This window comes from Pseudoxanthomonas sp. (assembly GCF_002863005.1).
In the GTDB taxonomy this organism is placed as follows: Bacteria; Pseudomonadota; Gammaproteobacteria; order Xanthomonadales; family Xanthomonadaceae; genus Pseudoxanthomonas_A.
In genome coordinates this window covers 1-46,895 of record NZ_PKDG01000037.1, presented here as the reverse complement: position 1 = coordinate 46,895, position 46,895 = coordinate 1, and the positions used below count along the sequence as shown (strand labels likewise).

Below are 46,895 nucleotides of genomic sequence, written 5' to 3'. Positions count from 1 at the left end.
CTCGGCCATCAACGGCGAGATCAAGCGCCTGGCCATGGCGGCCTCGTCCGGCGACTTCAGCCAGCGCGGCGACGTGGACAAGTACCAGTACGACTTCCGCGACATGATCGACGGCCTGAACCAGCTGATGGAAACGACCGACGGCAACCTGGCCGAAGTTTCCGAACTGCTGCAGGCCATCGCCCGCGGGGACCTCACCGCCCGCATGGAAGGCGATTTCCACGGCGTGTTCGCCACCATGCGCGACGATGCGAATGCCACCGTCGCCCAGCTGACCGACATCGTCGGCCGCATCCAGGACGCCTCCGGCTCCATCAACACCGCCGCCGGTGAAATCGCGTCGGGCAACGCGGACCTGTCGCGTCGCACCGAACAGCAGGCGGCGAACCTGGAGGAAACCGCAGCGTCCATGGAGGAACTGACCTCCACCGTGCGCCAGAACGCGGAATCGGCCCGCCAGGCCAACCAGCTCTCCATCGGCGCCGCGTCCGTCGCGTCGCAGGGCGGCGAGGTGGTCGGCAAGGTCGTCACCACGATGCGCGACATCGAGCAGTCCTCGAAGAAGATCGCCGACATCATCTCGGTCATCGACGGCATCGCCTTCCAGACCAACATCCTGGCGCTCAATGCCGCCGTTGAAGCGGCGCGTGCCGGCGAACAGGGCCGCGGTTTCGCCGTCGTGGCGAGCGAAGTACGCACGCTCGCCCAGCGCTCGGCCAATGCGGCCAAGGAGATCAAGGGTTTGATCGAGACGTCCGTGGACAAGGTCGCCGACGGTTCCAAGCTGGTGAACCAGGCGGGCGCGACGATGGGCGAGATCGTCGCCAGTGTGCAGCGCGTGACCGACATCATGGCCGAGATCTCCGCGGCCTCGCAGGAACAGTCGGCCGGCATCGAGCAGGTCAACCAGACGATCACCCAGATGGACGAGACCACCCAGCAGAACGCCGCGCTGGTGGAGGAAGCCTCCGCCGCTGCGCGCTCCATGGAAGAGCAGGCGCAGTCGCTCAGCGAGTCCGTCTCGGTGTTCAAGCTGCATGCCCACTCCGCGCCCGTGGCCGCCGCCAAGCCGGCCAAGGCCGCGGCCGCCCCGACCGCCGCAACGCCGAAGCCGGTCGCCCGCACCGCCTCGACGGTGCTGGAGCCCGCCCTTGCCGACGGTGACGACTGGCAGGAATTCTGAGGCACGCGGTTTGCATCGTCCCGGTCGCGCGCCGGGGGCCCGTCCACAGGACGGACCCCGGCGGCATGACCGCCAGTACCCCGCTCTTGCGAGACCTCCATGTCCGTCAGTACCCGCCCCCTTGCTCCGGCTACCTCGACCCGACGGACCTCCGCCCCGCCCCCTCGCGACGACGCCGCCGCGACCGGCGCGCGTGATTTCGAGTTCGATGACCGCGACTTCCGCCGCGTCGCCGACCTGATCCGCCAACGGGCAGGCATCGCCCTGGCCGACGGCAAGCGCGACATGGTCTACGGCCGCCTTTCGCGACGCTTGCGTGCGCTGGGCCTGCGCAGCTTCAAGGACTACCTGGACCAGCTGGAACGGGACGGCGGCGACGAGTGGCAGGCCTTCACCAATGCGTTGACCACCAACCTGACCTCGTTCTTCCGCGAACCGCACCATTTCGAGCGCCTGCAGGAAGAACTCGCCAAGCGGCGCAACGACGGAGCGCTGAAGATCTGGTCCTGCGCCGCCTCCACCGGTGAGGAGCCCTACTCCATCGCCATTTCGGCCTGCCAGGCCTACGGCACGCTGACGCCGCCGGTACGCATCCTGGCCACCGACGTCGACACGCAGGTGCTGGCCACCGGCGAACGCGGCGTCTATCCGATCGAACGCATCGCCGGCCTGGACGAAGCGCTGAAGCGGCGCTACTTTCAGCGCGGCAGCGGCCCCAACGAGGGCAAGTGCCGCGTGCACCCGGCGTTGCGCCAGATGATCGACTTCCGTCCGCTCAACCTGCTGGCGCCACGCTACGACGTGGCGGGCCCGTTCGTGGCGATGTTCTGCCGCAACGTGATGATCTACTTCGACAAACCGACCCAGCGCAGCATCCTCACCCGCCTCGTGCCGCACCTGGCCGACGACGGCATGCTGTACACCGGGCACTCGGAGAATTACCTGCACGCCGCGGACATCATCCAGCCCTGCGGGCGCACGCTGTACCGGCGCGCCGGGGCCGCCGCATGAGCGCCGCCGCGGCCGCCTTCGCCGATGGCAGCGTGATGCGCTACCACGACATCCGCTTCAAGACCGATGCCGCCAAGCTGCTGCCCACGCAGTACTTGGTGGTGAACGATCACACCGCGCTGGTCACCGTGCTGGGCTCGTGCGTGGCCGCCTGCATACGCGATCCGCTGCTGAAACTCGGCGGCATGAACCATTTCCTGCTGCCGGACGGCAACGTCGGCGACGGCGCACCCGCGCGCTATGGCAGCTACGCGATGGAACTGCTGATCAACGACCTGCTCAAGCGCGGCGCCGCGCGCAGCCGCCTGCAGGCCAAGGTGTTCGGGGGCGCCAACGTGCTGAAGGGCTTCACCAGCAACCCGGTCGGTACCCGCAATGCCGAATTCGTGCGCCGTTACCTCGATGCCGAGCGCATCCCGGTGGTGGCGGAAGACCTGCGGGGCATCCATCCGCGCAAGGTCTGGTACTTCGCCGACAGCGGCCGCGCGGTGGTGCAGCGCCTGCCGCACGCCCACGATGCCGAAGTGCTGGCCGCCGAATCCGCCGCGCGCGCGCGCCTGTCCAGGGCGCCCGTCACCGGGGGCGTGGAGCTGTTCTGATGAGTACGAATCCTTGCCGCGTGCTGATCGTCGACGACTCGGCGGTCGTTCGCCAGATCCTGACCGAAATCCTGTCGCGCGACCCCGGCATCGAGGTCGTCGGCTCCGCCGCGGACCCGCTGCTGGCGCGCGACAAGATCAAGCGGCTCAATCCCGACGTGATGACGCTCGACGTGGAAATGCCGCGCATGGACGGCCTGGCGTTCTTGGAGAACGTCATGCGCCTGCGGCCCATGCCGGTGGTGATGATCTCCTCGCTGACCGAGCGCGGCGCCGATACCACGCTGCAGGCGCTGTCGCTGGGCGCGGTGGACTTCGTTTCCAAGCCGAAGCTCGATGTCGCCAGCGGACTGCAGGCGTATTCCGACGAGATCATCGCCAAGGTCAAGACGGCGGCGAAGGCGCGCGTACGGCCCTTGGCCCGCACCGGCGCGCCACGCGTGAACCTCGATGCGGCACTGCCGGCGCCGCCGGCATTGCGCTTCCGCACCACCGACCGCCTGATCGCCATCGGCGCCTCCGCCGGCGGCACCGAAGCGCTGCGCGCGGTGCTGGAACAGATGCCCGCCGACGCGCCCGCGATCGTGCTGACCCAGCACATCCCCGCGGGCTTCAGCCGCGCCTTCGCCGAACGCCTTGACCGCCATTCGGCGATGGCCGTGCGCGAAGCCAGCGACGGCGAAGCGATCCTGCCCGGCCACGCCTATCTGCCCCCGGGCGGCCAGCACATGCGGATCATCCGCGACGGTGCGCGCTGGCGCGCCCGCATCGACGACGGCCCCGCCGTCAACCGCCACAAGCCGGCGGTCGACGTACTGTTCCGCTCGGTGGCGCAGAGCGCGGGGGGCAATGCGGTCGGCGCCATCCTGACCGGCATGGGCGACGACGGCGCCCGCGGCCTGCTGGAGATGAGCCAGGCCGGTGCGCCGACCCTGGTGCAAGACGAAGCCACCAGCGTGGTCTGGGGCATGCCCGGAGCCGCGATGCGCCTGGGCGCGGCCAAGGAGGCGCTGCCGCTGGAACGCATCGCCCAACGCCTGCTCGACCTGGCGGCGGCGATTGCCTGAGCGTGCGGCATCGCCGCTGCGAGCCTGATGTGGGAGCGACGTAAGTCGCGATGACGCGACGGCGATGCCTGAACGAAGAGCATCGCGACTTACGTCGCTCCCACAACCGCCGGTCGCACAAGCGGCAATGGCGGTCACAGATCGCCCGCCACAGCAAAACCGCGCGATTTCCCGCCTAAAGAGCCGTTCCCCACGGCCGATACTCATCAGTGAGCTTCATCAGAGAGCACCCATGTACTCGCGCATCCTGGTTCGTCTTGCGGCACCCCTTCTCCTGACCCTGCTGTTCCCGCTGTCGGTCGGCTTCGACTGGCCCAACGCCGTGCAGTGGGCGTTGCTGACGTCGCTGACGCTGGCCTGGCTGATCTTCGCCTGGCTGACGGCCGTCAATTCGCACCAGATCTCCCCTGAGCATGCCAGCGTGGTGCGTGAACAGGATGCGCTGCTGACCGAACTGCGCCGCTTCGTGAACAACGAGATCGAAGGCTCGCGCAGCGAGATCGACCGCGCACGGGAGCTGATCCGCGAGGCGGTCAGCAACCTCGGCGGCAGCTTCGACGCGATGAACCGCAAGTCGCGCGAACAGAGTGCGGCCATCTCCCGGATCATCGACCGCAACGGCGACGGCGACCGTGCCGGCGTGGACGTGGCGCGCTTCGCCCAGAACGCCAGCCAGCGCATGGAACAGCTGGTCGAGGCGCTGGAACAGGTGGCCGGCCAGAGCGGCACCACGGTGCACCACATCGACGACATGGCGCAACACCTGGATGGCATCTTCTCGCTGCTGGAAGACGTCAAGTCGATCGCCGACCAGACCAACCTGCTGGCACTGAACGCCGCCATCGAAGCCGCGCGCGCCGGCGAAGCCGGTCGTGGCTTCGCGGTGGTCGCCGACGAGGTGCGCAACCTGTCGGAGCGCTCCACCGCCTTCAACGAGCAGATCCGCAAGCTGGCGCACAGCTCGAAGGAATCCATTGCCAAGGTCCGCGACACCGTGTCGAACATGGCCTCGCGCGACCTGGACCGCTCGCGTGAAGCCCGCTCCGAAGCCGCCGGCATGCTCAACCAGGTCGCGGCGATCAACGCCTCGCTGGGCGACGGCATGCGCGAAGTCTCGATGTGCGGCCACGCGATCGACGCCAGCGTCGCCGATGCCGTCCGCTCGCTGCAATTCGAGGACATCGCCACGCAGTCGCTGGGCAGTGCGCAGACCCACCTGGACCGCCTGACCGCGATCAACAAGGAAGCGCTGGCCCTGCAGGAACTGCTGCACCGTACCGGCGGCGCGACGGACAACGAACTGCTCAGCGCGCTGCGCCTGATCGGCAACCGCCTGCGCGACCAGCGAACCGAATGGGAACGTCCCCCGCACAAGCCGGTGGCCCAGCAGAACATGGGCGCGGGCACGGTCGAGCTGTTCTGACCCCCGCCACCGGATGACACGCACGGGGCGGCCAGCGATGGCCGCCCCGCTGCATTCAGGGCCGCTCCGCCATGCCACGGCGGCACGACTGGCATACTGCCGCCGTTCCCGCCCGCGCCGCGCCCATGCCGCCTTCTCCCGACGACCTGCTGTTGCAGCTCTTCCACCTGCAGGAAGCCGACCGCCACCGGGTCGGGCGCGCCCTGCACGACCAGGTCGGCCAGGCGTTGTCGGCGATCCGCATGGGAGCGCACCTGGTGCAGTCGGAGGATGACGCGGAGATCCGCCAGGAGGACCTGCGCGAGATCATCCGCGCAAGCGATGAGGCGGTCGCCATCGTTCGCGACCTGCATGCCACGCTGCATCCGCCGCAACTCGATTCGATCGGGCTCGACGCCGCATTGCGGGCCGAGTACGAACGCCTGTTCCCCGGCAGCACGGTGACGCTCGCGTCCTTGCCCCACGCACCCGCCGCCGACCGTGCCCTGGTCGCGTTCCGCATCGTCCAGACCATCGCCCGGGAAGTGGCCCACGCGGGCGGCCGCATCGTCCTCGCGCTCGACGGCGATCCCGATCCCCGCGGCGGCTTCACCGTGGACATGCAGGTCCAGGCCGATGTGGATGCGCGGCCGCTGCTGCAGGCGCTGGCGAACGCGGCGGGGGGCGAACTGGTCGTCGTCCCGGACGCGCCATGGCGACTTCGCCTACCCTATGGGCCCCTGCCCGCCACATCCGCCGATCCCGCGTGAACTCCGAGCACGCCCACCTGCCCCGCCTGCCGCGCCTGGGTGCCGGCGAACCCGACCTGCTGCGCATGGTCGAGGCCGCCACCCACGACGGCACGCCGTTGATGCTGCTGTACGTCGACATCGACCACTTCCGCTCGATCAACGAGAACATGGGCGTGGAAGTCGGCGACGAAGCCCTGGCGATCCTCAGCGACCGCCTGCAGCAGGCCTTGGGGACCGAGGCGCGCGCCTGGCGCCATGGCAGCGACGAGTTCATCGTGGCCGTGCCTCGCTCGCCCGGCACCCTGCCGCCCGAACGCTTCGGCGAGCTGCTGCGCGAGCAGATCGAGCTGCCGATGACGGTGCTGCCGTACACGCTGTTCCTGACCGGCACGCTGGGCGTCGCCTTGTGTCCCGAACATGCCGACACGCCGTCTGGCCTGCTGCAATGCGCCGAGAGCGCGATGGAACAGGCCAAGCACGAAGGCATGAACCTGGTGCGCCTGTACCGGCGCGGCGCGGCGATCACCGCACGCAGCGACAGCATCATCGCGCGGCAGATCGTCAATGCCATCCACCACAACGAACTGCGCCTGTTCTACCAGCCGCAGATCAATGCCCACGACGGACGCGTGGTCGGCATGGAGACGCTGCTGCGCTGGTACTCGCCGGCCCTGGGCCTGCTGGTGCCCGAGCGCTTCATGCACGTGGCCGAAAAGCTGGGCGTCATCGTCCAGATCGGGGACTGGGTGCTGCGCAATGCCTTCAAGCAGGCGCGCGTCTGGCGCGACTGGGGCTTCGACGACTTCGAGATCGCGGTCAACGTGTCCACGCTGCAACTGCTGCGCCCCAGCTTCGTGCCCGAAGTCCTGGAGGCCATGCAGGAGGCCGGCATCCCGCCGCAGATGGTGGTCCTGGAGGTGCGCCAGAATGCGCTCGCCAAGGACATGAACCTGGTCCACCGCACGCTGGCGCAGTTGCACCGCGAAGGCGTGCGACTGACGCTGGACGACTTCGGCATGGGCGACTCGAACCTGGATTCGCTGGTCCGCTTTTCGGTGGACAAGATCAAGATCGACCGCAACTTCGTGAAGGGCGTGCCCTCGGGCAACCGCGAGGTCGCCATCACCTGCGCCATCATCGCGATGGGCCACCAGCTGGGCATGAAAGTCATCGCGCACGGCGTGGAAACCGATACGCAGCTGGGCTTCCTGCGCAGGAACCAGTGCGACATGTTCCAGGGCCACCTGTTCGGCGAGCCGATGTCGGCCGAGGATGCCGGCGCGGTGCTGCGCCGCCGCTACCTGCGCGCCGATGCCTTCGCCGCCACCAAGCCCGACCGCACCCTGCTGCTGCTCGACGACGAAGAGAACATCCTGCGCTCGCTGGTGCGCCTGTTCCGCCGCGATGGCTACCGCATCCTGGCCGCCAGCAACGTCACCGACGCGTTCGAGCTGCTGGCCACCAACGACGTGCAGGTCATCCTGTCCGACCAGCGCATGTCGGACATGAGCGGCACCGAGTTCCTCGGCCGCGTGCGCGTGCTCTACCCGGACACGATCCGGCTGGTGCTGTCCGGCTACACCGACCTGGCGACCGTCACCGAGGCGATCAACCGCGGCGAGATCTACCGTTTCCTGACCAAGCCGTGGAACGACGACGACCTGCGCGAACACATCCGCCAGGCATTCACCACGCACGAGAACCAGCCGCACCATCGTGCGCACGCCTGACGCCGACGACGCGCCGGGTCGCTGGTGCGTGTACCTGCTCGAGTGTCGCAGCGGCGCGTATTACGCCGGCATCACCAACCGCCTCGACGCACGCTACGCCGCGCATGTCGCCGGGACCGGCGCGAAGTACACGCGTGCGAATCCTCCCGTGCAGCTGCTGGCCAGTCGCGCGTATCCCGACCGCAGTGCGGCGTCGCGTGCGGAAGCGCACCTCAAACGGTTGCCGCGGGCGAAGAAGCTGGCGTTCTTCGAGTCCTGACACACCCCCTCTCCCTGCGAAGCGGGGAGAGGGTGCCGGAGGCGGGTGAGGGGCGAACGGAAATGGGTCGTGTGGATGTCCTCTACGGACAACGTTCGCGATGCAGTTTCTCGCGGGATCCTGCGCCGCGCCCGCCCCTCATCCGCCCTTCGGGCACCTTCTCCCCGCCGAGCGGGGAGAAGGGAACAGACGTCACGCCGCGTCGAGACTCGGCTGCCGGATCGGCAGCACGATGCGGAAGCAGGCGCCGGCGCCCGGCACGTTGCGCGCTTCGATGCGCCCGTTGTGCTTCTTCACGATCCCGTAGGAAATCGACAGGCCCAGCCCGGTGCCGCTGCCGACCGGCTTGGTGGTGAAGAACGGGTCGAAGATGCGCTGCAGGATCTCGTCGGGGATGCCGTGTCCGCTGTCCTGGATCTCGATCCACACCTCGTCGCCCTCCACCCCGGTGGCCACGGTGATCGTGCCGCGTTCGTCGATGGCATGGCTGGCGTTGAGCAGGATGTTCATGAACACCTGGTTCAACTCGGAGGGGCGGCACTGCACCAGCGGCAGCTTGCCGTACTGCTTTTCCAGGGTGACCTTGTACTTCAGCTCGTTCCAGATGATGTTGATGGTGGAATCGAGGCCGGCATGCAGGTCGGCGGACTTCCAGCTGTCGTCGCGCCCGGAGTACGAAAAATCCTTGAGGTTGCGCACGATCGCGGTGACGCGCTCGATGCCTTCGCGCGACTCGGACATCAGCTGCGGCAGGTCGCCGGTGATGAAGTCGATGTCGGCGCGTGCACGCAGGTCCTCGATCTCGGGCAGCATCGTCTTCGGGTCCGGCAGGCGCAGCGCGCGCTCGTAGACTTCGATCAGCGAGAACAGGCTGTGCAGGTATTCCTGCAGCGAGCCGAGGTTCGAGTGCACGTAACCGATCGGGTTGTTGATCTCGTGCGCAACGCCGGCCGCGAGTTGGCCGATGGAGGCCATCTTCTCCGACTGGACCAGCTGCTCCTGCGCACCGGCCAGCCGCACCAGCGTCTGCCGGAGCTGTGCGTGGCGACGCTGCAGTTCCTGCTGGCGCGCATGCGCCTCGCTCACGTCGTGGAACACGACCATGCAGTGGCCGCCGCCGGGACTGTCGTGGAAGTACGCGCGCACCTGCAGCACCAGGCCGTCGTCGAGCGTGAGGTCGGCATTCCAGCGCCCGGTCTCGCGCGCGATGCGGATCGCGTCGGCGGGCAACAGGCGGGACAGCGCGGCCAGCACGTCGCCTTCATCGTTCACCAGCGCGCGGGCGGCTGCATTGGCGTGCAACGGACGCGCATCGCCACGGCACAGCAGGTAGCCATCGTCCATCAGTTCGGCCAGCGCCTTGAGATCGGCGAAGGACGGGATGTCGTCCACGGTGCAGGCGCCGGAAGGCGGATTCGTCAGCGGGTCTGTGGCCACGGATGGATCGGGTGGCGGCGATGATGGGGCGCCAGTATCCGGCGCGGCCGCAGGAGCGGCAAGGTGCGGTGTCGCAGTTTGCGGATCCGGCACCGGGCTCAGGCCACCGCGATCGGACGCGGGGCGGCGTTCGTCGATGTCTGGCCCTGGGCGTCGTAGGCGCCGTGGCTTTCAGTGCGGCCGAGGTGGCGCAGCGCCCAGTTCACTTCGCGACGCCGACGCGCCAGCAGGATGCCGTTGGCGTGGTTCATGTCGGCGAGTTCGGCCAGGCGCTGGCGCAGTTCGTCCGGGAAGCCGTAGCCGGCGGCGGCGCCTTCCAGCGCCCGCAGCGCGTCCAGCTTGTCCTGGGTGCAGCGCACGAGCGCTTCCACGTCGTGCTCGACGATGGCGCGGCGCTCCTCTTCCAGGGCCGCGGACAGTCGCTGGAGGGGGGCGTGCGTCATGGTGCTCAGCCGCCCAGCTGGTCTTCCAGGCCGAGCATGCCGTCGGCGATGGCCTCGGCGTTGATCTTGTACGTGCCGGCCTGCAGCGCTTCGCGCACGGCCTGCACGCGTGCCTCGTTGATCGCCGGGGCGGTGGACAGTTCGCGCTGCATGGCCTGCAGGCTGGTGGCCTCGCCAGTCAGGCGCAGGCTGTCGCCTGCCGCGCTGGCTTCCACGGGGCTGGAACGGTCGGCGCCCGCCGGGGCGACACGGCCACCCAAGGGGCCTGTGCTGCGGATGGCGGCAGGGGGAGTGCCTTCGATTTTCTGGTTCATGTCAGTCACCTGTAACAGGGTTCAAAGGAGTTATCGGCCGCCACCCGGTCGACTTTAGTGACGGATCGCACAATTCCGAGGAAGGCCCGTTTTCTGCCCGATGTCCTTCCACCCAGCGTCGGTATCGGCACCCCGAGGGACATCTTGAGGGCCGATCGCGAATTATTTTCATCGACTCACCCAGACGTCGCCGCCCGGCCCGACCACACCCTGCACCACGCGGCGCGAGGACAGGTTTTCGACGGTTACCCGCTCGTTCTCGCCTGCATCGGCCAATGCCTTGCCGGCGACGCGGACTTCCACGCCCCCGCGCCGGGACACCAGCGCCACATTGTCGCCGCGCCGGACCAGGCGCTGCGCGACCAAGTCGGTCGACGCCAGCACCGCCCCGGCAGAAAGCATGCGTCGCGCGACCCGGCCCACCGCCTGCGTCGGATCGGCGACAGCCGACCCGACGACGCGGGAAGCATCGCGGCGCTCGGCGACGAAGGCATCGGCGGTGATGGTCTCGCCTGGCGCCACGCCACGCGCCAGCACCAGCACGGTCTGGCTGCGGCGCACGCGCACGGGCACGAACAGGCGCCAGCCGGCATCCTGCGGGCAACTGACTTCCACGCTGTTGCTGCCCTGGATACGTGCGACCAGCGCTGCGCCACAGCGCGGCAGGCGCAAGGCGGGATCGAGCGTGGCCTCGGCCTCACTGCCGGCAGGCAAGGCGCCGAGGGCGGCGGCCTTGATGCTGTCCACCGGCTGGAAGTCCGCGGCCAGCACGGCGCAGGCGGTCAGACCGCCGATCAGGGCGGTGGTCAGGCGCAGCAGCATGGGCGGGTTCCGTCGGTTCATCGGCGGGGAAGGTGCAAGTGATGTGCCAAGTGGTGAGATGCGCTACCTCTCCGTGCCGAGGGGAGAAAGAATCCACGAACAAAAACGGGGGCCGGAACGTATCCCCTCTCCCTGCGCAGCGGGGAGAGGGTGCCGCAGGCGGGTGAGGGGCGAACGGAGATGACGACGCATCGGTGCCCGACCAGGCTCCGCGCCCGGCCCCTCATCCGCCCTGCGGGCACCTTCTCCCCGCAGGCGGGGCGAAGGAAAGCGCACCGCGGCTCAAGCGGTCCTCGAGCCTGCCGATAAGTTGTCCATGACCCAGGACCTGCTCAACCGCATCGACCAGCGCACCCGCCTGGCCGGCCACAACCGCCTCGCATTGCTGCTGTTCCGCCTGGGCGGGCGTCAGCTTTTTGGCGTCAACGTCTTCAAGGTGCAGGAAGTCCTGCGCCGCCCGCCCCTGTTCCAGCTGCCTGGACTGCCCACCGAATTCGTGGGCGTGGCCGACGTGCGCGGCCGTTCCGTCCCCGTGCTGGACCTGGGCCTGAGCATCCGCCACCCCGAGCGGGACCCCAATCCCGAGAACGCGCCCAACTACCTGGTGGTCACCGAGTTCAACCGGTCCATCCAGGGATTCCTGGTCAGCGGCGTGGAGCGCATCGTCAACATCGCGGTGGAAGACATCCATCCGCCGCCGGAACTGGGCGCGGAAAACAGCTTCCTGACCGCGGTGACGCGTTTCCAGGGCGAATTGATCCAGGTGATCGACGTGGAAAGCGTGCTGGCGGACATCTGCCAGTCGCGCATGGATGCCACGCTGGCGCCGGAAATGGCCCTGCCCGCCGGTGCCCCGCCGATGCAGGTGCTGGTGGTCGACGACTCGCGTGTCGCGCGCTCGCAGATCCGCAGCGTACTGGAGCAGTTGGGCGTCACTGCCACCCTGCTGTCCGACGGGCGCCAGGCGCTGGACCACCTCTTGCAGGTGCACGCCGCCGGCGAGAACCCGGCCGAACGCTACGCCATGGTCATTTCCGACATCGAGATGCCTGCGATGGACGGCTACACGCTGACGACGGAAATCCGGCGCCATGCGGGCCTGGCCGGCCTCTACGTGCTGCTGCACACGTCCCTGTCGGGCGTGTTCAACAACGCCATGGTCGAACGCGTGGGCGCAAACGCCTTCGTGGCGAAGTACAGCCCGCACGAGCTGGCCGAGCATGTGCTGTTCCGGCTGAACCAGGTGGCGGCAGCGCAAATGGCGGCGTAAGCGGCGTAAAGCGCCCTCATCCGCCCCCGTACCGAGTACGGGCAGGCGCTTCGGGCACCTTCTCCCCGCCGCGCGGGGCGAAGGAAGAGCACGTTCTGGCACACGCCTTGCAGCTGCCCCGGCAACGGTCTGCCGGAGCGGTGCCATGTCCAATCCCATCTCCAACTACCTCGGTGTCCATGCGGCGGCACTGCCGCTGCGTGAGCAGCGCATGCAGCTGATCGCCAGCAACCTGTCCAACGCCGACACGCCGAACTACAAGGCGAAGGACCTCGACTTCCAGGCTGCCCTGGAGAACGCCGCCGCCAGGGCCGCGCCCTTGCGGACCACCAACGAACTGCACCTCACCCTGCAGGACGCCACCCCGCGCATGTTCGAACGCGATGGCGTGCAGCCCAGCCTGGACGGCAACACCGTCGATGCCGACACCGAGCGCGCCGCCTATGGCCGCGCGGCGCTGGAGTATCGAGCCTCGCTGAGCTTCATCGAATCCAAGGTGCGCACCATGCTCACCGCGATCACCGGCCAGTAAGGAGGCATGCCATGAGCAACCTGCCCATCTTCGACGTCGCCGGTTCCGCGCTGCAGGCTCAGTCCGTGCGCCTGAACACGATCGCCAGCAACCTGTCCAACGCCGATTCCATCGCCTCTTCCGCGGATGCGGTCTACAAGCCCATCGAGCCCGTGTTCCAGGCGCGCCCGCTGCGCGGCGACGGCTCGCTTACGTCGGTGCAGGTGAAGGAGATCAGCCAGAGCGATGCGCCACCGATCAAGCGCTATGAGCCCGGCCACCCGATGGCCGACGGCGACGGCTACGTCTACGCGCCCGATGTGGATCCGGTCTCGCAGATGGTCAACCTCATCTCGGCGTCGCGCGGCTACCAGGCCGGCGTGGAAGTGCTGAACACGGCCAAGGAACTCGCCCTGGCCACCCTGACCATGGGCCGCTGACGCCCCGCCACCGAGCGACCACGCACATGACCACCATCAATGGCGATCCGTTCGCCGCCATCAATACCGCCTCCTCGGGTGTGGCGACCACCAAGAAGGCCGACACGCTGGGCCAGGCCGATTTCATGCGCCTGATGACCGAGCAGCTGAGCCATCAGGACCCGCTGAAGCCGCTGTCCAACAGCGAATTCGTCGCGCAGCTGGCGCAGTTCTCGACCGTGCAGGGCATCAGCGAACTGAACACCACCGTCGGCGGTTTCTCCTCTGCGTTGACCGGCGACCAGGTGCTGAAGGGCGCGGCGCTGGTCGGCCATTCCGTCGTGGTGCCGTCCAGTTCGGTGGCACTGCCTGCCACCGGCAATGCCACGGGCCTGGTCATGTCCCCGGGTGCGGGCAAGGTGACGTTCGAGATCACCGATGCCAGTGGCGTGGTCGTGGACACCATCGACGTCGAATCCACCGGCAAGGGCGAAACCGCCTTCGTCTGGGATGGCGTCAAGGCCAACGGCGAACGCGCGGCGGCCGGCGCGTACTCCATCAAGGCCACGCATACCGGCAGCGATGGCACCGGCACCGCGCTCAATACCTACGTCGACGCCACCGTGGAAAGCGTGACCATCGGCTCCGACGGCCTGTACCTCAACCTGCCCGGCCTGGGCACCGCCCCGCTCGACTACGTGCTGCGCATCGGCAAGTCGGCGTCCTGACCTCACTCCCACCGCATCCAGCAAGGAGTCTTCCATGGCTTTCAACAGCTCGCTGTCCGGCATGAGGGCGGCCAATGCCGACCTCAACGTCACCTCGCACAACATCGCCAACGTCAACACCAGCGGCTTCAAGGAGTCGCGCGCGGAGTTCGCCGAGGTGTTCTCCACCACCGGTTACGGCCTGCTGCAGAACGGCATCGGCGCGGGCGTTCGGGTGACCAACGTGGCCCAGCAGTTCTCGCAGGGCGACATCAACCAGACCGGCCGCTACCTGGACCTGGCGATCGACCGCGAAGGCTTCTTCACCGTCAGCAACAACGGCACCAACGTGTATACCCGCGCCGGCAACTTCCAGCGCGACGCGAATGGCTTCGTCACTACGCCCGACGGTTACCGCCTGCAGGTGTTCCCGCCGCGCGCCGACGGCGTCGGCTTCGATACCGGCAACCTGGTCGACCTGCAGCTGCTGACCACCGATAGTGCGCCCTCGCCGACCACCAACGTGGACCTGGGCGTGACCCTGCCCGGCAATGCGGCGCAGCCGACGATCGCGCCGTTCTCGCCCACCGACAGCGCCAGCTACAACGAGACCACCTCGGTGACGGTGTACGACTCGCTCGGCGTGGCCCACCAGCAGGCCGTGTACTACGTGAAGACGGCCAACCCCAACGAGTGGCAGATGCACACCTATGTGGACGGCGCCTCGATGGGCGCACCGACCACGGTGCAGTTCGACAACAACGGCACGCTGACCGCGCCGGCCAACGGCCTGGTGACGCTGGCACCGTTCACGCCCAGCACCGGCGCCGGCGTGCTCAACATGACGATGAACATCAGCGGCACCACGCAGTACGGCGAACAGTTCGCCAAGCGCATCCAGAACCAGGACGGCTACGCCACCGGCAAACTCAACGAATTCAGCGTCTCGCCGGAAGGCGTGGTGTATGCGCGCTATTCCAACGGTGTGGACCGCGCCATCGGCCAGGTAGGCCTGGCCAATTTCACCAATCCGCAGGGCCTGGTCTCGCAGGGCAACAACACGTGGACGCACAGCTTCGCATCCGGTGAACCGCGCATCGGCGCACCGGGCACGTCGGACTTCGGCCAGGTCGCCTCGGGCGCGCTGGAGGCCTCGACCGTGGACCTGACCGAGCAACTGGTCAACATGATCGTGGCGCAGCGCAACTTCCAGGCGAACTCGCAGATGCTGTCCACGCAGGACCAGATCACCCAGACCGTCATCAACATCCGTTGATGGCGGCACGGCCGACGGAGGCTGACGCATGGACAAGGCACTCTACGTCGCGATGACCGGCGCCCGCGCTTCGCTGCAGGCGCAGGGCACGGTGTCGCACAACCTCGCCAACGTGGACACGAAGGGTTTCAAGGCGGCGCTCGCCGGCACGGAAGCCTTCAAGATCCAGGGCCAGGGTTTCCCCTCGCGCGTCGATGCCGTGCTGATCGATCCCGGGTTCGACGGGCGCACCGGATCGCAGATGGTCACCGGCCGTTCGCTCGACATCTCGCTGCAACCGAACCGCTGGATGGCCGTGCAAGCCGCCGATGGTGGCACGGCGTACACGCGCAACGGCGAGCTGAGCGTCACACCGAACGGTCAGCTGGTCACCGCCGGCGGCCGCGCCGTGCTGGACGACAATGGCAATCCGATCGCGGTGCCGCCCGCCCAGTCGATCGACATCGGTGCGGACGGCACGGTGTCGATCATCCCGCAGGGCGAAGGCCCGCAGACGATGGCCATCGTCGGTCGCATGCGCATCGTGGAAGCCACCCAGTCGCAGCTCGCCCGGGGCGGCGATGGCCTGATGCGCCCCTCGGATCCGCAGGCGCCGGCGTTGCCGGTGGCCAATGGCAACAGCCTGACGATGGGCGTGCTGGAAGGCAGTAACGTGGATGCGGCCGGTGCGCTGGTGCAGATGATCCAGTTGCAGCGGCAGTTCGAGATGCAAGTGAAGGTCATCCGCACGGGCGACGAGATGGCGCAGTCGTCGAATCAGCTGCTGCGGTTGGGTGGTTGATCAACAAGCACCATGAGCGCGATGCGTCCATGGTATTTGAGCGCACGACGTTCGTTCGTTGGATGCGTTCATTGGATGCGTTCACTAGCCTCAAGCATGGTGCCGCTCGCCGCGGAGGCATTCTTTCTTTGCTTGTGCAAAGAAAGAATCAAAGAAACACACCCCAGGCGGCACGCCCTGCGCTTCGCTCCGGGTCCGCGAGCGGTCCGGGAATTTTCGTATGGCACATCCATGTGCCATACGAAAACGCCGTCATCCATGACGGCGCCCTTCGGGTTTTACCCGACCCACTCGCCGTGCCTCATGGGGGCCTGGGAGCGGGAGCAACGGCAAAGCCAAAAGCACGGGGCGAGCTTCGATCTGTCAGGCGCAACTCTGGGGCCCCTGAGGTCCGGCAGTCGCGGCGGGTAAAACCCCGCAGGGGCGCCGCACATGGATGTGCGGCGTTTTCGGCCGGGGCAGGATGCCCCGTCCGAAAATTCCTGCCGCGACTGCGAACCCGCCGCGCAGCGGCGGGCGGACCGCCGGGGTGTGTTTCTTTTGCCTACTTTTCTTTGCACAAGCAAAGAAAAGTAGGGCCTCCGCGGCGAGCGGCGCCATGCCTGACCCAAAGCCCCGCCTACGAAAGACGCACTCAACACGTTCATCATGATTGTGCGTTTCGAGTGAACGGAGGATGTGGAAAAGTCGCTGATAGCCGGGGGAGACCGGCTTCGTTGCCCCTCACCCCAACCCCTCTCCCGCAGGGAGAGGGGCTAACGCCAGGCCCCGCCGGTTTTCCGCCACGCCTACGCCGCGACCGGAACCTCCGCCCCATTTCGGCGCCAATCCCAGTGCCAGAACCACGACACCCATTCCGGCACAGGACTTGCTTGAGAGGAAGCGAGGAACCGCACCGCGCGTTTCCACCCCTTCCACTCCGCGAGGAACCACGCCATGAACCAGGCCCTCTGGGTCGCCAAGACCGGACTGGATGCGCAACAGACGCGCATGTCCGTGGTCTCCAACAACCTGGCGAACACCAACACCACCGGCTTCAAGCGCGACCGCGCCAGTTTCGAGGACCTCCTGTACCAGCAGGTCCGCCAGCCCGGCGGCTCCACCTCGTCGCAGACCCAGCTGCCCTCCGGCCTGCAACTCGGTACCGGCGTGCGCGTGGTGTCGACGTCCAAGGACTTCCAGCAGGGCAACCCGCAACAGACCGGCCGCTCTCTGGACGTGATGGTGAACGGCCGCGGCTTCTTCGAAGTGCTGCTGCCCGATGGCTCGCCGGCCTACACGCGCGACGGTTCGTTCCAGATCAACGCGCAGGGCGAACTGGTCACCAACAGCGGCTATCCGGTGCAACCTGGCATCCAGGTGCCGGAAGGCGCGCAGTCGATGACCATCGGCAACGACGGCACCGTCAGCGTGACCATGGCGGGCCAAGCGCAGGCGCTGGAGATCGGCTCGCTGACGCTGACCGATTTCGTCAATCCGTCGGGCCTGCAGGCCAAGGGCGAGAACCTCTACGTCGAGACCACCGCCTCCGGCCCCGCGCAGAACGGCACGCCCGGCCTCAACGGGCTGGGCAGCCTGGTGCAGGGTTCGCTGGAAGGCTCCAACGTCAACGTGGTGGAAGAGCTGGTGAGCATGATCGAGACCCAGCGCGCCTACGAGATGAACGCCAAGGCCATCTCCACCACCGACTCGATGCTCGGCTACCTCAACAACAACGTCTGACGCCTCACTCCATCGTCACGCCACGAGACACGCCATGAAGCGCACCACGTCCGCCACCACCCTCGCCTGCGCGCTCATGCTGCTGCCGGGCTGTGCACGCTACTACGGCGACGTGCGCCCGTACGCACCGATGCAGCCCATCCAGCCGATCGTCGCTGCGCAGGCGCCGGCGACCGCGGGTTCCATCTACCGCGCCGGCCCCGGACTGAACCTGTACGCCGACCGCCGCGCGCGCGACGTCGGCGACCTGCTGACGATCAACCTGGTGGAGAACACCACCGCGCAGACGTCGGCCACCACCTCGGTGGACAAGCAGAGCGAAATCGCCATCGCGGCCCCGAACATCGCCGGTGCGCCGGTCACGTACAACGGCCGCGACATCCTGAGCGCTTCGGTCAATGGCGACCGCGGCTTCAGCGGCGCCGGCAACAGCGCGCAGAGCAACAAGCTGCAGGGCAGCGTGACGGTCACCGTGATCCAGCGCCTGCCCAACGGCAACCTGGTGGTGCAGGGCCAGAAGAACATGCGCCTGAACCAGGGCGACGAGCTGGTGCAGATCCAGGGCATCGTCCGCCCCGCCGACATCAATCCGGACAACACGATCTCCTCCGGCAAGGTCGCCGACGCGCGCATCGCCTACGGCGGCCGCGGCGCGATCGCGCAGTCCAACTCGATGGGCTGGCTGGGCCGGTTCTTCAACTCCCCGATCTTCCCGAACTGAGCACCGTGATGGACGCCAACGAAGCCAACCGCGCTGCACCGGCACCCGCGAAGAAGTCGCGCCGCATCGACACCTACACGCTGCTGGGGCTGCTGGCCTGGATCGGCCTGGTGCTGATCTGCCTGGCGCCCGCTGCGCGTGCCGAGCGCATCAAGGACCTGGCCCAGGTCGGCGGCGTGCGCAGCAACCCGCTGGTCGGCTACGGCCTGGTAGTGGGCCTGGATGGCAGTGGCGACCGCACCAGCCAGGCGCCCTTCACCGTGCAGAGCCTGAAGAACATGCTCGGCGAGCTGGGCGTCAACATTCCGCCCAACGTCAATCCACAGCTGAAGAACGTGGCGGCCGTGGCCATTCACGCCGAGCTGCCCGCCTTCGCCAAGCCGGGCCAGCCGATCGACATCACCGTGTCATCGATCGGCAACGCCACGTCGCTGCGCGGCGGCAGCCTGCTGATGGCGCCGTTGCGCGGCGCCGATGGCGAGGTCTATGCGATCGCCCAGGGCAACCTGGTGGTCGGCGGCTTTGGTGCGCAGGGCAAGGATGGCTCGCGCGTGTCGGTCAACGTGCCCAGCGTGGGTCGCATTCCGAATGGCGCCACCGTCGAGCGTGCGATCCCCAATGCACTGGACAGTGGCGAAGGCACCATCACGCTGAACCTGCACCGCGCCGACTTCACCACGGTATCGCGCATGGTCGCGGCGCTGGAGCAGAACTTCGGCGCCGGCAATGCCTACGCGCTGGATGCGGTCACGGTCGCGGTGCGCGCACCCGCCGACATCTCGCGCCGGGTGAATTTCCTCGCCCAGATCGAAAACCTGGAGCTCACTCCCGGCAGCGCGCCGGCGAAGGTCATCGTCAACGCGCGCACCGGCACCGTGGTGATCGGCGCGCAGGTGCAGGTGATGCCGGCGGCGGTCACGCACGGTTCGCTGACGGTGACGATCACCGAATCGGCGAACGTCAGCCAGCCGAACGAATTCTCCCGGGGTGGCACCACCGTGGTGACCCCGCAGTCCAGCGTGTCCGTCAGCCAGGAGGGCAACCGCATGTTCAAGTTCGAAGGCGGCACCTCGCTGGACGAGATCGTCCGCGCGGTCAACGAAGTCGGTGCCGCACCCGGCGACCTGATCGCGATCCTGGAAGCCCTGAAGCAGGCCGGCGCCTTGCGCGCGGAGCTCGAGGTGATCTGACATGGCCAGCATGCCCATCGGAACGCTGAATCCTTCCCTGTCGCTGGCTGATGCCGGCGGCAAGCCGGACAACGCGCGCATCCACGATGTCGCGAGAAAGCTGGAAGGCCAGTTCGCGCAGATGATGATCAAGTGCATGCGCGAGGCCGGCTTCGGTGATTCGCTGTTTCCCGGCGAAAACCAGATATTCCGCGACATGTACGACCAGCAGATCGCCAAGGCAATGAGCGAAGGGCGCGGTTTGGGCCTGGCGCCGATGATCGCGCGGCAGCTGGGCGCGACCGACAGCACCACGCCCGCGGTTCCCGCCACCACGGCGCTGTCCGCGTACAAGCGCCTGCTGCCGGGCAACGAAGCCGATTCCATGTTGGACGCCATCGCAGGCCGCGGCATCGGCAGCAACGCCGTGCGCCACGACCCCGGCATGCCTGGCACGATCACGCTGGACACCATCACCGTCCGTCCTGACGCCGCCTGCGATGAGGTGGAACAGGTCGCGTCGGCCGATCCGTCGAAGTACGCGCGCAATACGCCCGAGCGCTTCGTCGCCGAGATCTGGGACCACGCCAAACAGGCGGCGAAGGAGCTGGGCGTCGACCCGCGCGCGCTGGTCGCCCAGGCCGCGCTGGAAACCGGCTGGGGCAAGCGGCAGATCAAGACCGGCGATGGCGACAGCGCGCACAATCTGTTCGGCATCAAGGCGACGGGCTGGAAGGGCGAGCGCGCCCGCACCGCCACGCACGAATACAGCAATGGCGTGAAGCACAGCGAGACCGCGGACTTCCGCGCGTACGCGTCGCCCGCGGAAAGCTTCGCCGACTACGTGCGACTGCTCAAGAACAATCCGCGCTACCAGCAGGCACTGGCGGCCGGCAAGGACATTGCGGGCTTCGCCCGCGGCCTGCAGCGCGCCGGCTACGCCACCGACCCGACGTATGCCAACAAGATCGCCTCGATCGCCAACGGTCCGACACTCGGAAAAGTGCTGTCGGCCATCGGCGACAGCGTCGGCGGCAAGGTCGGCGGATTCGTCGGCAATGCCATCGGCAACGCATTGAAGCGCTGACCCCGGAGCACGCATGTCCAACCTTCTCGCCACCGGCAGCAGCGCCCTCCTCGCTTTCCAGCGCGCGCTGTCGACGGTCAGCCACAACGTGGCCAACATCAACACGCCCGGCTATTCGCGCCAGCGCGCCGAGTTCGAAGCGCGCGACGGCACCTACTTCGGCCAGGGCTACCAGGGCAACGGCGTGCAGATCGTCGACATCCGCCGCATGGCGGACTCGCTGGCGACCTCGCGCCTGCTCGACAGCGGCGGCGAACTGTCGCGCCTGCAGCAGCTGTCGGTGCTGTCCACGCGCCTGGACCAGCTGTTCTCCGAAAAGGCGACGGGCATCAGCGCGCCGTGGTCCAGCTTCTTCGATTCGGTGAGCGCGCTGTCGTCCAACGCGGCCGGCTCGGCCGACCGCGAAAGCGTGCTGGCGCAGGCGAACGCGCTGGTCACGCGCTTCCGGCAGATCGACCAGCACCTGGACGGGCTGGATACCGAGGTCAATGCCGGACTCACCGCCGCCACCGGTGAAGTCAACCGGCTGGCGAAGGAGATCGCCCAGCTCAACGGGCAGATCGGCGGCAACACCCATCCTTCCGGCGACCTGCTGGACCGCCGCGACCAGTTGATCAGCGAACTGGTGGCCTTCACCGGCGGCAACGCGGTGACGCAGGACGGCGGGCTGGTCAACGTGTTCAGCGCCGGCGGACAACCCCTGGTCGTCGGCGCCACCGCCAGCCGGCTCGTCACCGTGCCCGACGCGTACCGCCCCGAGCGGCTGCAGGTGGCACTGGAAACGAACAGCCAGCGCATCACGCTCGACAAGCGCGCGATGGGCGGACAGATCGGCGGCCTGATCGAGTTCCGCACCACGGTGCTGGACCCGGCGGTCGCCGAGCTTGGGCGCGTCGCCACGTCGCTGGCCGATACGTTCAATGCCGGCCACCGCGCGGGCATGGACCAGTATGGACAGCTGGGCGCCGACTTCTTCAGCCTGCCCGCGCCACGCATTTCGTCGAACGCCGGCAACACCGGCACCGCCGTGCTGCAGACGGCCGTGGGCAGCGTCTCGGCACTCAATTCGCAGAACGTGCTGCTGCGCTTCGACGGCAGCGCATGGGTGGCGACGCATCCCGACACCGGTGCCGCCATCGCAACGACCGGCACGGGCACGGCGGCCGATCCGCTGGTGGTGAACGGCGTGGAGGTCGTGCTCGCGTCCGGCACCCCGGCCGCCAACGATCGCTTCCTGCTGCAACCCACCGCGGGCGCCGCCGGCAACCTGGGTGTCGCGATCACCGATCCCGGCCGCATCGCCGCGGCCACGCCGGTCAAGGCCACGACGGACATGGCCAACACCGGCAGCGGCAAGCTGAGCGGCCTGAAAGTGCTGGACGCCAGCCATGCGGGCCTGCTGGCGCCGGTCGACATCGACTTCCTCGATGCCACCAACTACACCATCAATGGCGCCGGCCCGTTCGTCTACACCCCCGGACAGACCATTGCGTCGAACGGCTGGAGCCTGGTGCTGGACGGCGCACCCGCCGCCGGCGACCGCTTCAGCGTGGGCCCGACCGGCGCCAATTCCAGCGACAACGGCAACGCCCGGCTGCTGTCGAACCTGGACGACGCACGCGCGCTCAACGGCGGCACGCTGACGCTCAATGGCGCCATCGGCGGGTTGACCACGCAGGTCGGTTCGGCGGCGCGACAGGCGGATTACTCCGCCCAGGCGCAGCAGGTCATCCACGACCAGGCGCAGGCCGCGCGCGATGCGATTTCCGGCGTCAATCTGGATGAAGAAGCCGCCGACCTGATGCGCCTGCAGCAGGCGTACCAGGCGGCGTCGCAGATCATCGCGACCGCCGACACCCTGTTCCAATCGCTGCTGAGCGCCACACGCCGATGAACAATCGCATCTCCACCGGAATGATGTACCAGCAGTCGATCTCCACGATGCTGGCCAAGCAGGCGAAACTGGCGCACACGCAACAGCAGCTCGCCAGCGGGCAACGCCTGGTGACCGCGAAGGACGATCCGGTCGCTGCGGGTACCGCGGTCGGCCTGGACCGGGCCGTCGCCGAACTCGAACGCTTCGGCATGAACGCCAACGCGGTGCAGAACCGCCTCGGCCTGCAGGAGAACGCACTCACCCGCGTGGGCGAAGCGATGGCGCGCGTGCAGGAGCTGGCCATCCAGGCCAACAACGCGGCGATGGGCGACGACAGCCGCCACGCCATCAGCACCGAGCTGAAGGCGATCTATGCCGGCCTGCTGGACCTGGCCAACAGCACCGACGGTGCCGGCCGCTACCTGTTCGGCGGCACCAGCGACGGCAGCACGCCCTTCGCCATCGCCGGCGGCAGCGTGATCTACAGCGGCGACCAGACGCAGCGCCAGGTGGAAGTGGCGCCGGACATGTTCGTCGCCGACACCCTGCCCGGCAGCGAGGTCTTCCTGCGCCTGCGCACCGGCGACGGCCGCATCGACGGACGGGCCGCTCCGGGCAACACGGGTACGGGCCTGCTGATGGATTTCAGCGTCACGGATTCCACCCTCTGGTCGGGCGGCAGTTACACGCTTTCGTTCGGCGCCGGCAACACGTACCAGGTGCTGGATGCAGGCGGCAATGCGGTCACGACCGGCACCTACGCCAAGGGCGAGAGCATTGCCTTCGCCGGTGTGCAGATGAAGATCGATGGTCAGCCCGCCAACGGCGACAGCTTCACCCTGGGCCCCTCGGGCAGCCGCGACATCTTCGCCACCGTGCAGGGACTGATCGACACGCTGGACGCCAGCCCCACCACGGACGCGCAGCGCGCCGCGATGCAGAACGACCTGCAGGCGGCCATGCGCGATGTCGGGACCGCGCAGGGAAAGATGATCGATGCCCGCGCCAGCGGCGGCGCGCAATTGTCCGCCATCGAGGATGCGGCCGCCCTGCGCGAAGCCAACAACGTCACCCTGCAGGGCACCCTGTCCACCCTGCGCGACCTGGACTGGGCCGAGGCCATCGGCCGCTACCAGATGGAGAACACCGCGTTGCAGGCCGCGCAGACGGTCTTCATGCAGATGCAGCAGCTATCGCTGTTCAAGCTGATGGGCTGACCGGCCTCTCCTTTTCATGCAGTCCTTCCCCTCACGCCGCGATGCCCTCGCGGCGTTTTTTTTCGGGCAGCCTGTTGTGGGAGCGACGTAAGTCGCGATGAAGCTTTACAGGTGACCCTTCGCGACTCACGTCGCTCCCACACCTGCCAAGCCACCTGTTCCCACAGGGGATGAAGGCCTCACCCGGAACACCACGCTGATCCGCGGCCCCTGCGAACGCCGGGTCTTCGGAATGCCGTGCTCGTGCGTGCTCTGCGACGCATGGCTCATCGACAGGATGCTTCCCGGCGCGAGGTCCACCGCCAGCGTTTCGCGCCTGCCCTCGCGTGCGCGGATCAGCATGCGCCGCGGCGCGCCCAGCGAGACCAGGGTGATCGGATGGCCGGCGGCCACGGTATGCAGCTTGTCGCCGTGCATGGCGACGCTGTCGTGGCCGTCGCGGTACAGGTTCATGCCGATGCGCGAATAGGGCGCAGGCGCCCTCGCCTGCACGCAGGCCAGGAGACCGGCCAGCGGAAGCTCGGGCGGCAGTGCATCCACGGCGTAGTTCGCCAGCAGGCGCGGCACGTCGACGATGCGGTCGTACATGGGACGCTGCAGATGGATCCACGCGGCCTGTGCGTGCAGGGCCTCGAACCATGCCTGCGCCGTATCGGGATCGATCGCACCCGGCCAATAGCGGATGCCGCCCTGATCGTCATGCACGAGGCGGTGCATCGCGGGAGCGAACAGATCGTCGGTGTGGGCGGTCAGCGCACGCATGGCAGGTCAGTGGAAATCGCGGGAGCCGGGCTGGATCTCGCCCAGCAGGTGACTGAAATCCTCCAGCCGGCGTGCGATCAGGTGGGAGACGCCGTCAACCTGTTCCCAACGGCCGCGTACCGCCATCAGGCGCGCGCCGAGCAGGGCCTTGCGGTCGCGCAGCGCCACGTGCGACCACACCACCACGTTGACCATGCCGTGCTCGTCCTCCAGGGTGACGAAGATCGTGCCCTTCGCCGTGGCCGGCCGTTGCCGCTGGGTGACGATGCCGGCTGCGAAGGCGCCCCGCCCGTGTGGCAACCCGCGCAGCTGTCGCGAATCGACCACGCGTTGCCGCTGCAGGCGTTCGCGCAGCAACGACAGCGGATGCGCGCCCAGCGTCAGCCCGGTCATGCGGTAGTCCGAGGTCACGTCCTCGCCCACCGTCGGAGCGGGCAGGACGATCGCCTCCTCATCCGGGCTGCCGGGCAGCAACGGGCGCTGCCGCTCGATGCCGGCGACCGCCCAGCGCGCGGCATGGCGATGCCCGGCGAGCGAATGCAACGCGCCCGCTTCGGCCAAGGCAGTGCGCGCCTTCTCGTCGAGCCTGGCGCGCTGGCAGAGATCACGGACATCGGCGAAGGGGCGTTGCGCGCGCGCGGCCATGATCGCCTTGCCGGCGTCCTCCGACAGTCCGCCCACCTGCCGGAAGCCGAGCCGCAGCGAGGGTTGTCCGCCGTCGTCGACCCCGCGGCGCACATGCCCGCCTTCCAGTGTGTTGTCCCAGTCGCTGATGGCGACGTCGACGGGCAGGACATCAATGGACACACGCCCGCCCTGCCCGCGTCGCGCGTCCTGCACGATCTGGCTGGGCGAGTAGAAGCCCATCGGCTGCGCATTGAGCAGCGCGCAGGCGAAGGCGGCCGGCTCATGCCGTTTCAGCCAGCAGCTGATGTAGACCAGCTTGGCGAACGAGGCCGCATGGCTCTGCGGGAAGCCATAGGAACCGAAGCCCTTGATCTGCTCGAAGATCTGGTCGATGAACTCCGGAGAGTAATTCTTCCCGAGCATCAGCTCGCGGATGCGCAGGCGATGCGGCTCCATGTCGCCGCCCCGCTTCCAGGCCGCCATCGAGCGGCGCAGACCATCCGCCTGCGAAGGCGTATAGCCGGCATGGATCACCAGTTCCATCACCTGTTCCTGGAACAATGGGATGCCGAGCGTTTTCCCGAGGATCTCCTTCACGCCCTCGGAGGGATAGGTCACCGGATCCTTGCCCTGCCGGCGGCGCAGGTAGGGATGCACCATGCCGCCCTGGATCGGGCCGGGGCGCACGATCGCGACTTCCACAACCAGGTCGTAGTATTCCTTCGGCTTCAACCGCGGCAGCATGCTCATCTGCGCGCGGGATTCGATCTGGAACACGCCCACGGTGTCGGCGGCCTGGATCATCTGGAAGGTCGCTTCGTCATCGTTCGGCAGGCGCGCGAGATCCAGACGGAATCCGCGGTGTTTCTCCACCAGGTCCACCGCCTTGCGGATGCAGGTCAGCATGCCCAGCGCCAGGCAGTCGACCTTGAGCAATCCCATCGTCTCCAGGTCGTCCTTGTCCCACTGGATGATGGTGCGGTCGTCCATCGACGCGTTCTCTACCGGCACTACCGTGGACAGCGGCGCATCGCCGATCACGAAGCCTCCCACGTGCTGCGACAGGTGACGCGGGTGGTCGCGGAGCTGGTCGGTCACCGCCAGCACGCGCCGGATGAGTGGATTTCCGGAATCAAACCCCGCCTCGCGCAGGCGCTGCTCCATCGGTGCCTCGCCGTTGCCCCAGCCATAGCAGTCGGCCAGCAGTGCGATCTGGTCCGGCGGCAGGCCGAACGCCTTGGCCACGTCGCGCACCGCGCTCTTGCCGCGGTAACGGATCACCGTGGCAGCCAGCGCAGCACGGCGGCGGCCGTACTTGGTGTAGACGTACTGCAGCACTTCCTCGCGGCGCTCGTGCTCGAAGTCGACGTCGATGTCCGGCGGTTCGCCGCGATCCTTGGACAGGAATCGGGCCATCAGCAGGCGGCTTTCGGCAGGATTGACCACGGTGATGCCCAGTGCGAAACAGACCGCGGAATTCGCCGATGAACCACGTCCCTGGCAGAGGATGTGCTGTTCCCTGGCAAACCGCACGATGTCCCACACGGTCAGGAAGAACGCCTCGTACTGGAGCTCTTCGATCAGCGCGAGTTCGCCGTCGATCTGATCCACTACTGAATCCGGCACGCCCTCCGGCCAGCGCTCGCGCATGCCGCGTTCCGTGAGTTCGCGCAGCCACGTGGTAGGCGTGTGGCCCGCCGGCACCAGCTCGGCGGGATAGCGGTAATGGATGTCGCGCTTGAGATCGAACCTGCAACGCCGCGCCAGCGCCACCGCGGCATCGATCAGGGCACGCGGATAGATGTTGCCCAGCGCCCGTCGCGTGCGCAGGTGGCGTTCGCCGTTGCGGAACAGGTGCTCGCCGCATTCGGCCAGCGGTGCGGCATGGCGGATCGCCGTCATCGTGTCATGCAACGCGCGGCGGCGGCGCACGTCCATGTGCACGTCGCCGGCCGCCACCGGCACCATGGCGAGGCGTGCGGCGGTCTCGAGCAGGCGCGCGAGTCGGGCGGCATCGTCCTGCTCACGGTGCAGTTCGACCGCCACATGCGCGCGATCGCCGAACACCGACTGCAGCCACTGCCCCTGCGTTTCGTCGATCTCGGGTGCCGGCAGCCAGAGTGCGAACAGGCCGCAGACGGCAGGATCGACGTCGGACAGGAGGCGCTCCATGTCCAGCCGCGTGAGCCGGTAGCCCTTCTTGTCGACGGCGCGCCGGGCGGTGGTGATCAGTTCGCACAGCCGCGTGTAGCCGGCCGTGGTTTCCACCAGCAGCACGCACTTCAACCCGCACGCCAGGGTGAACTCGCTGCCGACGACGAGGGGCACCTCCGTCGCACGCGAAGCTTCCCAACCGCGCACGATGCCGGCCAGCGAGCATTCGTCGGTGATCGCGAGTGCTTCATAACCGAGATCGCGCGCCCGCTCGAACAGCTCTTCCGCACTGGCCGCGCCTCGCAGGAACGAGAAGTCCGACAGGCAATGCAGTTCCGCATAGGCCGGCCAGGCATCTTCCTGCGGGCCGTCGTCGTTGGCCGCGGCATGCCGGCGCAACCGCTGCGCCACTTCCCACGCGCGGGGCGGGCGACCGCCGGGCGTATCGCGGTCGACGCCGTCCACCGCATCGTCCCAGCTCACGCGAACCACCCATGCAGCATCCAGCCGCCCTGCTCGCCCGGCGGCGCGAACGCCCAGGCCCGCTGGCCTTGCGAGGTCTCCAGCACGTAGTAGTCGCGGCGCGCGTCCTCGCCGTCCCACCAGCCGCTTTCCAGCCGCTCGGGCCCGGAGACGATGCGCGGGTGCGGATCGCGCAGCGGCACCGGTTGCGGCAGCAACCAGGTCGGGCGTGGCGGACGCAGGGGCGCCCGTTCGATGCGACTGCCATCGCCCTGCACGCGTCGCCACGCGCGTTCCGGGCGTGGATCGCCGGCCGGTGCCACGCGATGCACCGCCTCGTCGCCCAGGCGTGCGCGCAGGCGTTCGCGCAACTGCGGCCACGGCAGTTGCTGCTGCGGCCGCGTATCGAACAGATCGCGCGCGGCCGGCACGAACGGCGGCAGCTCGCGGGCCAGCAGGCGCACGCCTACCACCGGCTGGGCAATCTGCACGCGCTCCAGGCGATTGCGGGTGAGTTCGAACAGCATCGCCGGCTCGCGCTCGGCGGCCAGCAGGCCCACCTCGACATCGGTATGGCCCTCCTCGTGTTCCAGCCGCAGCACGAAGCGCTGCACGCCGCCGTCGCGGATGGACAGGTAGGTGCACAGGTCGCCGATCAGGCGCCGGAGCGGGAACAGCAGCGCCATGTGGCTCTCGACTTCGTAGCCGAGTTCGATGCGCGCATCGAAGTGGTCCGGCGGCGCGTGGTACGCCAGCGCGTCGTCGGCCTGGCCGTACAGGCGATCCAGGTGGTCGAGCACCGGCAAGCCGAAACGGCGGCGCACGCTGTCGCGTGGCAGGTCGCGCAGCGTGCGCAGGTCGCGGATGCCCATGCGATGCAGGCGTTCGCCGGCATCGTCCGGCAGGCGCGCGCGGCGCACCGGCACGCGGTCCAGCATCTCCGCCATCGCCGCCGGCTGCATCACCGCCAATCCGTCGCGCAGGCCGGCGAACACATGCGCCGCGCGCGGGGTGGGTGCCAGCGCGAGACGATGCTGGAAACCCAGCAGCCCGAGTTCCTCGCGCAACCGCGCCTCGATGCGCGGCCAAGGCCCCAGCAGGCGGAAGCTGGCGCGCACCTCCAGCACCAGGCAGCCCGGCCACTGCGCGCTGACCAGCGAACTGTGGCGATATGCCCAGGCGGCGAGGAACCGCTGCCAGCGCGCTTCGGCCGAGGGGTCGTATTCGACCATCGCGAACTCCGGCAACAGCGCGTGCGCGGCCGTCAGCCGCATGCCGGCCCGCAGGCCCGCCTGCGCGGCAGCGGCATTCACCGCGTGCAAGGTACGCAACTGCACGGCACCGCCGACCAGCGCCAGCGGCGCGTCGGGGTCAGGCAAACGCCGGAGGACGGCGTCCAGCGCCAGCTGCGGCAGCAGTACACAGGCCCAGAGCATCGGTAGGCCTCAATGCGCGACCAGCGCGAAGGGTTGCGCAGGTGCCGGACCACCCCGGCATTTGCGCACCTGCCACTGCGTGCCGCCCTGCGCATCGCGCATGGCTTCCACGCGCAGCGCGGCCGCCGAGGGATTGGCCGCGTGGCGACGGTCGCGTAGCGCAAAGCCCAGGCATTCGCCGCTGTCGGCCGCCACCTGCAACCTGCGCAGCGCAGGCCCGTCGGCGTGCGTGGGCCAGCCCAGCACGGCGGCGCAGGCACCACTGCGCAGGCATTGCTCGAACGCCCACAACGCATCGCGTGGCGCGGCTTCGACGATCTCCAGCATCGCCAGGTCCACGCCCGCGGCTTGCCAGGCCGGCGCATACGGCACGTAGGGCGGCGCGATCACCGCTACCGCGCTGCCGGCCTGGGTCATGCGTGCCAGCGTGGGCAGCAGCAAGGCCAGTTCGCCCACGCCGTCGGCAGGCAGCAACAGCTCGGTCAGGGCGCGCCGTGGCCAGCCGCCTTGCGGCAGCAGCGCGTCGAGCGCCGCATGGCCGGTGGGTTCGCCATCGGCGGCGATCGCCGCACTGCGGCCCGCGTGCCACAACGTGCGCGCGGCCAACAGCGTGTCGAGGGCGACGACGGCGCCCATCTCAACCGCGGCGCACCAGGCCGCAGTACACGCCTTCGATGGCGAAGTCCTGCCCCGGCTCCACTTCGATCGGCGCGTGCGCGGAATTGCGCGGCAACAGGCGGATACGCCGGCGCTCGCGCTGCAGGCGCTTGATGGTCAGTTCGCCGTCGATGCGGGCCACGACGGTCTGGCCGTCGCGCGCCTCCGGCGTGCGATGCACGCCGACCAGATCGCCATCGACGATGCCGTCGTCGATCATCGAATCGCCCTGCACCTTCAGCAGGTAGTCCGGCTGCGGCGAAAACAGCCGACGGTCCAGCCACAGCTGTTCGTCCAGACCGATGTCGGCGCCGATCGGCTGGCCCGCGGCCACCCGGCCCAGCACGGGCAACGGCAGCAGGTCGGCCATGCCGCCGGGCAGGCGCAGGCCCCGCTTCTGGCCCGGCGCCTGTTCCAGCAGGCCATCGGCGACCAGCGCCTGTACGTGCTTCTGGGCGGCATTGCGGGAGGCGAAGCCGAAGGCCCCGGCGATGTCCGCCAGGCTGGGCGCGCGTCCGGCCGCCAGCTCCCGGCGCAGGAAGGCGAGGACGGCGGCACGTTGGGGAGGCAGGTCGATGGGGTTCATGGGTGTACATTTGTACACCTTCAGGTCTCACATGACGAGAAAAACGTGCGGGTTGCCTCAACCCCTCATCCGCCCCAATATAACCATGGTTATAACGTCAGGAAGGCAATCATGAAGCTCAAGATCACCACGGTCGGCAACTCTGCCGGCGTCATCCTGCCCAAGGATCTCCTGGCGCGCCTTCGCTTGGAAAAAGGCGATGAACTCCATGCACTCGAGACCCCCGACGGCATCCGCCTGACGGTCTACGACCCCACCCTGGCTGAGCAGATGGAGGTTGCCGAGCAGGTGATGCGCAGCCGCCGCACCCTGCTCCACAAGCTGGCCCAATGAAGCAGCGCGGATGATCGTCTGGATCAGCCGGGCCTTGGCCTTGGCCATCCATGACCGGCAATTGGCCGAGCATGGCGGCGCGACCGGCATCCGCGACGAGGGCTTGCTGGAATCGGCGCTGGCGCGCGCCTGGCAGCTGCACGCCTACGGACAACCCGCGCCTGACCTGGCCGATCTGGCGGCCGCCACGGCCTTCGGCCTGGCCCGCAACCACCCCTTTGTCGACGGCAACAAGCGCATGGCAGCCGTGGCCTGCGAAGTCTTCATCGTACTCAATGGCGCCACGTTGTCGGCGGAAGACTACGAGCTCTATCCGCAGTATCTGGGCCTGTCGGAAGGCAGTCTCGGCGAAACCGACTTCGCCGCGTGGCTACGACCGCGGATCATCGCCAAGCCAGCAGGCAAGGTGCAGGAGACCCCTCCCACCTACCGTCCCTGACGGCGTCACATCCCGTCGTCCCCGGGGGAAAGCCGAGACCCCTCTCGCCTTGGCCTTCCCCGCCGCACGAAGCATGCGGATCACTGACGGACAGTGGATTCCAGTTTGCGCTGGAATGACCGCAAGGGATGGCGGCACGGATTCGGACACGCCAGCCCCCTCGTCCCAGCGAAAGCCGGGACCCACGTTGCCGTTGCTTTCCCTGACCTTCGCAAGGAAGGACATCGCTGAGAGGACATGGATTCCGGCTTGCGCCGGAATGACGGCCACGACGTCACTCGCGGGCCGCTCCACGTAGACAGGCGTGAAGCATCGCAGACGCTGCATCGCGCGCAGGCGCGCACGCGGAATCGGAGACGCGTCAGGCCGCCTGCTCTTCGGCGCGCTCGACCATGGTCTCGGCCATCTGGCGCCAGTTGGGCAACTGGTCCAGCACGCCCAGCGACTTCAGGTAACCCTCGTCCACCGGTTCGTTGCTGGCCAGCGCGCCGGCCACGTGCACGGCGCCGGGCACCCAGAAACTGCGCAGGCTGGAACGCTGTGGCTGGCGGTGGAATGCCACCGCTTCGACGATCGGCATCGGCAGGCCCCACAGGCCCAGCAGGTAGGCGCCCGCCTCGGTGTGACCGGGGCGGTCGTCGTCCTCGCTGGCGGGCGTATCGCGCTCGTCGCGCACGCCCGGCAGCAACAGGCCGATGTCGGCCAGCAGCGCCGCGGTGGCACCGAGTTCGGAGCTGGTCCGCGGCAGGATCTTCGCCGCCAGGCGCGACGCCAGCAGCGCACGCTGCTGCAGCGCGCCGCGGTCGACATGGGCCGCGGTCTTCATTGAGAACACCTCGCTCGCCAGCACCAGATCGCGCAAGGTGCCCAGGCCCAACCGCGTCACCGCCGCACGCAGGTCGGTGATCGAGCGGCCACTGGAGAAGTAGGCCGAGTTGCACAGTTGAAGCACCTTGGCCGCGATGGCCGGATCGCCGGCCACGAGCTTGGCGATGTCGTTGGCCGTGCCTTCGTCTTCTTCCAGTGCGCGCGTCAGGGCGAAGTACAGGTGCGGCGGCGACGGCAGGTGTTCGACGCGACCGATGGCGCGACGCAGGCGCGGACTGTCCAGCAGGTCGCGCAGTTCTTCCAGGCTGTGGATCGCTTCCAGCACCGTTTCCGACGACAACGGCAGCGGCAGGAAGCGGTGCGCCACGCCGATCAGCTTGATGGGGGCGGACAGGCTGTCTGCATTGCCTTCCAGCAGGGCGATCCGGATCGTCTCCGAGCGCAGCGTGCGGATCTGGCCCAGCAAGGTGGCCGGCGGCAGGTCGGGCAGCGCCGGTCCCACCATCACCACGTCGACCGGACCATTGGCGACCGCAAACATCGCCGACTTCCCGTCGGCTACCGTCTCGACCGTCCACTCGTCGCCCATGTCGCCGATGTAGTCGGCCAGATCGTCAGGCAGGCAGGCGGTGTCGCCAACGTACAGAATGCGCAAGGCACGTCCCCTTCTTTTCTTGCAAGTTCGATGCATGCCTTCCACGGGGGAAGGCACGGCTCATGTGGAATCTAGCAAGGGTGTCGGCCATGGCGGCGCATTCTTGAGCCGCGATGCAGGGAATGCGCAACGCTTCACACTCCGCTGTCGGTGGTTCCCCGACAGGCGGTTCAGAACCGGAACAGCGTGAGCAGTTGCGGCCCGCGGTTGTTCAGGTGGATGTTGCCATCGAACCGCGTGCGCCGCAGGTCCAGGTCCACGTTGTTGTAGTTGTAGCGCAGGGAAAACCCGAGGTGCCGCCAAGGCAGGTAGTCCAGGGCGACCTGCGCATCGAACGCATCACCGCTGACCGCACCGCCGTTCTTGCGCGTGTACGCCAGTGCCGCGCCCCAGCGCCAGCGCATGGACAGCGATCGCACGTATTCGGCACGCAGCATGGGGGCCCATGCGTCTTCGGAAAGGTCGTTCGCATACGCGGCCGGCGTCCCGGCGAGGGTCGCGCTGGCATCCAGGTCGGCGCGGATGTCGTAACGCATCGCACCCAGGCCGATGCCCGCGGCCTGGCGTCCGTCATGCAGGAACATCCACGTATACGCCACGCCGGTGATGTCGAGATCCAGACGGCCTTCGAAGGACGCATCGACCGGATACACGTTGTCGCCGATCTCCAGCATGCGGTCGAGCACCCGCATGCTGGTGTCGTCGTAGTCGTAGCCGAAGGCGTCGAACGTGTGCCGTCGCGCCGTGCCCAGACTGCCACCGATGCGCCAGGCCAGCGCATCCTGCCGATCGGCGAATCCCAGGTCGCGCTGGAAGTCGACGCGCGCGCCCCTCGATCCATCACTGGCATCCCAGCGCGTGTCGAGATCGTGGTCGGCCGCGTAGAGGCCCACACCCAAGTCGAACCTGTCGATGGGCGGAAGCCGGTCCTGCGCCGCCACCGGCGCGGACAACGCAATGGCCAGCAGGACGACAGCGGTCTTCATGCAACGCTCCTGGAGCGGAGGGAAGCGCATCCTCGTCGGTGCCCCGACATGATCAGCATCCGACGCGCCCTCCTGCACGGTCAAGCACGCCGTTCCTCAGGCTTCGGGTGGCGCCGACAGGTGCAGCAACAGGTGGGCGAGCGTCACCACGTCCTGGAAGTTGTGATGCAGCACGCGCCGCAGCAGGCCGGCGTCGCCGCCGCGCAGGTAATGCAGCCAGGCGCCCGGTGCTTCGGAGCCCGGCAGGTCGTCTTCGCGGACGATGCCCAGCGCATTGCGCTCGATGGTGCCCAGGCGACAGTTTTCCCACACCCCCCGATACCGCCGCCGCGTGGGGAACAGCAGGTCGAGATGTTCGATGCCGGCCAACGGCGTGCCCTGCCGCGCCAGCCGGTAGCGCGTGGCCAGCAACGGCGCGTCGTAGCAGCGACCGTTGTAGCTGACCAATCGTGTGTCTTCCGACAACCAGCCGGCGAAAACGCGCAGCATCGCCGGCTCCGCCGAGAGGTGGGTGATCAGCAACTGGCGCACGCGCAGCCCGCCCGCAACGAAATCCGACGCACCCACCATGAAGGCGCGCGTGCCCGTGCCGCCGGACAGGCCGGTGGTCTCGGTGTCGAAGAACAGCATGCCAGGCGTCGGCAGTGCACCGGTCCGTGCGAACGTGCCGTCCACGTGGGGCGGCACGGCATCGAACGGCAACACCTGTTCGATCTGCAGCAGCCCCGGCGCGATCTCGTCGCCCGGCAGCGCACGATCGCATGCGCGCCGGGGGACAGCCGGACGCGCCCGCTCGCGGATCCCGAGCATGCGCCGCAGTGCGGGCAATGGATCGTGCGCCGGCGGCAAAGGAACCGATGGCGACATATCACCGCCCTGTCCCGCCTGACGACGCAGGCGCTGCAGCTTCTCCAGGCTGACGCTCACGCTGCGTCCAACAGCTGCAACACCCGCGCAGCCAGTGCGCGCGGCGTGGTGTCCGCGTCCTCATCGTTGGCCAGCACGGGCCCGACGCAGGCGGGACACCCCGCCTTGCAATCGCACGAAGACACCAGCTGTGCCGCCCGTTGCACCAGTTCGCGCTGGCGCCGCCACAATGGTTCGCTCAGGCCGATGCCACCCGGGTAGTTGTCGTAAAGATACGCGGTGGGAATGAAACGCTCGCCCGACACCGGCGACAGTACCTGGCTGTCGGTGCCGCGCAGTTGTCCTCGCCCCTGCGTATCGGGCAGCGCGAACCATGCGCCGTCACCGTCGCCCACCGCCTTCTGCAGATCCCGACCTTCCGCCATCACCGCGACGGTGGCCGCGATGTGCAGCGCGTACGCCGCGCCGAGGAAGCCATCCAGCGCGTCCTGCCGCGACTCGAAGGCCGACTCCAGCAGCGCGGGGGGCAGCTGCCACCAGAGGCTGGTGGTATGCATCTCCTGGTCGGGCAGGTTCACCGGGCCGTAGCCGATGTTCTCGTGCGTGTAGTAACGGATCTTCTTGTAGCCGGCCACGCGGCGCACCACATGCACCTCGCCGTGGTGGCACGTGCCCTGCCCGGCGATGACGCCGTCGAACCGCTCAAGCACCTTCAGCTTGGTGTAGTCGATCGCGTCGGTGTAGTAGTCCACCTGCGTGCGGGTGACATAGGCCTTGCGGCCCTCCCAATCCAGACGTTCCACCTGGTACGGCGCGGACTGGATCATGTGGATGGCCCCCTCGTACAGCGTCAGCGGCGCGGCACTGAAATCCACCTCGGCGATGATCACCTGGCGCCCGTCGGTACGATCCACCACCACGAAGTTGCCGTCCGCCACCGAACGCAGGCTGACCGCGTTGGCCGGATAGCTGTCGGCGATCCACTCGTAGCGGTCGCCTTCGCGGTGTACCACGCTGTCTTCGTCGAGCAGCTGCAGGAACGGCGACGGATCGACCGGACCGAACGGCTCGCCCGCGAGGAACGGCAGTTCGAACGCGGCACAGCGCACGTGGTCCAGCAGGATCATCGGCTGGTCCGGCGCGATGCGTGCGTGTTCCGGCGGGCTGTCGGCGAAGAACTCCGGATGCCGCACCACGTACTGGTCCAGCGGCTGCGAACTGGCGACGAGGATGCCCAGCGATGCCTGCTGCCGTCGCCCGGCCCGGCCGAAGCGCTGCCAGGTCGCCGCGATGGAACCGGGATAACCGTTCAGCACCACCGCATCCAGGCTGCCGATATCCACCCCCAGTTCCAGCGCGGACGTGGAGACGATCCCGTCCACGCGCCCATCGCGCATCGCGCGCTCGGCCTCGCGCCGTTCGGTCGGCAGGTATCCGCCGCGATACGCGCGGATGCGCGCCGGCAGCCGCGGATCGCTGTCGAATACGTCCTTCAGATACTTGGTGAGCACTTCGACCATGGTGCGCGACTGCGCGAACACCAGTGTCTTCAGACCCGCCTTGATCGCCAGCCGCGCGATGCGGTTGCTCTGCGAGCGTGCCGATGCGCGCAGGCCCAGGTCGGGATTGACGACCGGCGGATTCCACAGCAGCACGTGCTTTTCGCCCGTCGGCGCGCCGGACTCGGTGATGGCATGCACCGGCAGTTCCAGCAACGCTTCCGCGTGCGCCTGCGGATTGCCGATGGTGGCCGAGCACACGATGAACTGAGGCGTGGCCCCGTAGAAGGCGCACACGCGCTTCAGGCGCCGCAGCACGTTCGCCACATGGCTGCCGAATACGCCGCGATACGTATGCACCTCGTCGATCACCACGTAGCGAAGGTTCTCGAAGAACTGCGCCCATTTCGTGTGATGGGGCAGGATGGCCTGGTGCAGCATGTCGGGGTTGCTGACCACGATGTCGCCATGCAGGCGTATCGCCTGGCGCGCATCGCCGGGCGTATCGCCATCGAAGGTGAAGGCCTTCAGGCCCAGGTCGCCGGCGCGGCTGAGGTCGAGCAACTCGGCCACCTGGTCCTGCGCCAGCGCCTTGGTCGGAAACAGGTACAGCGCCTTGCCCCGGCGCGACAGCGCCGACGCCACCACCGGCATCGTGTAGCACAGCGATTTGCCGGAAGCGGTCGGGGTGACGATGGCCAGATGATCGCCGGCCTGCGCCTGCCGCCATGCCTCCGCCTGGTGCGAATACAGCCGGTCGATGCCGCGCTGGCGCAAGGCGTCGGCCAATGCCGCCGGCACGTCGTCTGGCAGCGCTTCGTAACGCCCCTCGCGTGCAGGAATGACGAACTGCCCGGTGACGCGGTCGCGGTACTTGCCGGCGAGTCGCTCCGCCAGCGCACCGCCATCGGCGTGCACCGCAGGCAACAGGGCGGTCTCGTCGGCGTGGCGACGGATCAATGCGGTCTGTGCGGCCATGGCGGTCTCTCGGCAGGGGCCGCCATCTGACGCGCGGAGCGTCTCAGGCGCTGAGACTGACCGCCCGCTGATCGCGTCGATCGGCGTCAGCTTCGTGACCGGCCAACGAAGGTATTTCTCACCTGCGACTAACGCGTCGCGCGGTACCAGTTATCCATGCCAAGCGCTCGCCAGGAGCAGGAGACTTCCATGGACCGACCACTGTATCGCGCGCAGCTCGACCAGCTGCGGCAGACCACATGGCGAGGCACGGCCGCCGATGGCGATGCGTTCGCCGCCTTCACGGCCTACGACTATAGCCGCCGCCGGCGCCTGCACCCCGATGTCGCGTGGGAAGATGCCTGCCACGTCTATGCATTCGCCGCTTCCTCGCATGTCCAGTATGGCGGCGCGTTGGACCTCGATACCGAACTCGAGCTCGAACACGACTGGGAACGGTTGCGCGGCGAGGCCGGCCCTGACTGGCCCGTGGCCAGGACCCTGCTGCGCGAGGCGTGGCGCTGGCTGGACCAGCACGGCGCGGTCACCGCCCGCGTGCACTGACCCACATGCCGTCCACGTCCGCACCGACGGACGGTCGGCCGTTCCGGTTGCACGTCCTCGTCTGATCAGAAGCAGGGGCCACCACAACCGCGAACGCCGGCAGTACTCACGCATCTCACCGGGGATGGGGTCGAATGGTCTCACGCGGATATCGCGCAGGTCCGGAAGGCCGTCGCGATGGCCGTGGGCACAGAGGCCGATGCACGGGCAAACCGCGCTTCATTCCATGGGATCGATACGCTGCCTTGCCGTGCGCCAGGGAGGGGACCCATGTCCCGTCGCGTTGATCCGTTTGCACATGCATGGAATGACGACGCCATGCCCTGCGCCGTGGTGGACATCCAGTCCGAACTGCGGTTCTGGGAACAAACCTACGCCTGCCAGCCCTTCCATCACCCGGGCACGCCCTTCCGGCACTACGTGCCGACGTTGAAATTCGCGTACGACAGCTATCTGCTGTCGCACCGGCGCTCACTGCAGCAACTGCTGCCCTTGCTGCCGGGGCGCTACGAGATGGCCCTCGCGCGCAGCGTTCGCCTGGAATGGCCGGTCGCGGCGGCGGTCATCGCACGCGTCTGGGAGCGCCTCAATGCGCCGCTCGAAGAAGACCCCCCGCTCTTCTCGCCGCTAGCCGCCGCATTGGAAGAACGCGCGCTGATCAGCGACGCCATGCACCGTCGCTGACCAGCGCCGATACACCGCGTTCACGCAGCACTGGCAAAGGTGAACGGAAATTCCCTTGCACGGTTAAATACGGGTTAAAACGGCCTTTATTTCACTTAAGCATCACCGCGGCGAACAAAAAATCCTCTCGTCACCACCACATCGACACAGGGGATTCACCATGGCCAGCCTGCACCAGCGCAACGTCCAAGCCACTGCGCAGATCGTCGACATCGACGCCGAACTCGCCTACTGGAAAACGCGCCTCAACGAGGACACCTTCCAGGTGGTCGGCGCCACGGTCGGCGATCTGGAGAAGTGCCTGAAGATCGGCTACGACGCCTACCTGCTGCACCATCGGCAGGAGTTCGACGAGATCGCGCCTTCGCTGCGCGACCGCCTGCAGCGCCACTGCCCCGACACGCCGATCGGCTGGTATCGCGCGCAACCGATCATGCGCGCGGTGTGGCAGCGCCTGAAGCCCACGGCGGGCCACGTCTGAGACTGCCGGGCGCGCGCCTGCTTCCTCCCGGAGAGGATGTCAGGCGCGCAGTCCCAGCGCGTGCTCGATCGCGCCGAACAGCGCCTGCACCTGTACCGGCTTGGCGACCGTGGCGCACTCGCGCCCATCCGGCGCCCTTCCCGGCTCCTGCAGCCGGATCACCGGACCGTCGAAGCCTGCCTCCTGCAGCACCGCCAGCACGTCCGCCGCGGACAGCAGCAGGATGTCGTCGTCGATGATCGCCAGTGCGGGCATGCCGTCGCGCGCGATCTGTTGCAACGCATTCGCACCGTCCGGTGCCATGACCGGGTCGTAACCCTGCGCGGCCAGCGCGTTGCCCAGCAGCGACAGGCGCGTGACATCGCCGTCGACCAGCAGGATCCGGCGCCCCGCGCCGTCGGCGAACGCCGCGTCTTCGCTGCCTGCCCATTCCTCGGTCGTGGGCGCGGGCAGGTGCAGTTCGAAGGACGTGCCCTTCCCCAGCGTACTGTTGACCTCGATGCGACCGCGCGCCGATTCGACGATGCGCTTGCACGACATCAGCCCCAGGCCCGTGCCGCCCGCCTTGGTGGTGAAGAAGGGCGTGAACAGTTGCTGGCGCGTCGCCTCATCCATGCCGGTGCCTTCATCGGACACGCGCACCACCACATAGGGCTGGCCATCCGCCGCCACCGTCGGCGTCGCCGACAGCGTCAGCTGTCCGCCCCGTTCGGCCATCGCCTGGATCCCGTTGAGGCACAGGTTGATCAGGCACTGCTGGAATTCGGTGTAGTTGCCTTCGATCAGCAGATCCTCCGGCGGCAGCTCCACCGTCAACCGGACCTGCCGCGACAGGCTTCCCTGCAACAGCAGCTGCACCGCGCTGAACAGGGCGGCCACGCTGATGGTTTCGCTGGCCTTGCGCGAGCCGCGGACGAACGACAGCATCGAATCGGCCATCTCGTGGCCGCGCTTGCCGCTCTCCGAGATCACCGCGCCCAGGCGCAGGATCTTCGGATCGTCGCTGTAGGTCGATAGCAGGTCCGGCACGATCAGCAGGGGCTGCAGGATGTTGCGCAGGTCATGGCTCAGGCCTGCCGCCAGCATCGCCAGGCAGTCCAGCCGTTGCGAGCGCATCAGTTCGCGCTCGGCGTGCTCGCGTTCGCGCTCGGTGCGCGCCTCGCGGATGGCGCGCGCCACCGCCGCCGGCAACCGCGCCGGCGTGTGCTTCAGCACGTAGTCGCTGGCGCCCTGCTGCAGCGCCTTGACCGCCGCCTCCTCGCCGATCGTGCCCGAGAAGAACACGAACGGCAGCCGCGCATCTTGCGCGCGCAGGATTTCAAGCGCCTGGTAGCCGGAGAACCCCGGCAGTTCCATGTCCGACAGCACCAGGTCGAAGGTTCCGCCAGCCAGCGCCGTGCGCATGTCGTCGGCGCCATCGACGCGCAGGAACTCGGCGTCGAGCCCCGCGTCCTGCAGTTGCTCGATCAGCAATTCGGCGTCCAGTTCCGAATCCTCGACCAGGAGGATGCGGACGCGGCCCAGCGGTGATCCAGTCTGCGGCACGGCTCAGTCCAGGCTGGGGGTTTCGTTGATGACGGCCCAGAACGTGCCCAGCGTTTTCACCGCCTGGAAGAACTGGTCGATGTCCACCGGCTTGACCACGTAGGCGTTCACGCCCAGGTCCCAGCTGCGTGCCAAGTCGCTTTCCTCGCGCGAGGACGACAGGATGACCACCGGCAGCGCCTTCAGCTTCTCGTCGTTGCGGATCTGCTTGAGCACTTCCAGCCCGTCCATGCGCGGCATCTTGATGTCCAGCAGCAGCACCGACGGCATGCCTTCCTCGCGGTTGGCGTGGGCGCCGCGCCGCAGCAGGTAATCCATCGCTTCCACGCCATCCTCGACGTGCACGATGGGGTTGGCCAGGTTGGCTTCGCGCAAGGCGTCGATCGCCATTTCAGCGTCGGCCAGGCTGTCTTCGGCCAGCAGGATGGTGCGGATGTCGCTCATGCGTCTCTCTCTCGGGAAGGCGGAGCGTCGAGCGCTGCCGGAAGGGTGAAGAAGAACGTGGCGCCCTGGTCGGGGGCGGCCTCGGCCCAGATGCGGCCGCCGTGGCGGCTCAGCACGCGGCGCACGCTGGCCAGGCCGATGCCGGTGCCGCTGAATTCGCTCGCCTTGTGCAGGCGCTGGAACACGCCGAACAGCTTGTCCGCATAGGCCATGTCGAAGCCGGCACCGTTGTCGCGCACGGTGAACAGATGGCTGCCGTCTTCCTGGTTGCGGTGCTCGACCTCGATGACCGCGCGCTCCCGCTGGCTGCTGTACTTAAGCGCGTTGCCCAGCAGGTTGCTCCAGACCTGGCGCATCATGTTCTCGTCGGCCAGCACGATGGGCAAGGGCGCGATGCGCCATTCCACGCGGTCTGCACGCCCTTCGTTGGCCTCGTTGGCATCCAGCATCGCGCGCGCCTCGGCGACCATCGACTGCATGTCCACCGCCTGCAGGCGCAGTGCGCTGCGACCCAGGCGCGAGTAGACCAGCAGGTCGTCGATCAACTGCGACATGCGGCGCGCCGAATCGCCGATCACGCTCAGGTAATGCCGGCTCTTGTCGTCGATGCCCTCTCCGAGGTGGCGGCCCAGCTTGTCGGAGAAGCCCGCCACGTGCCGCAGCGGGGCACGCAGATCGTGCGAGACGGAGTAGCTGAAGGCTTCCAGCTCGCGGTTCACTTCCGACACCTGCTCCACCTTGCCCTCGAGCTGGCGGTTCAGGGCTGCGATTTCCTGCTGGGCGGTCTTCTGCAACGAAATGTCGCTGACCGTCATCAGCACGGCGTGATCGTCGGAGTCAGGCAGCGGCATGCGCCGCGCATTGAGAAGCACCGTGCGGCGCAACCCATCGGCGGTCTCCTGCTGCAGCTCGTAGTCCCACAGCTCGCGGCCGCGCGACAGCACGTCGTCCAGCCGCTGGCGCATCACCTTGTCCTGCCAGGCCGCACCCAGTTCGTCGAGCGTCCCGACCTTGCCGCCCTTCGGCACGCCATACAGCTCGGCGAAGGCGCTGTTGTGCATCTGGATGTGCTGCTCGTCGTCCAACAGCACGATTGGTTCGCGCACCGTGTCCAGCACCACCAGCGCGCGCTGGCTGGCCTGCGCGGTCCGCTTTTCGGCCGCCAGCCGGCGCCCCACCTGCTTGCCCAGCGCCATCAGCACCAGCGAAAGCAACAGCAGCTGCGCGCCCAGCGCGATCATGCGGATCCATTCCATCCGGCGGCGCTGCTCGGTGGCGTCCTCACTGCGCGCCTTCAGCAGCGAGCGTTCGTCGTCCAGGATCTCGGTGAGCAGGCCACGAATGGGGAAACGCGTGGCCAGCGGCGCGACGACATTCGCCTTGTAGGCATCCGGCGCCTCGAGCAACTGGTCCACCACCTCGATCCTGGCGTTGACCAGTTCGCGCAGGCGGCCCACGCGCACCAGCTGTTCGGGGTTGTCCACGGTCAGGCGGGCCAGCGCATCGAACCGCTCGGGCAACGATGCGCGTCCGGCGACCAGGCGCTCGCGCGCCAGCGGGTGGTCGACGCCCAGCGCGATCAGCATGGCCGAGCTTTCCATCTCGCGGACGTCCAGCGCCAGCGCCAGCACGGTCGCCTCCACCTCGTGCGTGTGGATGAGGACGTCGGCGGCTTCCTGGTTGGCGCGGGACAGGCGCTGCAGCAGGATGACCGGGACCACCACGATCAGCACGATCACCAGCCCCAACAGGGGCAGGCGGGATTTTTCCCACAGCGTGCGGGTGCGTGTTTCGTTCATGTTCCCCTGGCGTCGGCTGGACGCGTGAGGGCTGGTTACATGCCCGCGCGAACGTTGCAAAGATGCTAGCGCAGGGTTGTCACATTTGGAATCACATTGAGGCGTTCAGGAAGCGTCGGCAACATGAACGCGGTCGCGTCCCTCGTGCTTGGCGTCGTACAGCGCCAGGTCGGCACGACGCATCTGGTCGCGCAGCGATTCGCCCGGCAGGTGCCCCGCGATACCGGCGGACAGCGTGGCGACGACACCGCCATGCGCCTTGCCGAATTCGCCGCGCAGGCGCTCGGCGAATGCGAGTGCCGAGTCGGCATCCTCGCCGTCCAGCAGGACCGCGAACTCCTCGCCCCCGATGCGGGCCGCGCAGCCATCGTCGCCGACCCGCGCCCGCATCAGGTCGCCCAGGCGCTGCAGCACGGCGTCGCCACCGTCGTGGCCATGGTCGTCGTTGATGCGCTTGAAGTAGTCGATATCCAACACGATCACCGCAACCGGACGCCCGGCCGCCGTCGCCCGCGCATGCACGGCGATCGCCCGTTCGCTCCAGCCATTGCGGTTCAACAGCCCGGTCAGTTCGTCGGTATGCGCCTGTTGCACCAGCCGGCGCCGCATGCGCCATGCGGACACGGCAAAATCCGTACGGTAGCCGGCCAGCACCAGGCCGAACCCGATGGTGGTGAGCGTATACAGCCAGTACAGCGCACTGCCGGTGCCCGGCGCGCCGTACAGCACGATGCGCAGCTGCGCCATCACCACGATCAGCAGGGCCAGCGCGAGTACCGACATCGGCCGCACGGTCAACGCCATCAGCGCCAGCGGCAACAGCTGGAACAGGCCGGTACGCAGGGCCAGCTGCCCGGTGACGCCCGGCAGCGGCATGCTCATGACGATGCCCGTCAGCAGCGTGCCGCCCAGCACCAGGACGAGGCGGTGCTGCCACGCGTCCAGTCGGGCCACGCCGACGGCGCAGGCGGCCACGGCGACCGCCGCCAGCAGCTGCACCCAGAGGGGATATCCGATCGTGGGCGTAACGCCGCTGGCGTCGAACACCGCGATGATGGCCAACAGCACCGCCCCGCATAGCAGCACGCCGCTGACGATCGGGCGCGTGGCGCGCAACTGCGCCTGTGCCAGGTCCTCGCGCTCGGCCGCATCCAGCATCCGCGTCGAATCGCGCGACAGCAGCGCGCGCAGGCTGTGCATCAGGCCCGGCGCCGCCGCAGGTGCAGGGACAGCACGGGCACGCATGCGCGGCTCCCGGGCGGAATCCGCATCGCCAAGCAATCGGCGCGCCGCGCCGACGGCGATGTCGTCGTCCTCCCCGGGGCGCCGGACGCCGCTCACGCGCGCTCCGCCTTCCGCGGGTGGTGATGGGCACGCCGCCGACATGCAGTGTCGGTCATGACGGTATCGCGGGCGTGCCGTTGGCGCCGGTCATCCGCCGAACGCGGCGCGCATGCGCGCTTCGTCGGGCTGCTCGATCACGCCCTTCTCGGTGACGATGGCGTCGATCAGCGCGGCCGGGGTGACGTCGAACACCGGATTCCACGCGGCCACGCCCTCGGCCACGATGCGGGTGCCGCCGATGCCCAGCAGCTCGGCCGGGTCGCGCTCTTCGATATGGATCGCGTCGCCATTCGGCGTCGCCATGTCGACCGTGGACGACGGCGCGACGACCATGAACTTCGCACCGTGGTGGCGTGCGGCGATCGCCAGCTGGTAGGTGCCGATCTTGTTGGCGGTGTCGCCGTTGGCGCAGATGCGGTCCGCACCCACCACCACCCACTGCACGGCGCCGGTCTTCATCAGGTGCGAGGCCGCCGAGTCGGCGATCAGCGTCGCGGGAATGCCGTCCTGCTGCAGCTCCCACGCGGTCAGCCGCGCGCCCTGCTGCCAGGGCCGGGTCTCGCCGGCGTAGACCTTGCCGATGCGACCCTGGGCCACGCCGGCGCGGATCACGCCCAGCGCGGTACCGAAGCCGGCCGTGGCCAGCGACCCGGTGTTGCAGTGGGTCAGCACGCCGCTGCCCTCACCGATCAGCGCCGCGCCCAGCTCGCCCATGTGGCGGTTGGCGGCGAGGTCTTCCTCGGCGATCGCCAGCGCTTCCAGTTCCAGCACGCCGCGCCAGTCGCTGCCGGCGGTCTTCAACGCCGCGCGCATGCGGGCCAGCGCCCAGGCCAGGTTCACGGCCGTGGGGCGGGCGGCGTTGAGGCGCTGCAGGGCGGGTTCCAGCTTCTCCATCGCCTCGGCCGGCGTCGCGGCCATCACCTCGCGGGATGCCAGCACCACGCCCCAGGCAGCGGCGATGCCGATCGCCGGCGCACCGCGCACGGCCAGGTCATGGATGGCCGCGGCCACCTCGTCGCTGGTGGTGCAGCTCAGGTATTCGACCACGAACGGGAGCTTGCGCTGGTCCAGCAGTTCCAGCGCGCTCCCGGTCCAGCGGATGGGACGGATGCGGTCGTAGCGGGCGTAATCGATGGGGTCGGTCATGGGGCCATTGTACCGGCCCCTCCCCGCCTCTCCTCACACCTGCGGGATCACCAGCTGCGGAACTCGGCACGGCAGCCGTCGGTCACCCAGACGCCGCGGGCATCCTGGCCCCAGGTGCGGCCTTCGATGCAGGCCGCATTGGACAGCTGACGGACCAGCTGCACGCGACCGCGGCCGTCGACGCCGCAGGTGCGCGTGCGGCCTTTCTCGGATTCGCAGCGGAAGGTCTGGCCATTGCCGTAGCCATTGCCGTAACCGTTGTCGTAGCCGCCGTTGTTCCAGCCGCCGCCATTCCAGCCATTACCGCGGCCGTACACCTCGAACTCGGCCCGACAGCCGCGCGACACCCAGATCGCGTTGCGGTCCTGGCCCCAGCTGTAACCCTCGGTGCAGCGCGCCTTGGACAACTGGCGGACCAGGCGCACGTCGCCGCGGCCGTTGATGGCGCAGGTACGCGAACGGCCGTCGTTGGACTCGCAGCGGATGCGCTGGGCGTTACCCGCATAGCCGCCACGACCGCTGGCGAACTCGGCGCGGCAGCCGCGGTCGACCCACACGCCGTCGCGCGTGCGGCCCCAGGTGCGGCCTTCCTCGCAGCGCGTCTTGGAAATCTGCCGCACGATCTGCACGCCGCCGCGGGTATCCAGGCGGCACTCGCGGTAGCGGTTGTCGTTGGAATCGCAGCGGACCACCTGCCCACCGCCGTAATAGCGATCGTCATACTGGGGTGCGGCTTTCGCAGAGACGGCGCCGAAAAGTGCGACGGTGCCCAGCACCAGCGTTGCGATCAGGGAGCGTTCCATGGCGTGCGTCCTCGTGGGTGTTGGAACGCAATCTACGCAGCGATCATGAACGTGCGCCCACGTAATCGTTTGCAGCCAAAGCCACGCGCGTGGCGTGTTTGGCTGGCTTTCAGGCGCGCGCGAAATCGAAGGCGACAACGTCCGCGATGCGCGGCGTATCGAGCATCGCCATCAGCAGCCGGTCCACGCCGAGTGCGACGCCCGCACAGGCCGGCATGCCATGCGCCAGCGCGGCGAGCAGGCCTTCGTCGAGGGCGGGCGCATCCTCGCCGCGCCCGCTGCGTGTCGCTATGTCGCGTTCGAAGCGCAGGCGCTGCTCTGTCGCATCGGTGAGCTCGTGATAGCCGTTGGCCAGCTCCAGTGGACCCAGGTAGAGCTCGAAACGCTCCGCCACCGGCACGCCGTAGCGCTCCACCACCTTGGCCAGCGCGCACTGGCTGGCCGGGTAGTCGTACACCACGCGGATCTCGTCGCGGCCGAACGCGGGCTGCAGCCGGTGCGTCATCAGCAGGTCAAGCCAGTCGTCGCGGGTCAGGCCCTCGCCATCGATGGCGATGCCGGCCGCGGCGTTGCGCACCGTCTCCAGATCGGCCGTCATCGGATCGAAGCCCAGGTGCTGCCGATACAGATCGCGGAAGCTCACGCGCGACACGGTCGCCTCCCGCCCGATCATCGACAACGCCGCCTGCACCAGCGCCACCGTCTCGTCCATCAGCGGCTCTAGCGTCCAGCCCACGCGGTACCACTCGAGCATGGTGAACTCCGGGTTGTGCCGCCCGCCCGCCTCGCCATCGCGGAAAACCCGCCCCAGTTCGAAGCAGTCGCCCACGCCGGCGGCGAGCAGGCGCTTCAGCGGGAACTCCGGCGAGGTGCGCAACCAGCGCGTGCGCGACGCGCCGTCGGTGCGACCGGAGAATTCAAGCGCGAACGAAGCGATGTTGGCGTCGGTATTGCCCGCGCGCGACATCATCGGCGTTTCCACTTCCAGCACGTCGCGCGCGAAGAAGAATTCGCGCAAAAGGCGGTTCAGGCGCGCGCGCAGGCGCAGCGCCTCCATCGAAG

45 protein-coding genes are annotated in these 46,895 nt (G+C 68.2%); 25 read left to right on the top strand and 20 right to left on the bottom strand.

Annotated features, from left to right (window positions below):
* The 8 genes from CYU89_RS13895 to CYU89_RS13860 form a co-directional block, all read left to right on the top strand.
* The coding region (locus CYU89_RS13895) for a methyl-accepting chemotaxis protein (protein WP_296281870.1) at positions 1-1,183 on the top strand (1,183 nt) is incomplete at its 5' end.
* A gap of 99 nt (positions 1,184-1,282) precedes the next feature.
* On the top strand, positions 1,283-2,194 hold the full coding sequence (locus CYU89_RS13890) for a CheR family methyltransferase (RefSeq protein ID WP_296281869.1): 912 nt from the start codon (positions 1,283-1,285) through the stop codon (positions 2,192-2,194).
* A complete protein-coding gene (cheD, locus tag CYU89_RS13885) occupies positions 2,191-2,793 on the top strand; it encodes a chemoreceptor glutamine deamidase CheD (RefSeq protein ID WP_296281868.1) in 603 nt (200 codons plus the stop codon). The genes CYU89_RS13890 and cheD overlap by 4 nt, the downstream gene beginning before the upstream one ends.
* On the top strand, positions 2,793-3,860 hold the full coding sequence (locus tag CYU89_RS13880) for a chemotaxis response regulator protein-glutamate methylesterase (RefSeq protein WP_296281867.1): 1,068 nt from the start codon (positions 2,793-2,795) through the stop codon (positions 3,858-3,860). The genes cheD and CYU89_RS13880 overlap by 1 nt, the downstream gene beginning before the upstream one ends.
* Positions 3,861-4,092: 232 nt before the next feature.
* Positions 4,093-5,283 carry a methyl-accepting chemotaxis protein gene (locus CYU89_RS13875; protein WP_296281866.1) on the top strand — a complete coding sequence of 397 codons (1,191 nt, stop codon included), beginning with the start codon at positions 4,093-4,095 and terminating at the stop codon, positions 5,281-5,283.
* Between the two features lie 125 nt (positions 5,284-5,408).
* Positions 5,409-6,032 carry a histidine kinase gene (locus CYU89_RS13870; RefSeq protein WP_296281865.1) on the top strand — a complete coding sequence of 208 codons (624 nt, stop codon included), beginning with the start codon at positions 5,409-5,411 and terminating at the stop codon, positions 6,030-6,032.
* A gap of 65 nt (positions 6,033-6,097) precedes the next feature.
* Positions 6,098-7,744, top strand: coding sequence for an EAL domain-containing protein (locus CYU89_RS13865; RefSeq protein WP_296281875.1), 1,647 nt, complete (start codon positions 6,098-6,100; stop codon positions 7,742-7,744).
* Entirely contained in the window at positions 7,731-8,003 is a 273-nt protein-coding gene (locus CYU89_RS13860) for a GIY-YIG nuclease family protein (RefSeq protein WP_296281864.1), read from the top strand. The genes CYU89_RS13865 and CYU89_RS13860 overlap by 14 nt, the downstream gene beginning before the upstream one ends.
* A gap of 192 nt (positions 8,004-8,195) precedes the next feature.
* Here CYU89_RS13860 and CYU89_RS13855 read toward each other — a convergent pair whose 3' ends face one another.
* The 4 genes from CYU89_RS13855 to flgA all read right to left on the bottom strand — a co-directional run bounded on the left by CYU89_RS13855 (position 8,196) and on the right by flgA (position 11,019).
* A complete protein-coding gene (locus CYU89_RS13855) occupies positions 8,196-9,347 on the bottom strand; it encodes an ATP-binding protein (RefSeq protein ID WP_296281874.1) in 1,152 nt (383 codons plus the stop codon).
* Between the two features lie 191 nt (positions 9,348-9,538).
* Positions 9,539-9,883 carry a flagellar protein FlgN gene (locus tag CYU89_RS13850; protein WP_296281863.1) on the bottom strand — a complete coding sequence of 115 codons (345 nt, stop codon included), beginning with the start codon at positions 9,881-9,883 and terminating at the stop codon, positions 9,539-9,541.
* Positions 9,884-9,888: 5 nt separating this feature from the next.
* Positions 9,889-10,197: a flagellar biosynthesis anti-sigma factor FlgM gene (flgM, locus tag CYU89_RS13845; RefSeq protein ID WP_296281862.1), complete on the bottom strand. Its 309-nt coding sequence runs from the start codon at positions 10,195-10,197 to the stop codon at positions 9,889-9,891.
* Between the two features lie 168 nt (positions 10,198-10,365).
* Positions 10,366-11,019 (bottom strand): flagellar basal body P-ring formation chaperone FlgA, encoded by a 654-nt coding sequence (flgA, locus tag CYU89_RS13840; protein WP_296281860.1) that lies wholly within the window; start codon positions 11,017-11,019, stop codon positions 10,366-10,368.
* A 316-nt stretch (positions 11,020-11,335) separates the two neighbouring features.
* Between flgA and CYU89_RS13835 the strand changes: the two genes are divergently transcribed.
* The 12 genes from CYU89_RS13835 (at position 11,336) to flgL (ending at position 23,775) form a co-directional block, all read left to right on the top strand.
* Positions 11,336-12,289, top strand: a complete 954-nt coding sequence (locus CYU89_RS13835) for a chemotaxis protein (RefSeq protein ID WP_296281858.1) — start codon at positions 11,336-11,338, stop codon at positions 12,287-12,289.
* Positions 12,290-12,434: 145 nt separating this feature from the next.
* A complete protein-coding gene (gene flgB / locus CYU89_RS13830; protein ID WP_296281856.1) occupies positions 12,435-12,821 on the top strand; it encodes a flagellar basal body rod protein FlgB in 387 nt (128 codons plus the stop codon).
* 11 nt (positions 12,822-12,832) lie between these two features.
* Positions 12,833-13,240, top strand: coding sequence for a flagellar basal body rod protein FlgC (gene flgC / locus CYU89_RS13825; protein ID WP_296281855.1), 408 nt, complete (start codon positions 12,833-12,835; stop codon positions 13,238-13,240).
* Positions 13,241-13,266: 26 nt separating this feature from the next.
* Positions 13,267-13,947: a flagellar hook capping FlgD N-terminal domain-containing protein gene (locus CYU89_RS13820; RefSeq protein WP_296281852.1), complete on the top strand. Its 681-nt coding sequence runs from the start codon at positions 13,267-13,269 to the stop codon at positions 13,945-13,947.
* A gap of 34 nt (positions 13,948-13,981) precedes the next feature.
* Complete coding sequence (gene flgE / locus CYU89_RS13815) at positions 13,982-15,202, top strand: flagellar hook protein FlgE (RefSeq protein ID WP_296281850.1); 1,221 nt, start codon at positions 13,982-13,984, stop codon at positions 15,200-15,202.
* Positions 15,203-15,230: 28 nt separating this feature from the next.
* On the top strand, positions 15,231-15,983 hold the full coding sequence (locus CYU89_RS13810; protein ID WP_296281848.1) for a flagellar basal body rod protein FlgF: 753 nt from the start codon (positions 15,231-15,233) through the stop codon (positions 15,981-15,983).
* A 936-nt stretch (positions 15,984-16,919) separates the two neighbouring features.
* Positions 16,920-17,705, top strand: coding sequence for a flagellar basal-body rod protein FlgG (gene flgG, locus CYU89_RS13805; RefSeq protein WP_185896369.1), 786 nt, complete (start codon positions 16,920-16,922; stop codon positions 17,703-17,705).
* Between the two features lie 34 nt (positions 17,706-17,739).
* A complete protein-coding gene (flgH, locus tag CYU89_RS13800; protein WP_296281840.1) occupies positions 17,740-18,426 on the top strand; it encodes a flagellar basal body L-ring protein FlgH in 687 nt (228 codons plus the stop codon).
* A gap of 8 nt (positions 18,427-18,434) precedes the next feature.
* Positions 18,435-19,616 carry a flagellar basal body P-ring protein FlgI gene (locus CYU89_RS13795; protein WP_296281838.1) on the top strand — a complete coding sequence of 394 codons (1,182 nt, stop codon included), beginning with the start codon at positions 18,435-18,437 and terminating at the stop codon, positions 19,614-19,616.
* A 10-nt stretch (positions 19,617-19,626) separates the two neighbouring features.
* The gene (gene flgJ / locus CYU89_RS13790; protein WP_296281872.1) at positions 19,627-20,682 is read left to right on the top strand and encodes a flagellar assembly peptidoglycan hydrolase FlgJ; all 1,056 of its coding nucleotides are present in this window, start codon (positions 19,627-19,629) and stop codon (positions 20,680-20,682) included.
* Positions 20,683-20,695: 13 nt separating this feature from the next.
* Positions 20,696-22,576, top strand: coding sequence for a flagellar hook-associated protein FlgK (flgK, locus tag CYU89_RS13785; RefSeq protein WP_296281836.1), 1,881 nt, complete (start codon positions 20,696-20,698; stop codon positions 22,574-22,576).
* Complete coding sequence (gene flgL / locus CYU89_RS13780) at positions 22,573-23,775, top strand: flagellar hook-associated protein FlgL (RefSeq protein ID WP_296281835.1); 1,203 nt, start codon at positions 22,573-22,575, stop codon at positions 23,773-23,775. The genes flgK and flgL overlap by 4 nt, the downstream gene beginning before the upstream one ends.
* Positions 23,776-23,901: 126 nt before the next feature.
* On the opposite strand, the gene CYU89_RS13775 is transcribed toward flgL, so the two are convergent.
* The 5 genes from CYU89_RS13775 to lexA are packed head-to-tail and all read right to left on the bottom strand — an operon-like array spanning position 23,902 to position 30,459.
* Positions 23,902-24,537 carry an alpha-ketoglutarate-dependent dioxygenase AlkB gene (locus tag CYU89_RS13775; protein WP_296281833.1) on the bottom strand — a complete coding sequence of 212 codons (636 nt, stop codon included), beginning with the start codon at positions 24,535-24,537 and terminating at the stop codon, positions 23,902-23,904.
* Positions 24,538-24,543: 6 nt separating this feature from the next.
* Positions 24,544-27,801: an error-prone DNA polymerase gene (locus CYU89_RS13770; protein ID WP_296281831.1), complete on the bottom strand. Its 3,258-nt coding sequence runs from the start codon at positions 27,799-27,801 to the stop codon at positions 24,544-24,546.
* On the bottom strand, positions 27,798-29,216 hold the full coding sequence (locus CYU89_RS13765; protein WP_296281830.1) for a DNA polymerase Y family protein: 1,419 nt from the start codon (positions 29,214-29,216) through the stop codon (positions 27,798-27,800). The genes CYU89_RS13770 and CYU89_RS13765 overlap by 4 nt, the downstream gene beginning before the upstream one ends.
* Before the next feature lie 9 nt (positions 29,217-29,225).
* Positions 29,226-29,852, bottom strand: a complete 627-nt coding sequence (gene imuA / locus CYU89_RS13760; protein ID WP_296281828.1) for a translesion DNA synthesis-associated protein ImuA — start codon at positions 29,850-29,852, stop codon at positions 29,226-29,228.
* A gap of 1 nt (position 29,853) precedes the next feature.
* The gene (gene lexA, locus CYU89_RS13755; RefSeq protein ID WP_296281826.1) at positions 29,854-30,459 is read right to left on the bottom strand and encodes a transcriptional repressor LexA; all 606 of its coding nucleotides are present in this window, start codon (positions 30,457-30,459) and stop codon (positions 29,854-29,856) included.
* A 111-nt stretch (positions 30,460-30,570) separates the two neighbouring features.
* Here lexA and CYU89_RS13750 point away from each other — a divergent pair, with 111 nt between their 5' ends.
* Together CYU89_RS13750 and CYU89_RS13745 are read left to right on the top strand one after the other, a co-directional pair.
* Positions 30,571-30,792 carry an AbrB/MazE/SpoVT family DNA-binding domain-containing protein gene (locus tag CYU89_RS13750; protein ID WP_162110343.1) on the top strand — a complete coding sequence of 74 codons (222 nt, stop codon included), beginning with the start codon at positions 30,571-30,573 and terminating at the stop codon, positions 30,790-30,792.
* A 10-nt stretch (positions 30,793-30,802) separates the two neighbouring features.
* Positions 30,803-31,231: a type II toxin-antitoxin system death-on-curing family toxin gene (locus CYU89_RS13745; RefSeq protein WP_296281822.1), complete on the top strand. Its 429-nt coding sequence runs from the start codon at positions 30,803-30,805 to the stop codon at positions 31,229-31,231.
* Positions 31,232-31,592: 361 nt separating this feature from the next.
* On the opposite strand, the gene CYU89_RS13740 is transcribed toward CYU89_RS13745, so the two are convergent.
* The 4 genes from CYU89_RS13740 to CYU89_RS13725 all read right to left on the bottom strand — a co-directional run bounded on the left by CYU89_RS13740 (position 31,593) and on the right by CYU89_RS13725 (position 37,044).
* Positions 31,593-32,714, bottom strand: coding sequence for an HDOD domain-containing protein (locus CYU89_RS13740; protein ID WP_296281820.1), 1,122 nt, complete (start codon positions 32,712-32,714; stop codon positions 31,593-31,595).
* A gap of 170 nt (positions 32,715-32,884) precedes the next feature.
* Positions 32,885-33,700 carry a hypothetical protein gene (locus CYU89_RS13735; RefSeq protein ID WP_296281818.1) on the bottom strand — a complete coding sequence of 272 codons (816 nt, stop codon included), beginning with the start codon at positions 33,698-33,700 and terminating at the stop codon, positions 32,885-32,887.
* Between the two features lie 96 nt (positions 33,701-33,796).
* The gene (locus CYU89_RS13730) at positions 33,797-34,627 is read right to left on the bottom strand and encodes a ribonuclease H-like domain-containing protein (RefSeq protein ID WP_296281816.1); all 831 of its coding nucleotides are present in this window, start codon (positions 34,625-34,627) and stop codon (positions 33,797-33,799) included.
* Positions 34,624-37,044 (bottom strand): DEAD/DEAH box helicase, encoded by a 2,421-nt coding sequence (locus CYU89_RS13725; protein ID WP_296281815.1) that lies wholly within the window; start codon positions 37,042-37,044, stop codon positions 34,624-34,626. Before CYU89_RS13725 ends, CYU89_RS13730 begins: the two co-directional genes overlap by 4 nt.
* 189 nt (positions 37,045-37,233) lie before the next feature.
* Between CYU89_RS13725 and CYU89_RS13720 the strand changes: the two genes are divergently transcribed.
* From CYU89_RS13720 to CYU89_RS13710, 3 genes are all read left to right on the top strand, one after another.
* Positions 37,234-37,587 carry a hypothetical protein gene (locus tag CYU89_RS13720; protein WP_296281813.1) on the top strand — a complete coding sequence of 118 codons (354 nt, stop codon included), beginning with the start codon at positions 37,234-37,236 and terminating at the stop codon, positions 37,585-37,587.
* A 270-nt stretch (positions 37,588-37,857) separates the two neighbouring features.
* Positions 37,858-38,271, top strand: a complete 414-nt coding sequence (locus tag CYU89_RS13715) for a hypothetical protein (protein ID WP_296281810.1) — start codon at positions 37,858-37,860, stop codon at positions 38,269-38,271.
* A 160-nt stretch (positions 38,272-38,431) separates the two neighbouring features.
* A complete protein-coding gene (locus tag CYU89_RS13710; RefSeq protein ID WP_296281808.1) occupies positions 38,432-38,752 on the top strand; it encodes a hypothetical protein in 321 nt (106 codons plus the stop codon).
* A gap of 39 nt (positions 38,753-38,791) precedes the next feature.
* Here CYU89_RS13710 and CYU89_RS13705 read toward each other — a convergent pair whose 3' ends face one another.
* The 7 genes from CYU89_RS13705 to epmA form a co-directional block, all read right to left on the bottom strand.
* Positions 38,792-40,297, bottom strand: a complete 1,506-nt coding sequence (locus tag CYU89_RS13705; RefSeq protein WP_296281806.1) for an ATP-binding protein — start codon at positions 40,295-40,297, stop codon at positions 38,792-38,794.
* Positions 40,298-40,300: 3 nt separating this feature from the next.
* Entirely contained in the window at positions 40,301-40,741 is a 441-nt protein-coding gene (locus tag CYU89_RS13700; protein WP_296281805.1) for a response regulator, read from the bottom strand.
* Entirely contained in the window at positions 40,738-42,540 is a 1,803-nt protein-coding gene (locus tag CYU89_RS13695) for an ATP-binding protein (protein ID WP_296281803.1), read from the bottom strand. The genes CYU89_RS13700 and CYU89_RS13695 overlap by 4 nt, the downstream gene beginning before the upstream one ends.
* Positions 42,541-42,645: 105 nt before the next feature.
* A complete protein-coding gene (locus CYU89_RS13690; RefSeq protein ID WP_296281801.1) occupies positions 42,646-43,785 on the bottom strand; it encodes a GGDEF domain-containing protein in 1,140 nt (379 codons plus the stop codon).
* Between the two features lie 186 nt (positions 43,786-43,971).
* Positions 43,972-45,030, bottom strand: coding sequence for an S-methyl-5-thioribose-1-phosphate isomerase (gene mtnA / locus CYU89_RS13685; RefSeq protein WP_093485583.1), 1,059 nt, complete (start codon positions 45,028-45,030; stop codon positions 43,972-43,974).
* Positions 45,031-45,077: 47 nt separating this feature from the next.
* Positions 45,078-45,833: a DUF3011 domain-containing protein gene (locus CYU89_RS13680; RefSeq protein ID WP_296281798.1), complete on the bottom strand. Its 756-nt coding sequence runs from the start codon at positions 45,831-45,833 to the stop codon at positions 45,078-45,080.
* Between the two features lie 109 nt (positions 45,834-45,942).
* Complete coding sequence (epmA, locus tag CYU89_RS13675; RefSeq protein WP_296281871.1) at positions 45,943-46,890, bottom strand: EF-P lysine aminoacylase EpmA; 948 nt, start codon at positions 46,888-46,890, stop codon at positions 45,943-45,945.
* Between the last annotated feature and the right edge of the window lie 5 nt (positions 46,891-46,895).

Excerpts from the sequence above, each read along its gene's own strand:
- mtnA (WP_093485583.1), bottom strand. The coding sequence starts at position 45,030 with ATGACCGACCCCATCGATTACGCCCGCTACGACCGCATCCGTCCCATC.
- CYU89_RS13870 (WP_296281865.1), top strand. The coding sequence starts at position 5,409 with ATGCCGCCTTCTCCCGACGACCTGCTGTTGCAGCTCTTCCACCTGCAG.
- CYU89_RS13820 (WP_296281852.1), top strand. The coding sequence starts at position 13,267 with ATGACCACCATCAATGGCGATCCGTTCGCCGCCATCAATACCGCCTCC.
- lexA (WP_296281826.1), bottom strand. The coding sequence starts at position 30,459 with ATGAACCCCATCGACCTGCCTCCCCAACGTGCCGCCGTCCTCGCCTTC.
- cheD (WP_296281868.1), top strand. The coding sequence starts at position 2,191 with ATGAGCGCCGCCGCGGCCGCCTTCGCCGATGGCAGCGTGATGCGCTAC.
- flgC (WP_296281855.1), top strand. The coding sequence starts at position 12,833 with ATGAGCAACCTGCCCATCTTCGACGTCGCCGGTTCCGCGCTGCAGGCT.
- CYU89_RS13715 (WP_296281810.1), top strand. The coding sequence starts at position 37,858 with ATGTCCCGTCGCGTTGATCCGTTTGCACATGCATGGAATGACGACGCC.
- CYU89_RS13810 (WP_296281848.1), top strand. The coding sequence starts at position 15,231 with ATGGACAAGGCACTCTACGTCGCGATGACCGGCGCCCGCGCTTCGCTG.
- CYU89_RS13765 (WP_296281830.1), bottom strand. The coding sequence starts at position 29,216 with ATGCTCTGGGCCTGTGTACTGCTGCCGCAGCTGGCGCTGGACGCCGTC.
- CYU89_RS13725 (WP_296281815.1), bottom strand. The coding sequence starts at position 37,044 with ATGGCCGCACAGACCGCATTGATCCGTCGCCACGCCGACGAGACCGCC.
- CYU89_RS13890 (WP_296281869.1), top strand. The coding sequence starts at position 1,283 with ATGTCCGTCAGTACCCGCCCCCTTGCTCCGGCTACCTCGACCCGACGG.
- CYU89_RS13850 (WP_296281863.1), bottom strand. The coding sequence starts at position 9,883 with ATGACGCACGCCCCCCTCCAGCGACTGTCCGCGGCCCTGGAAGAGGAG.
- CYU89_RS13875 (WP_296281866.1), top strand. The coding sequence starts at position 4,093 with ATGTACTCGCGCATCCTGGTTCGTCTTGCGGCACCCCTTCTCCTGACC.
- flgJ (WP_296281872.1), top strand. The coding sequence starts at position 19,627 with ATGCCCATCGGAACGCTGAATCCTTCCCTGTCGCTGGCTGATGCCGGC.
- flgE (WP_296281850.1), top strand. The coding sequence starts at position 13,982 with ATGGCTTTCAACAGCTCGCTGTCCGGCATGAGGGCGGCCAATGCCGAC.
- flgG (WP_185896369.1), top strand. The coding sequence starts at position 16,920 with ATGAACCAGGCCCTCTGGGTCGCCAAGACCGGACTGGATGCGCAACAG.
- epmA (WP_296281871.1), bottom strand. The coding sequence starts at position 46,890 with ATGGAGGCGCTGCGCCTGCGCGCGCGCCTGAACCGCCTTTTGCGCGAA.
- flgL (WP_296281835.1), top strand. The coding sequence starts at position 22,573 with ATGAACAATCGCATCTCCACCGGAATGATGTACCAGCAGTCGATCTCC.
- CYU89_RS13855 (WP_296281874.1), bottom strand. The coding sequence starts at position 9,347 with ATGGACGATGGCTACCTGCTGTGCCGTGGCGATGCGCGTCCGTTGCAC.
- flgA (WP_296281860.1), bottom strand. The coding sequence starts at position 11,019 with ATGCTGCTGCGCCTGACCACCGCCCTGATCGGCGGTCTGACCGCCTGC.
- CYU89_RS13835 (WP_296281858.1), top strand. The coding sequence starts at position 11,336 with ATGACCCAGGACCTGCTCAACCGCATCGACCAGCGCACCCGCCTGGCC.
- CYU89_RS13680 (WP_296281798.1), bottom strand. The coding sequence starts at position 45,833 with ATGGAACGCTCCCTGATCGCAACGCTGGTGCTGGGCACCGTCGCACTT.
- flgH (WP_296281840.1), top strand. The coding sequence starts at position 17,740 with ATGAAGCGCACCACGTCCGCCACCACCCTCGCCTGCGCGCTCATGCTG.
- CYU89_RS13700 (WP_296281805.1), bottom strand. The coding sequence starts at position 40,741 with ATGAGCGACATCCGCACCATCCTGCTGGCCGAAGACAGCCTGGCCGAC.
- flgB (WP_296281856.1), top strand. The coding sequence starts at position 12,435 with ATGTCCAATCCCATCTCCAACTACCTCGGTGTCCATGCGGCGGCACTG.
- CYU89_RS13720 (WP_296281813.1), top strand. The coding sequence starts at position 37,234 with ATGGACCGACCACTGTATCGCGCGCAGCTCGACCAGCTGCGGCAGACC.
- CYU89_RS13750 (WP_162110343.1), top strand. The coding sequence starts at position 30,571 with ATGAAGCTCAAGATCACCACGGTCGGCAACTCTGCCGGCGTCATCCTG.
- CYU89_RS13710 (WP_296281808.1), top strand. The coding sequence starts at position 38,432 with ATGGCCAGCCTGCACCAGCGCAACGTCCAAGCCACTGCGCAGATCGTC.
- CYU89_RS13735 (WP_296281818.1), bottom strand. The coding sequence starts at position 33,700 with ATGAAGACCGCTGTCGTCCTGCTGGCCATTGCGTTGTCCGCGCCGGTG.
- CYU89_RS13745 (WP_296281822.1), top strand. The coding sequence starts at position 30,803 with ATGATCGTCTGGATCAGCCGGGCCTTGGCCTTGGCCATCCATGACCGG.
- CYU89_RS13880 (WP_296281867.1), top strand. The coding sequence starts at position 2,793 with ATGAGTACGAATCCTTGCCGCGTGCTGATCGTCGACGACTCGGCGGTC.
- CYU89_RS13690 (WP_296281801.1), bottom strand. The coding sequence starts at position 43,785 with ATGCGTGCCCGTGCTGTCCCTGCACCTGCGGCGGCGCCGGGCCTGATG.
- CYU89_RS13775 (WP_296281833.1), bottom strand. The coding sequence starts at position 24,537 with ATGCGTGCGCTGACCGCCCACACCGACGATCTGTTCGCTCCCGCGATG.
- CYU89_RS13695 (WP_296281803.1), bottom strand. The coding sequence starts at position 42,540 with ATGAACGAAACACGCACCCGCACGCTGTGGGAAAAATCCCGCCTGCCC.
- flgM (WP_296281862.1), bottom strand. The coding sequence starts at position 10,197 with ATGAACCAGAAAATCGAAGGCACTCCCCCTGCCGCCATCCGCAGCACA.
- CYU89_RS13795 (WP_296281838.1), top strand. The coding sequence starts at position 18,435 with ATGGACGCCAACGAAGCCAACCGCGCTGCACCGGCACCCGCGAAGAAG.
- imuA (WP_296281828.1), bottom strand. The coding sequence starts at position 29,852 with ATGGGCGCCGTCGTCGCCCTCGACACGCTGTTGGCCGCGCGCACGTTG.
- CYU89_RS13865 (WP_296281875.1), top strand. The coding sequence starts at position 6,098 with ATGGTCGAGGCCGCCACCCACGACGGCACGCCGTTGATGCTGCTGTAC.
- flgK (WP_296281836.1), top strand. The coding sequence starts at position 20,696 with ATGTCCAACCTTCTCGCCACCGGCAGCAGCGCCCTCCTCGCTTTCCAG.